The following is a 55,556-nucleotide window of genomic DNA, read 5'->3' as shown; positions in this document are numbered from 1 at the left end:
CACCGCGTCCGGCGTGGCGTGGACTATGTGCCGCGCCGCAGCGTGCTGCCACCGATGCTGTTCGATCGGCTGCAGCAGCTGGCCTTCTGGGAGAACGGGCCCACACACGGCGCGGTGCTGGTATGAGCGTGCAAGTCCCTTGGGAGCGGGCGTCGGCGCGCGAGGTGCCCTGCCGCAGTGTCTGCATTCGGTATCGGCGGCCGCTGGCGACAACCGTCGGATGACGACGCTGTTCCGGCGCGAGGCCGTGGATTACCTGCAACGTAATCGGTTGGGACCGGTGGTGTTGCGGCAGCGCCGCGTAGTGCGGTGGTGCGTGCTGGTGGTGGTGGTGACGGTGTTGCTGCTGGTGGTGGGGTTCTTCCGCCTGGGCTTCGCGCGCAGCCAGACCTTGTCTGGCACTGTGACTCCTGCGGGTGGGGTGATCGCGATGACCACGCCGCAGCCGGGGGTGGTCGTGCGGGTGGGGGCCGTGCAGGGGCAAACCGTCTCGGCTGGCCAGATGTTGTTCGAGCTGTCGGCCGAGCATCGCGATGATCCCGGGCGGCCGGGATTGCAGGCTGCTCAGGCGCTGGCAGAGCGGCAACGTCTGGCGACCGAGGCGCTGGAGCAACTGCGTGCGCAGGGCGGGTTGCGGCAGCAGGCGGCCGCCCAGTCGCTGGCCGGGCTGCGCGCCCGGCAGCAGCAGGTGGGTCACGAACTGCAGGTGTTGCGACACCGGCTGCAGTTGGCCGAGCGCATCGAGCAGCGCTACCGCATCGCTCTGGCGCGTGGCCTGGTGAGCGAGCAGTTCGCCGATGAGCGGTTGGCCGATGTGCTCGATCAACGCGCGCACGGCCTGGAACTGGAACGCGAACGCATGGCGTTGGCCGATGCGGTCGTACAGGCCGAGAGCAGCGTGCGACAGACGACTGTGGAGGTGCGCGCGCAGCTGGCGGTTGCAGGCGCCGATCTTCAGGAGGATCGGCGTGCGGTCATCGAGCAATCCGCGGCATCGCGCTGGGAAGTGCGCGCGCCGCGCGCCGGACGCGTTGCGTTGCGGCCGGTACAGCCCGGGCAGGCGGTCGGCCAGGGGCAGCGCCTGGCCGATCTGTTGCCGCCGCTACCAACGGTGGAGGTTGCATTGTTCGCGCCGTCCCGTGCCGCTGGACTGATTGGGGCCGGCATGCCCGTGCAGTTACGCTTCGATGCCTTGCCCTATCAGCACTACGGACAATTTGCCGGGCGGGTCGTCGAGGTGGCGGCGGTGCCCGAGTCCCCGAGCGGCGGTGCGCCATCGGGAATCGATCCGATGTATCGCGTGCGGGTACGCCTGGTCGGGGATGCATCGGCCAATACCCGATTGGCGGCGATCCTGCGCCCGGGAATGGGGGTGCGGGGCACGCTCGAACTGGAGTGGCGGCGCTTTTCGCAGTGGGCCTTCGAGCCGCTCTCCAGTCTGCGCGGTACGCTGCGGTGAGCCGGTGGGTGGCGCAGTTGCGTCGATTGTCCGGCACGCGTGCACTGCCGATGATCCTGCAGGGGCAGGCGGGCGAATGTGGCCTGGCGGCGATGGCCATGGTGGCGCACTACCACGGTTGTCATGTCGGTCTGGCAGAGCTGCGCCGCCGTTTCCTGCTGTCGCGGCAGGGGACGAACCTGGCCAGTTTAGTGTCGATCGCACAGGCGCTGGGCCTGCAGGCGCGCGCACTGCGCCTGGAGATGGATGCACTGCCGGATCTGCAACTGCCGTGCATCGTGCATTGGGATCTGAACCATTTCGTGGTACTCAAGCGCGTCGGGACGCGGCGCCTGCAGATCCATGATCCGGCCAACGGGCCGCGAACGCTGTCATGGAGCGAATTTGCCCGGCATTTTTCCGGGATTGCGCTGGAGCTGAGCCCGACCACCGACTTCCGCCCACGCCGCGCTGCGGCGCCGGTGGCGTTGTCCTCGTTGATCGGTCGCGTGCACGGGCTGGGGCGGGCGGTGTGGCAGATACTGGCGCTGGCGTTCGCGCTGGAAGTGCTCAGTCTGGGCATGCCGTTCCAGCTGCAGTGGCTGGTGGATCAGGCCGTGCCGGCTGCCGATACCGGCCTGATCCACGTACTTGGCGCCGGCTTCCTGTTGCTGGTGGTCGTGCAAGGCGGCATCAGCCTGCTGCGCGGATGGTTGATCGCCACCGTTTCGGCGCAACTGGGCTTCCAATGGTTGGGGCAGGTGTTTGCGCACCTGCTTGCGCTTCCGCTGCCGTATTTCGAGAAGCGCCACCTGGGCGGGATCCAGTCGCGCTTCGCCTCCATCGTGCAGGTCCAGCGCACCTTGACCACCGGCTTCACGCAGACGCTGGTCGATGGCGTTCTGGTGGTCGGCACGTTCAGCCTGATGCTGGTCTACAGCGCCGCGCTCAGCGCGATCTCCGTGTCAGCGGTGGTGCTCTACGCCTTGGCGCGTCTGTTCTGGCTCGGCAGGATGCGCGAAGCGGCGGTCGAACAATTGGTCTGGGACGCCCGGCAGCACACCCATTTCCTGGAGAGCGTGCGCGGGATCCAAAGCGTCCGGCTGTTTGGTCGGCAGCACGTGCGGCAGATGGACTGGACCCATCTGCTGGCCGAACAGACCAATGCGCAGCTGCGTCTGGGCCAGTACGAGGTGCTGCAGTCGTCAGCCAAGTTGTTGCTATTCGGGGTCGAGCGCGTGCTGGTGATCTGGTTGGCGGCCCTGGCCATCCTGCGTTCGGAGCTCTCGCTTGGCATGCTGCTGGCTTTCATTGCCTACCGTGAGCAATTTTCGCGGCGTCTGTCGGAGCTGATCGACCGGCTCGTGGAATTTCGCCTGTTGCGGGTTCATCTCGAACGCGTCGCCGACATCGTTCACCAGCCACGCGAGAATGCCGGCCAGGTTGCAGAGGCCGCGTCGTGGAGCGAGACCACGATCGAATTGTGCGGGGTGGGCTTTCGCTATGCCGACGACATCCCGGCGGTGCTCGAGGACCTCACCCTGCGCATCGACAGCGGCGAGTGCGTCGCCATCACCGGCACCTCCGGCTGCGGCAAGACGACCCTGGTCAGGGTGATCCTGGGATTGCTGCAACCCACTAGCGGCCAGGTCAGGATTGGTGGTCGTCCGCTGTCCAGTGCGGCGCTGCCGCAGTATCGCGCCATGGTCGGCACGGTGATGCAGGACGATCTGCTGTTCACCGGATCGGTGGCCGACAACATCAGCTTCTTCGATCCGGAGTCGGATCAGGCCCAGGTGGAGCGCTGCGCGCGGATTGCCGCCTTGCACGAGGAGGTGGAGCAGATGCCGCTGGGCTACGCTTCGCCGCTGAGCGAGGCCGGTACCGGGTTGTCTGGTGGTCAGCGCCAACGTGTGCTGCTTGCGCGCGCCCTGTACCGATCGCCGCGCATCCTGGTGATGGACGAGGCGACCAGCCACCTGGATGTGATGAACGAACACCGCGTCAATGCGGCCATCCAGGCGATGCAGATCACGCGGATCATCGTTGCGCATCGGCGCGAAACGCTCGACATGGCCGAGCGCGTGGTGACCCTGGAGCGCGGGCGTGTGGTGGCCGACCAGACCATCGCGCAATGGCGGCGTTCGCACGAGCTGCTGCCGCGCGATCGGCAGTAACGGTGCCGGGCGCGTCGTGTCGAGCGGCCGGTGCGGTGTGCAACCGTGGCCAATCCACGCTGTGCAGGAGAGGGCGCAGCAGACCCTGCCATCATCCTGACGAACTCGACCGGTCGGGGCGACGCGGGGCGGGAGCGGTGACTCAGCGCTGCAGGCGTTGGCGTAACATGTCCGGTTGTTTGCCTTCGTTTGCATCGGAGCAGTCGGTGTCCTGACCGCCAATGCCGGTGTGCGCGTGCTGGCGAGCTTTTCGGATACCGTTGCGCATGACCTCTGTTGTTTCCTCCACCCGACGCATGGCGCTGCTGCTGGCCGGGTTGGCGATGTTCGGCCCGTTCTCCATCGACACCATCTTCCCGGCGTTCTCGCGGCTCAGCCGCAGCCTGGCGGTGGACCAGGTGGCGATCCAGCAGACCATCAGCGTCTACCTGCTGGCCTACGGGGGCATGAGCCTTGCGCACGGGCCGCTGTCTGACGCCTGGGGCCGCAAGCGGGTGATCCTGGGCGGGTTGGTGCTGTTCATCGCCGGCTCGATCGGCTGTGCGTTGTCTCAGGACCTGCCCACGCTGCTGGCATTCCGCGCGTTGCAGGGCCTGTCCGCAGGCGTGGGCATGATCGTGGGCCGGGCGGTGATCCGCGACCTGTTCCAGGGGCCAGACGCGCAACGGCTGATGAGCCAGGTGTCGATGATCTTCGGCATTGCGCCGGCCATCGCGCCGATCATCGGCGGCTGGATTCTGCTCAGTGGCGCCGGCTGGCCGCTGATCTTCTGGTTCTTGGTCGCGTTCGGGTTGGTGCTGCTGGTGGCCACGCTGATCTGGCTGCCGGAAACCCACCCGGTGGAGGCACGCACCCCGTTGCAGTTCAAACGCCTGCTGCAGGACTACAGACGGATCGGCTTCAATCCGCGGTTCCAGCGGCTGGCTGCGGCCGGGTCGTTCAATTTTGCCGGCATCTTCCTGTACATCGCCTCGGCGCCGGTGCTGCTCATGCAACACCTGCAACTGGGCGAGGGTGACTTCGCCTGGCTGTTCATCCCCACCATCGGCGGCATGACGCTGGGGTCGTTCCTGTCCGGGCGGATGGCCGGGCGCATGCAGCCGGTGCGGCAGATCCGTATCGGCTTCATCTGCTGCGGGGTGGCCGCGCTGGCCAACCTGGGCTACACCCTGGCAGTGGTGCAGATCGCCCTGCCGTGGGCGGTGCTGCCAATCTTCCTGGCCGGGGTGGGCATGGCGTTGATCTTCCCGATCCTGGCGCTGGCGGTACTGGACATGTACCCGCACCAGCGCGGCCTGGCGTCCTCGCTGCAGGCCTTCACCCAGCTGATGACCAATACGCTGGTGGCCGGGGTGCTGTCGCCGCTGCTGAGCGCGCGTCCCCTGCATCTGGCGATCGGCATGACCGGTTTTTTCTTGCTTGGCTGGCTATTCTGGCGTTGGGAGCGCCGCAGCGGCCGCCGTTTGCGCGATCGCCAGACGGCCGACGCCGCGGCGCCGCCGGAACCGGCCACCCACCTTTGACCTGACAGGAGCCTGCATGTCCACCGATTCCAAGTTGCGCCGCGATGCCCGCAAACGCGCCGCCGAGCGCCAGCGCAACCAGGCCGCCGCCAATCCCGCGCCGGTCTCGCCGATCGAGCCGCACGCCGAACTGCGCGACCAGCAACGCACGCTGTTGGCCGGCATCGTCCGCCGTGACGGCGAATGGGTTTTGGGCATGGACGGCCGCATCGCCGGTGAAAGCACCAGTGCCGCGCAGGTGCTGGCGCTCATCATGCGCGCAGCCGAACTGCACGAGCGCCAGGGCACACCGGTACGGCTGACCTATTCGGACGCGTTGAAGGACGCCGCACATGCCGAAGCCCAGGCCGACGGCATGGAGTTCGAGCAGTTCAAGACCCGGCTGAGCGAGCGTTTGCAGGCGGGCAGCAAGCTCAACTGAGCGCTGCCGGCGCGGCGTGTTCCCTGGGAAACGCCGCGCGCGCTGGGGTGTTGCCCGCAGCACCCCGGCGCGCGCGACCGCGTTTCCGACCACGCGACCGACGCGACTTCAGGGGGCAGGTGCCGGGGAGGCTGGCGCGGTGGCGGCCGTTGCGGGCGCCTGCCAGCCGCACAGCTGGCCTTGATTCTGCTGCTTCAGCCAGTCGTTCACGGGCGCGAAATAGTCCAGCATCGGCCCGGCATCGAGGGTGTCACTGCCGGTGAGTTCCTTCAGCGTGGTCTGCCACGGTTGGCTGGAGCCGCGTTGCAACATGGACCAGAATTTCTGCCCGGCGTCCTTGTTGCCGTAGAAGCTGCACTCGTAGAGCGGGCCCTGGTGGCCGGCCGCCTGGCACAGGCCCTTGTAGAACTGGAACTGCAGGATGTGCGCAAGGAAGTACCGCGTGTACGGTGTATTGCCTGGCACATGGTATTTGGCACCGGGGTCGAAGAACTCCTCGCCGCGCGCGCTCACCGGCGCCACGCCCTGGTACTTGGCCTTCAGGTCCCACCAGGCCTGGTTGTAGTGCTCCGGCGTGATCGAGCCATCGAACACCCCCCAGCGCCAGCGGTCGATCATCAGGCCGAACGGCAGGAATGCCACCTTGCTCAAGGCCATGCGCATCTGCGCATTGATGACCGCTTCGCGGCTGGTCTGTTGCTCGCCGACCATGCCGATCGACTGCAGATACTTCGGCGTCATCGCCAGCACGATGGTGTCGCCGATCGCCTCGTGGAAGCCATCGTTGGCGCCGTTCTGGAACAGTGGCGGCAACGGGTTGTAGGCCAGGTCGTAATAAAGGTGGCCGAGCTCGTGGTAGATGGTGGTGAAGTCTTCTTCGGTGGGCCTGATGCACATCTTGGTGCGCACTTCCGCGCCGGTGTTCTGGCCTGGTTCGCCGCCCATGTTCATGTCCCAGGCGCTGGCGTGACAGACCACGTCGCGGTCCAGCGGCTTGATGAACTGCGAACGCTGCCAATAGGTCTCCGGCAGCTTGGGCATGCCCAGCGAGGTGTAGAAGTCCTGCGCACGCTCGGTCATCTGCATGGCGGTGCGCAGCTGTGCCTGGCGCTCGGCGTTGAAGCGTGCGGCGGTACCACCATCGCCACCGGTGTTGCGTGCCAGCAGCGCGCTCAGATTGCCCTGGTACTGTTTTTCCAGGGCGGAGGTGATGTCCAGATCGCCGGCACCGGGGTAGGGCTGCAGCAGATCCCACAGGTTGCTCCAGTCCTGCTGCCACATATTGCCCATTAGGTGCGCCGGCAACAGCCCGCCGGGCAGCTCGCCCTTGTCCTTGCCGTACTGGGTGTCCAACTTGCCACGCGCGTAGCACTGCAGCTGCGTGTACAGCGGTTTGACCTGTTGCCATAACCGGTCGGTTTCGCTGGCCAGTTGCGCCGGCGGCATGTCGTAGCCGCTGCGCCACAGTACCCCGACATCGGCAAACCCCAGTCCGCGTGCGCCCTCGTTGGCCAGCTCGACAAAGCGCTGGTAGTCCTTGCGCATCGGCTGCGCGGTGCCATGCCAGCCCTGCCAGGCATCGAGTTGCTCGTTGTAGTCGCGGCTGCTGGCCAATACCTGTTCCAGCTCGCCGAGTTGGCGGCAGCGGCGCTGCTCGCCCTCGCCCACGCAGTAGCTGCCGGCGCCGTAGTCGCCTTCCATCTTGGCCGCGATGCGGGTGAGTTCGGCCAGTTTGGCCGCATCGCGCGGTGCAGGCAGGGCGCTCATCAGCGTGAGCAATTGCAGGGCACGCGCACTGTCGGCGGACATCGGCGTGCCGGCGTACTGCCTGGATTGTTCGATCCAGCGATCCAGTTGCGCCAGCGAGCGCTCGTTGGCCTTGGCTGCCAGCAATTGCGAATCGCCGTTGATGTAGGTCGACGACAGCCACTGCGCGGCGGTGGTCTCCGGATAGGCGGCCTTGTATTGGGCATTGATGCGCGCAACGAAGGCATCGGCACTTTCGGCAGGCGCGGCCTTGGTCGCGGCCGGTGCGCTTGGCGGCGCCGCATCCCGGCGGCAGGCCGACAGCGACAAGATGCCGGCGGCCACAGCCAGTGCCAGCAACAGCAGACGAGGATTCACGGAGGGTCCTTGCGGTGAAGTCCGGCGAAGGCTAGAGCGCGCCAGGCGTCAGGGCAAGCGGCAGCGCCGCCTCCATCGCTGTAGCGGCGACTCAGCCGGGTGTGGTCAGTGCGCAATCCCGGCATCGGCAGTGGCAGCCCTATTCGGCTGCGCAACGCCGGTCAGGGACTGCCGCTACCCGGGTGTGGCCGATCGGCCCCGGCACCATGGTGGCGGCAGCCTGTTGGCACGCTGGGTCAGCCGGCCTTCGTCATGCATTGCGCGAACACATCGCGCTCGCGTGCGTAGATGCTGGTCTTGACCTGCATCAGACCCAGCACCGAGGGGAACAGCGCGTCCTGGTCGGTGTACTGGCCGGCGCGGTGGCGCAGGCAGGTCTCGTCCAGGCCACGATTGCGGGCGAATTCCGGCGAGAACCACATCACCATCGGGATATGGGTCTGTTCCTTCGGCGCGATGGCGTACGGCACGCCATGCAGGTACAGCCCTTTTTCGCCCAGCGATTCGCCATGGTCGGAGAGATAGATCATGGCGGTGTCGTAGTCGGGCAGGCCACGCAGGGTGTGGATGGCCTGGCTCAGGAAATGATCGGTATAGCTGATGGAATTGTCGTAGGCGTTGACGATGTCCTGGCGGCTGCAACTGCCCAGGTCGGCGGTCTTGCAGACCGGCTTGTAGCGTTCGAATGCGGCCGGGTAGCGTTCGAAGTAGCTGGGGCCATGGCTGCCGAGCTGATGCACCACCACCACCCGATCGCCCGGCTTGGCGCGCACCTGCGCCGCCAGGTCGCTCAACAGGATTTCGTCCATGCAGCGGCCATCGGCGCACAGCCCCGGCGTGGTGGCGTCGTCGAGTTTCTGCAGTTCCAGGCCGTCGCATACGCCCTTGCAACCGGATTGGTTGTCGCGCCACAGGGTCGAAATACCGGCGTGCTCAAGCACATGCAGCAACGACTGGTGGCTGCGGATCTTGTCTTCGTTGTAATCGCGGCGGCCGAACGGCGAGAACATGCAGGGCACCGAAACTTCGGTACTGGTGCCGCAGGAATGCATGTCCGGGAAATTGATGACCCCGGCCTGCGCCAGTTCCGGCGTGGTCTGCCGCGCATAGCCGTTGAGGCCCCAGTTCTGTGCACGCGCGGTTTCGCCCAGCACGACCAGCAACAGGCGCGGCCGGCTGCCGGCCGCGCGCGGGGTGGCCATGGCATCGTGCTCGATCGGCTGCTTGGGGGCATGCTGGATCGGCGAATCGGATTTGAGGTTCTGGCGCAGCGCGACGATGTAGTTGATCGGCGTGGCCAGGTAGCGCACCTCGCGGTGATTGCGCATCAGCGCGGAGATATCCTGGAACGACAGCATGGCACCGCCTGCGCCCACCACGGCCACGGCCAGCAGGAAGCCGGCCCGCCACAGCAATGACTTGCCAACGCTGCGCACGCGCAGGCGGGTGCGCCACAGCAGCACGGTGGGAATCAGGAAGTAGCACAGCAGCGGCAAGACCAGCCCGGGGGTGAGCAGTTCGCGCGATTCCTTGTGGTCGGTATGCAGCACGTTGCGCAGCATGTCTGCGTCCAGATAGACGTTGTAGCTGTCCATGTAGTGCGCCGCCAGCGCCGTCGTGAACAGCAAGAGCGTCAGCAGCGGCTTGGCGTTCCAGCGCCACACCAGCAGACCCAGCAGCAAGGCATGCACGGCGACCAGCAGTGCCAGCAACGACAGGGCAAAGCCCACACTGCCTGGGTGGGTGGCCATTGCCGTGCGCCAGAACAACTGGTTGCAGACCACTGCAAAGAACAAGCTAGACAGCAGGATCAGTGTTTCGGCCGAGACGGTCGGACGAACGCGCCATGTCAGCGCGCGCACGCCGCTGCGCCCGTGCGATTCCGGTGACCAGGTGCTCATGCCGATTCCCCCGATGACAACAGTGCCGCAGACGCCTGGCGCCGACGCGATAGCAGCAGGCAGTACAGCGCAAGCGCGGTCAGCCAGCACACCGCCAGCGACCAAAGATCATGCGACATAAAATGCGCGCCGCGCAGCTGCTGTGCAACGCCGAACACCAGGCCTGCGCCCAGCCCCACCAGCAGGCCCGGCACGCGCCAGGCCGGACGCACGGCGAGCGCGCAGAAATACAACGCGACCCAGGCGTAACCGGCGCTGGCATGCCCGGCGGGAAAGCATCCCGAGGCGGCCAGGCCATGGCGCGGTTCGAACAGGCCAATCAGCGCGCGGGTGCCGCCGTAGCGGCTCAGATCCCAGGGGCAATCCATCGCGGTCCACGACTTGAGCAGCGACACCAGCAAGGTCGACGCTGCCACCGATGCGGCCAGGTAGGCGAGCGGCCAGCGCAAGCCCCGCAGGCGCGGCCGGCACCACGCTGCCACGGCCAGTAGCAGCACGCCGACTCCGGCCGCGGTGCTCAGCCATTTGCCGAGGCGGTGAATCGCGCCGCTGGTGAACCAGTGGTCCTTGAGGATCCACTGCCCACCCTCCATCCGGTACACCAGATCGGCGATCCATTGATCGCCGCCGGCGCCCATCAGCACGGCGCTGGCCAGCAATACGCCCGCCAGCGGTAACCACAGATGCACGGCAAGAAAACGCGTCGGCGCGATGCCGGTGGTGCGGCTGAGGACGGGGACGTAGGCGTGGAGCGTGGTCATGGCAGGAGGTGGCCGGGGCGATGTCGGGCATCTTCGAAACCGGCGTGTCGGAGAGTGGTCGGACCGGCGCTGCGCCGACAACGCGCGTTCAGTCTGTGTCGGCATCCCCGGCGGCGGATTCGGTGTTGGATGCGTCGGTGATGCAACCCGCATGCCACGCGGTGCCCGGCAGCAACTGCCAATGGTTGCGATTGGATTCGCCGATATCGATGCGTTGGGCATGGTCGATGCACGCCGGCACTGCTTCCCTGAGCACGAACAACCGTCGCTTTTCCGGTGCCTGCGCCAGCCACGGCCCGGCCTTGGCCCATTGCTGTTGCCAACTGGCCTTGAAACCGAAGTCGGTGACCGGGCGATCGGCCTGCAGCAGGTTCTGTTCGCGCCAGGCCAGCATGCCCAGTTCGGCGTCCGGGCCAAGACGCTGCGCGACGCGCTGCATCACGCGCGCCGATGAGCTGTATGGGTCCAGTGCCGGCATCAGTCCCAGGCCATGCACCATCCACAGCGCTGCCGTCATGGCCACCACGGCGGTGCCGGCGCGGCGCCCGCGCGACCACGCGATCGCCACCAGACCTGCCGCCCCCAGACCGATCAGCCACACACCCACCGGCCGCAGCGTGGCCAGATCCATCCCCCGCTGCACGGCGCTGCGTTCGGCCCAGTGCAGATGCAAGGCGATGCCGCCGCCCAGCACAAGCCCGGCCAGTGCAAGCAGCAGCACATAGCCGGTCAGCAGCCGACGGATGCCGCGGCGGCGCAATAACCCGGCCAGCAGCGGCGCTGCGGCCACGCACAGCGCCGGCAGTATCGGAAACAGGTAGACCTCGCGCTTGCCCGGGCTGGCAGTGAAGAACAGCAGCACCAGCACGCTCCAGGCAAGCAACAGCACATAGCGCGGATCGCCGCGCCGCAAGCGCCGCCACCACGCCGGCAGCAGCCAGGGCAGCAGCAGGCAGCCCGGCAGCCACAGCGTGGCGATCACCTGCAGGTAGTACCAGGCCGGTTTGACGTGGTGCCAGGCGTGCGCGTAGCGCGTGCCGGTCTGCTTGAACAGCAATTCGTGCGCATAGGCGTGCAGTTGCGGGTCGTCGCTGCGCAACAAGGCGATGCACAACGGTGCCAGCCACACCGCCGTGCCGGCCACGAAGGCCGGCAACACCAGCAACCAGCTGCGTCCGGCGCAGGCGCGCGCCGGCAATACGCACCAGTGCCGGCGCGGCAATGCCATCCACGGCAACAACAGCAGCAAGGGCAGGAATCCGACTCCCTTGGTCACCGTGCCGACGCCGGCCGCGCACAGCCCCACCACCCAGGCACGCCAGTCCGGCCCGCGTAGCAGGTGTCGCAGCATGCCCCATAGCGACAGCGTGGTCAGCGCCACCAGCACCATGTCGATCTGCGCGCGCTTGGCCATCAGGCCGAACTGCAGCACTGCGAACAGGGCCAGTACCGCATGGCAGGCCACGCGCCGGTTCCACAGCAGGCGTGCCAGGTCCCAGGTCAGCCACAGCGTGACCAGCGCAGCCAGCAGCGAGGGCAACAGGAACGCCACCGGCCAGTGCGGTACCAGCTCATAGGTCGCCGCCTGCAGCCACATGAACACCGGAGGTTTTTCTGCGTACAACTCGCTGCCGCGATGCGGCAGCAGCCATTGGCCGCTTTCGACCATGGTGCGCGCCGCCAGTACGAAGCGCGGCTCGTCCGGTGGCGTGGGCTGTCGCATGCCAAGCCCGGCCAGCAGGCTCATCACGATCAGGACCAGCGCGGCGACCAGGGCGCGCCGACGGCGCACGGACACGGAAATGGCAGGCGACACGCGCACGCCTTGTCGAAAAGGGGGGTAGACCATAGCGGTCGGGCAGGTCGGAATTCTGTCGGCGCTTCGGCGCCCGCGCCATTGCCTCGTGCGGCGGGTCGCCGTGCGACCGGGCGTGGTCATGCTCGGTTAGGATGCCAGGACCGCCCTTGCCGGGCTGTCCTGGAACTGCGTGCATGCGGCTGCTGGTGATCGAAGACAACCGCAACATGGTTGCCAACCTGTTCGACTATTTCGAAGCGCGCGGCCACACCCTGGACGCGGCGCCCGACGGCATTACCGGCCTGCATCTGGCCACCACCCAGCATTACGACGTGCTGGTGCTGGACTGGATGATGCCGCGCATGGACGGCCCGGAACTGCTGCGCCGCCTGCGCGAGGAACACCACAGCGCGTTGCCGGTCATCATGTTGACTGCGCGCGACGAGTTGCCCGACAAGATTGCCGGTTTCCGTGCCGGTGCCGACGATTACCTGACCAAGCCGTTCGCGCTGCCCGAACTGGAGGTGCGCATCGACGCCTTGCTGGCGCGTGCGCAGGGGCGGCGCCGCAGCAAAGTGTTGCAGGTGGCCGACCTGCGGCTGGATCTGGATACGCTGGAAGCCACCCGTGCCGGACAGGTGCTGCACCTGTATCCGGCCTGTCGCAAATTGCTGGAAGTCTTGATGCAGGCCAGCCCCGCAGCGGTCACCCGGCAGCGTCTGGAGCAGGCACTGTGGGACGACGACCCGCCCGATGGCGACATGCTGCGCTCGCATATCTACGAACTGCGCCGCAGTGTGGATGGCCCGTTCGCGCAGAAGCTGATCCACACGCTGCCACGCCTGGGCTATCGCCTGGCCGTTTCCGAGCGCAGCGACGGCGGCGATGGAGGTGATGGCGGCGAGCGTGGCGATGGCTAGGCAACCCCCGCTGGGCCGCCGGGTAATGGTGTGGCTGTTCGGTTACACCTTGCTGATGACGCTGGCGGTCTTCGCCACCGCGCAATACCTGCACGAGCGCGCCGAGCACGGGGTCTGGCGCGCGCTGCTCAATTCCGAACTGGACAGCATCCTGGAGCGGAGTGCGCGCAACCGGGCGTACCGCTGGCAAGACTCCGATACCTTGCGGCTCTACCGCGTCGACGGGGCCGAACCGGTGCCGCCGATCCTGCGCACCCTGCATCCGGGCCTGCACGACGAGCTGCAGATCGGCGGACGGCAGAGCGCGGTGATGGTGCGCGATACCCCGCAGGCAGGCCGCCTGGCGCTGGTGCTGGACATCACCGACTTCGAAGCGCTGGAGAAATTCCTCACCCGCTGGATGCTGGCGGCCGGCATTGCGCTGATCGGCATCAGCGTGGTGATGGGCCGCTACGCGATGACCCGCCTGGTGCGACCGCTGGCCGAGCTGGCGCGCGACATCGGCGCATTGCGTCCCGAACGCCGTGCACAGCAGATCACCGTGGGCGTGCAGGGCAGTGCCGAGCTCTACGTCATCGCCGATGCGCTCAACGATTACCTGGAACGCAACCGCCAGTTCGTCGAACGCGAACGCGCCTTCATCGACAGCGCCAGCCACGAGCTGCGCACGCCGATCGCGGTGATCGGCAATGCGGTGGAACTGGCGCTGGAACAACCGGGCACGCCGCCGGCGGTCTGCCACCAGCTCAAGCGCATCGCGCAGACCAGTGCCTCGGTGGAGCAGCTCATCACCCTGCTGCTCGTGCTTGCAAAGGATCCGGGGCGGCTGGTGCGCAGCAGTGATGCCGTGCGGCTGGATCAACTGCTGCCGGAGATCGTCGCCGACCATGCACACCTGTGTGTCGACAAGGATCTGCAGGTGGTCATCGACCCGCTCCCTGCGTGCAGCCTGACCGCCCCGGTGGCCATCGTGCAGACCGCCATCGGCAACCTGCTGCGCAACGCGATCGAGAACAGCGATCGTGGCGTCATTCGCGTCGGGCTGTCCGCACCCGGCGTGGTGCGCATCGCCGATCCCGGGCATGGCATGACGCCGGAGGAGATCAGCGCCATCTACGCGCGCCTGGCGCGCGGCGATGCACGCCAGGGCAATGGCATCGGCCTGGAGCTGATCGGTCGGCTGTGCGCGCACCTGGGTTGGCACCTGCAACTCGAATCCGATACAGGTCAGGGCACCGTGGCCACGCTGGACCTGTCCGGTGCGGCTGCGGTAGGCGAATCGAGAACGAGGTAAGCATCGCGGTTCCCACTCGCCGTCCGCGCCCCTTTGGCGGCCGCTAACGGCACGCGTCCGGTCACCGCTCCAGGGCAGGCAGCAAACCACGTGCATCCAGCCAGCTGCGCGCGTTTTCCGCATCCTGTTCGAACCAGGCGCGGGTGGAGCCCAGACGGTAGGTGTACCCCCAGGCATCCATGTCGGCCATCAGGCGCGCGCTGCCCACGCCGGGCAATTGCGCGGCCAGCAGGATCTGCAGATAACAGGTGGCATCTTCCTCATCCACCGAGTCAGTGGCATCGGTATGCACGGCGGCGCGCTGGTCGGCCGGCAGTACGATCAGATGCCCGGCCTCGTGCAGCAGGGAGTGCACCGGCGTGTCGTCGCGCACGTAGACATCGCAACCGATGATGCCGGCCTCCGGTTCACCCCAGAAGCTGCCCGGGATCGGCGCACCGGCGGCCACCCGATGCAGGCGCAGCCCGTAGCGGGCCAGCAGGGCGGCTGGTGCATCCAGGCCGATATCGGCCACGCGCAGCACGCTGGGCGTGTTGGAGTCGGTATCAGGATCAGGGATCACGCGCAGTGGCTCATGGTCAGGTACGCGGCTGGCGCGCAGTGGGCAGAAACCAAAACGGCACCGTGCTGCCACGGTACCGTCGGGAGGATGACGTGGCTATTGCCATACAGCGCGCCCTCGGATGCAGACGGCGCGCCGGCATCCATGGCCGCGCTTACTTGTCGCCGTCTTCCGGCAGCGCGACCGAAATATCCAGCACGTCGTGTTCGCCATCCTTGACCAGATCCACGCGCACCGCATCGGCATCGATGTTGACGTACTTCTTGATGACTTCCAGCAATTCGCGCTGCATCAACGGCAGGTAATCCGGCCCGCCGCGGTGGTTGCGCTCCTGCGCAATGATGATCTGCAGGCGGTTCTTGGCCGTCTCGGCGGTGTTTTTCTTGCTCTTGAGAAAATCGAGCAGGCCCATGCTTAGCCTCCGAACAGCTTGCTGAAGAAGCCTTTCTTCTCCACGGATATGAATCGCATCGGGCGCTCCTCGCCCATGATGCGGGCGACTGCGTCGTCATACGCCTGGCCGGCCGGGGATTCGGCATCCAGGATCACCGGCTCGCCCTTGTTGGAGGCGTTGAGCACGTCGCCGGATTCGGGAATCACGCCGATGGCCTTCAGGCCCAGTACTTCTTCCACGTCGGTGATGCTGAGCATTTCACCGCCTTCCACGCGGCCCGGGCTGTAGCGGGTCAACAGCAGGAAGGCCGGCACGTTCTGCCCTTCCTCGGCCTTGCGGGTCTTGGAATCGAGCAGGCCGATGATGCGGTCGGAGTCGCGCACCGAAGACACTTCCGGGTTCACCACCACCACCGCGCGGTCGGCGAAATACATCGCCAGGAACGCGCCTTTTTCGATGCCGGCCGGCGAATCGCAAACGATGTAGTCGAAGCCGTCGGCGGCCAGGTCCTTGAGTACCTTCTCCACGCCTTCCTGGGTCAGCGCGTCCTTGTCGCGGGTCTGCGAGGCAGCCAGCACGTACAGGTTGTCGAAGCGCTTGTCCTTGATGAGCGACTGCTTGAGCGTGGCTTCGCCGTGCACGACATTGACGAAGTCGTACACCACGCGCCGCTCGCAGCCCATGATGAGGTCAAGGTTGCGCAGGCCGACGTCGAAGTCGATGACGGCGACCTTCTTGCCGCGCCGCGCCAGCCCGCAGGCCAGGCTCGCGCTGGTGGTGGTCTTGCCGACGCCGCCCTTGCCGGAGGTGACTACAATGATTTCAGCCAAAGGATTTCTCCGAGTATTTCTGTGGTTGGGCCGCGTCAATCAAGCGCAGCGATCTTGATCTGATCCTGCTCCAGCCAGACCTGGACGGCCTTGCCACGCAGGTCCATGGGAACATCGTCCAGCACCTTGTAGTGGCCAGCGATGGCCACCAGTTCGGCGTGGAAGTCGCGGCAGAAGATGCGCGCGTCCGGGTTGCCCTGCGCGCCGGCCAGAGCGCGGCCACGCAGGGTACCGTAGATATGGATGCTGCCGTCGGCGATGACTTCCGCCCCGGCACCCACCGTATTGAGTACGGTCAGGTCGCAGTGTTCCGCATACAGCTGCTGGCCCGAGCGCACGGCCGTGCGTTGCATGCGGCCAGGCGCGGGGCGCGCAGCCGGGGGCGGCGGCTCGACACGGGCGGGCGGTGGCGGGGGGGGCGGGCTTGTCGCCGCCGCTTCGTACTGGGCGCGGAACTTGGCCAGCAATGGCAGGCCGAGCTGTTGCGACAGCAGGTCGATCTCGCTGGTGCCGTAGGCCAGCGCCACCGGCAGCACGCCGGCATCGCGCAGGCCGTCCAGCAGCGCCTTGGCCGTGGCCAGGTCCGGCACCTGCGACAGCCCGCCGAAATCCAGGATCACCGCTGCGCGCCCGAACAGCTTGGGCGCGCGGGTCACGCGCTCACGCATCTCCTGCACCAGTCGCGGCACATCCAGGGTACGCACGCGCAGGTTGGCGATGCCCACCTGGCCGATCTTCAGTTCGCCGGCCTGTTCGAAGTCCACCGTTACGCTGGCCACGCTCAGGCCCCCGTCGCTGGGTTGGCGGTGGCCAGGCGTGGCCGACCCACCCACGGCAATTCTTCGGGCAGGTTGCCGCCATAGGTCTCCTTGACCCATGGATAGCTGCACATGTCCTTCATCAGCATGCTGGCGCGCACGTCCACGTCGGGCATGGTGTTCTGGCCCACCTCGCGAAAACCGAAGCTGCCATGGAACAGCAGTGCCGCATCGGCGCCGTGGTCCAGGAATACCTCGCAGGCCAGCTGCGGGTAGCGCAGCTCGGTGTAGCTCTGCACATCGGCGTAGAACGCCCGGCCGACGCCACCGCCGCGACGGCGGCTGGCCACCACGATGCGGTCGATATAGAAGAATTCCGGATGACGGTCCCGGAACCAGGCGAAGTTGCTGCTGTCATGGGCACTGCCGCTGCCAAACCCGACCAGGAACCCGGCCAGATTGCCGTCGCGCTCGGCGACGCGGAAGTACTCGGCCTGCGTATAGAAGCGTTGCAGCCTGGTTGAATCCAGCGGCAGGATCGCCAGTCCGGCATTGTTGTTCAGGGCCAGGACGGAATCGAGCTCGTGCTCACGCACGTCGCGGATGACGATCGACATTAGGTCTCCGTGGGGTAACGCGTTCGATCCGAAATCGGATCTGCACCGGATTATTGCATGCGTGGCCTGAGGCGGCGACCTGGACGGTGTCACCGGCCCGGCGCAGGACCCGCACCGGGCATCGCCCAGCCGGCCGGGGATGCCGATGGGCGAGCCTGCAGACATGACTTCCGGCAGCAGGGCAGCGGCACCGCTTGGGCTTAAGATGCAGGCATGTTGGGATACCTCAGTCATACGCGCGTCCTGCGCTTCGCCGGCCTGTTCACCTGGGCGATGATCGCCATGCCCCTGGTGTTCATCTATTGGGCGCCCGCCGATGAAGCCGACCACCGCAGCCTGTTCGAGGCGGTGACCATGTCGGCGTTCTTCGTCTGCTTCGGGGTCGGCTACTTCTGGGTGACGCGCGGGCTCAGCAGTGGCGGCCACGCGCACTGGTACGACCGGCTGATCCTGCTATTGCTCACGGTCTGTGCGCTGGCGGTCAGCTACCTCACCAGGACCGGGCTGGGCAGCATTCTGATGATGGTGACCGCCGGGGTGATCCCCTGGCTGCTGCCGCTGCGCGTGGGCGTGGTGTGGCTGGTACTGAGCCAGTTGGCGGTGTTGCCGGTCTACCATCTGTTGCTCGGGTTCCCGGTCTCCGGCGCGCTGATGCAGTCGCTGCTGTACGGCGGCTTCTCGATGTTCATTTTCGTGACCAGCCTGGTCGCGCGGCAGCAGACCGAGGCCCGCGAGGAGCAGCGCCGCCTCAATGCCGAACTGCGCGCCACCCGTGCGCTACTGGCCGAAAGTGCCCGCGTCAACGAGCGCACGCGCATCTCGCGCGAGCTGCACGACCTGCTCGGCCACCACCTGACCGCACTCAGCCTCAATCTGGAAGTGGCCGGCCACATCACCGAAGGCCAGGCCCAGGAGCATGTGCGCCAGGCCCACACCCTGGCCCGGCTGTTGCTCACCGACGTGCGCGAGGCCGTCAGCCAGCTGCGCGACAGCGGCGCGATCGACCTGGAGGCGGCACTGCGCCCGCTGGTCACCCAGGTGCCCTCGCTGGATATCCACCTGGATATTTCCCAGCCGCTGACCCTGGACGACCCCGAGCGTGCGCACGTGCTGCTGCGCTGCACGCAGGAAATCATCACCAATGCAGTGCGCCATGCCGCCGCCCGCAACCTGTGGATCCAGGTGCGCCGCGACGGCGACTGCGTGCTGGTGGATGCGCGCGACGACGGCCGCGGCGCCGAAACGGTGTCGCCGGGCAATGGGTTGCGCGGCATGCGCGAGCGGCTCACCCAGTATGGTGGCAAGGTGGAGATCCAAACCCGGCGGGGTGGCGGCTTCGGCCTGCGTATCTCGGTTCCAGGCGCGCCGGCACTGATGCCTGCGGCCATCCTTCAAGGAGTGTTCTAGATGATCCGTGTCTGCCTGGTCGACGACCAAACCCTGGTGCGCCAGGGGATCCGCTCGCTGCTGGCGCTGGACGGCGGCATCGAGGTGGTGGCCGAGGCCGCCGATGGCAAGCAGGCGGTGGAGCAGATTCCGCAGATCCAGCCCGACGTGGTGCTGATGGACATGCGCATGCCGGTGATGTCCGGGCTGGAGGCATTGCAGATGCTCTCGCACAACGGCACGCTGCCGCCAACCATCATCCTGACCACCTTCGACGACGACCAGCTGGTGCTGGCCGGTCTCAAGGCCGGTGCCAAGGGCTACCTGCTCAAGGATGTCTCGCTGGAGCAATTGGTCGGTGCCATCCGCACCGTGGCCGATGGCGGTTCGCTGGTGCAGCCGGCGGTGACCCAGCGCCTGTTGTCCGGCCTGGAGCACATGCACAATGAATTCGTCAGCCTGGACCGGCCCGATCCGCTCACCGACCGCGAAACCGAGATCCTGCGGCTGATGGCCAGCGGCTTTTCCAACAAGGAAATCGCCAATTCGCTGGGCGTGGCCGAGGGCACCATCAAGAATCACGTCTCCAATATTTTGTCCAAGCTGGGCGTACGCGACCGCACCCGCGCGGTGCTAAAGGCGTTCGAGCTGCAGTTGGTGTGAAGGCAGGATGTCCCGCCCTGCGCAGCCTGTGCCGAAGCGGCCGTCTGCCGGCATGGCCGCATCACGCGCACGCCGCGCACGCCGCGCGCGGTGTGCATGATGGCGTCGCTACATCGCCTCAAACCCCTGTGCAGGCTCGGAAAACGGCGTTCGCCGGCACCATCGCGCGCGCCGGATGACACCGCAAGACCGCGCTACCCGTCGCACAACTGAACATCTTTGCCGAAGCCTGCTAGGATGGTGGCTTCGCTTCACTCAACCCGGCCGTGGGATCGGCCCCGGAGACCTCCTGAATGACCCGTATTATCGAGTTCCTGATCGCCTTGGGGATCGTGGCTGGCTTGTTTGTCGTGGTGGGCTTGGTGTTGCCCTCGGAGCGGCAGATGTCCGAGAGTGTTGAGACCAACCGCAGAATGACGATTGTTTACGACACCGTGAACAGCTTCCGTCGGTTCAAGGATTGGAACCCGCTCGTGCTGCGCGACCCGAAGATCCAGCTGAAGCTGGCCGGCCCGGAAGAGGGCAAGGGTGCACGCGTCGAGTACAGCTCCACCGAGGGCTACATCGGCAACGGCAGCTGGGAAATCAAAAACACCGTCAAGAACGAGCGTGTCGAGATCGCGATCGAAGATCCCACCAAGGGCTACGACAAGGTCACCAACTTTACGTTGGCACCGACCGGCAAGAACAACCGCAACGTCAAGATCACCCAGGACTACAGCGTCAAGTACGGCTGGAACCTGTTCGGTCGCTACGCTGGCTTGTATGTCAGTCGCCATGTTGGCGACGACCTGAAGCTGGGCCTGGCGCGTCTGGCCACGGCGCTGGCCACGGTGCCGAACTTCGACTACCGCGCGGAACTGGACGGCAAGCCCGTGCTGAGCGATCTGAAGGTCGTCGACGTGCCGGCCGAGGACCTGTTGGTCGTCACTGCGGGCAACATCGATCGTGACAACGAGACGATCAAGAAGTCGATCAAGGACAACCAGGAGTGGATCAAGCGCGTGATGGACGCCAATGGCCTGGAAGCTGTCGGGCCTGTGCGTATCGTCACCACCGACTTCGCCACCGACAAGTACGCGTTCGACGTTGTGCAGCCGGTTCGCAAGCGTGCCGGTGGCGCGCCGAAGGCCGATGCCAAGACCGACACCGCCAAGACGGATGCCAAGAAGGATGATGCTGCGGCTGCCGCTCCGGTCGATGCGACCCCGGTCGCTGCCACCGGCGAGGAGCTCAAGCTCACCATCCCGTCCGAGGCACCGGTGAAGTACCAGCGCACTCCGGCACACCGTTCGGCGTTTGCGACCTACGCAGGGCATATGGCCGGCCTGGATGCCGTACGTAACTCGCTGCGTGCCTGGGCCGCCACCAGCGGCATGGACGTGACCGAGCGCCCGTACGAAGCCTGGAAGGGTGGCGTGGACAAGTCCTTCACCCAGGACGGTACCTACGATGTCTACTGGGCCATCAAGTAATCGTCCCACCGCGATGACCTGATCCAGACCAAAGCGCGCCGCAGTCCTGCGGCGCGCTTTTTTTTGCGCTACGGCGCTGCCAGGGAAGTTGCCTGCATGTCCTTGCTCGATCGTCGTAAAAAACACCCCTCGCTGCTGGCGTTCTGCGGCGGCCTGCTTGCCGCGATTTCGGTCGGGTTGTCGGCTTACGCCGCGCATGGCGTGGCCGATGCGCTGCTGCAGTCGCGGCTGCAGCTGGCGTCGCTGTACGCGTTTGGCCATGGCGCGGTGCTGACCGTACTGGGCGCCACCGAAACGCGTGTCCTCGGGCGGGTGGGGCTGTATCTGCTGTTGCTGGGGACGTTGCTGTTCGCCGGTAGCCTGGTCGGTGGCGCCTTGCTGCACTGGCCGACCAGCCTGGCTCCGGTGGGCGGCGTGAGCCTGATGTTGGGCTGGGTGGTGCTGGCCATCGGCGCCTTGAGGCGTTGAGATGCCGCGTCACGCCCGCGGGTTCGAGGTAGAGGCCGCCTTCGCCCATCTGGCCCGGCGCGATCGCGCGCTGGGTGCATGGATGAAGCGGATCGGCCCCATCGCGCCCCAGCCGGGCTGGGGCAAACCATTCGACCCCGTGGATGCGTTGGCGCGCGCGATCCTGTTCCAGCAGCTCAGCGGCAAGGCGGCGTCCACCATCGTGGCGCGGGTGGAACTGGCGGTTGACTCAAGCCGGCTGCATGCCGACACGCTTGCGCGCGTGGACGATGCCGCGCTGCGCGCCTGCGGTGTGTCCGGCAACAAGGCATTGGCGCTGCGCGACCTGGCGCAGCGTGAGCTCGCCGGTGAGATTCCTTCGCTGCGCAGATTGGCCTTCATGCCCGATGAAGCCATTATCGAAGCGCTGGTGCCGGTCCGCGGCATCGGCCGCTGGACGGTGGAGATGATGCTGATGTTCCGCCTGGGCCGCCCGGACCTGCTGCCCATTGATGACCTGGGCGTGCGCAAGGGGGCCCAACGCGTGGACAAGCACGAACAGATGCCCACGCCAAAGGAACTTGCCGAGCGCGGACAACGCTGGGGGCCGTACCGCACCTACGCCGCGTTCTACCTGTGGAAGATCGCCGACTTCAGCATGGCTGCCAAGGTGCCGACGCCGCGTTCGCAGGAGTGAGCAGATGCCGCATGCGCGGCGTGGCGACGCCTCAAGCGGCGTGCCAGCGCCAATGCCACGGCTCGTAGACGATGCCGTGTGGGTTGTGGCGTGGGTAGCTCAGGCGATAGCCAAAATGCGGCGCATGGTCGCTCAGCCAGGCAAAGGCGGCCGTGGCCTCGAACGATTCCTCCGCCGGCGCCTGGCCCGGGGTGCCGATATCCAGCGCGTCGCCACCGTGGTGTTCGCTGAAACCAGGCGCGGCATTGACGGCCAGGATCTGGTCCAGGGCAAGCCCGCGCGCGAACTTGCGTTCGAAGATGCCCAATTGGTAATCGTGGCTGCGATAGCCGGAGATCGCATCGAGCACGATGTTCGCGCGCAACGCTGCGGCGCGCATCAGGTGCCACGCACGCACCGCGCCGCTGCTGAGCCATAGCGGCCGCCCGAAGCGATCGCGCCCGGCATGGTGCAATGTCGCCGGCTCGGCGATCAGCTGCAGGCCGGTGCGTTGCACATAGTCATCTGCATCCAGCCCGAGTTGTCCCAGGCGGCGTTGCAAGCCCTCGATGGCCAGCGTCGTGCCGTGCGGCGATTGCGCGCGGTCAGAGGCGGCCTGCAGCCGGTCCAGCGCCTCGTCCAGCCCCGGTTCGCGTGGCAGCCGCGGAATCAGCGGCATGAGGCCGTGCGGCAATTGTGCCGCCAGATACCGCCCATCGCGCTTGCGCCGCAGCACCCAGTTGGCCTGCGCCAGGACGCGTGCGTCGGCATTGCTGCGCGCGCGCAGCAGGGCGGCGGGCAGCAGTTCGATGGCGGTGGTGTTGAGCAGCAGGGTCTGGGTCGGGCGCATCGCAACAGGGTAGGGCTAGGCGTGGGGTTCGGCCAACTTGCGTAGATCCTCGGGTAACTGGTGTGGCTGCCCTGGACTGAGAGCGGCCGACAGACCTTCGCACGCAGACATCAGGTCAACGGTTCCTGGTCATCGCGCGGCTTCGGCAGCCGCCCGGCCTTGCGCAGCGCATCGCGCAGCAGGTATTCGATCTGCGCATTGAGGCTGCGCAACTCGTCGTCGGCCCAGCGTTGCGCGGCGGCCAGCACCTCGGCATTGATGCGCAGCGGATAGGCCTTCTTTTCGCTCATTGGCCGCCACTGCGGTTGCCGTGGCGGCGCAGGTGTATGACCATCGACACAATTAGCGTATTGACGCCGATAATCATGCCGATCACCACCGCATAGATGCCGGCGCGGTTGTCGCCTGCCCAATACAGGCACGCGGCGCCAACCAGGATCACCAGGCTGATCAACGCCCAGCGCAGGCCCAGACCACGCGCGCGGTCGTCGTCATTCGCTCCGATTGAGGCGGCGATCGCCAGCGCGGGCAAGCCCGACAGCGCAACCACCAGCGGCACCATGATATTCATTGCATCACCTCAATACAGCGAGCCGGCGTTGACCACCGGCTGGGTCCCGCGATCAGAACACAGCACGTTGAGCAGGTTGCTGACCATGTGCGCCTTGCGCTCTTCGTCCAACTGCACCACGCCGTTCTTCTGCAGCTCGGCCAGCGCCATTTCGACCATGCCGACCGCGCCCGCCACGATGCGGGTACGTGCAGCGATCACCGCGTTGGCCTGCTGGCGCTGCAGCATGGCCTGGGCAATTTCCGGTGCATAGGCCAGGTGGCTGATGCGCGCCTCGATCACATCCACTCCGGCTTGAGTGAGCCGTTCGTCCAGATGCCGCTTGAGCTGTTCGCTGATTTCGGCGGGGTGGCTACGCAGCGAAATCTGGCCGTCTTCGTGTTGGTCGTATGGGTAGCTGGTGGCCATCGCGCGCAATGCGGCTTCCGACTGGATATGCACGAAGCTTTCGTAGTCGTCCACGTTGTACACGGCCTCGGAGGCATCCAGTACCTGCCACACGATCACCGCAGCGATCTCGATCGGGCTGCCGTCCAGTTCATTGACCTTGAGCCGTCCGCTTTCGAAATTGCGCACGCGCTGGCTGACCCGGCGCTTGGCGTAGAAGGGGCTGTTCCAGCGCACACCTTGGTCCTTGACCGTGCCGACGTACTTGCCAAACAGGCTCAGGACGGCCGCCTGGTTCGGCTCCAGCGTGTACAGGCCGACCAGAACGAACACGTTGCCGGCAGCGATCAAAATGGCTGGCAGCATGGACAGGATCGGCAGGTGGCCCATGCCTGCGGCGATCAGTGCCGTGGCGGCCAGCAACAGGACGACGACACTGATAGCGATCACCGGAATGCCGGGAAAAGAACCGAGCGACTTCTCTTTCATGGTTGGGCGTCTTTGTGGTTTGAAGTTAAGATATCAAAGTGATATCAGATCTGAAGGATTCTCCGACCGGCGGTCGTGCCGTCGGCCCGTTAAAATGGCCGCCCCCTTCGATCCGGATAACGCCCCATGACCACACTTGGCACTCCGTTGTCGCCTTCCGCCACCCGCGTGCTGCTACTGGGCTCAGGCGAACTGGGCAAGGAAGTGGCGATCGAGCTGCAGCGCTTCGGTGTGGAGGTGATCGCGGCCGACCGCTATGCGCATGCGCCGGCGATGCAGGTGGCGCATCGCTCGCACGTGCTGGACATGCTCGACCCCGTGGCACTGCGCGCGCTGATCGCCAGCGAGCGGCCGCATTTGATCGTGCCGGAGATCGAGGCGATCCATACCGAAACCCTGGTGGCGCTGGAACGCGAACAGGGCCAGAAGGTCATCCCCACCGCGCGCGCCGCACGCCTGACCATGGACCGCGAAGGCATCCGCCGTCTGGCCGCCGAAACGCTGGGTCTGCCAACCTCGCCATACCGCTTCGTCGACACCGCTGCCGAATATCGCGAGGCGATCGCTGCGGTTGGCCTGCCCTGCGTGGTCAAGCCGGTGATGTCCTCCTCCGGCAAGGGCCAGAGCACGCTGCGCAGCGAGGCCGATATCGATGCCGCGTGGGAGTACGCGCAGACCGGTGGGCGTGCCGGTGCCGGCCGTTGCATTGTCGAAGGCTTCATCGACTTCGATTACGAAATCACCTTGCTCACCGTGCGGCACGCTGGCGGCACCTCGTACTGCGACCCCATTGGCCACTGGCAGCAGGACGGCGATTACCGCGAGAGCTGGCAGCCGCAGCCGATGTCGGCCGCCGCATTGCGTTGCTCGCAACAGATCGCAAAAGCCATCACCGACGACCTCGGTGGCTGGGGCCTGTTCGGTGTGGAGCTGTTCGTCAAGGGCGACGAGGTGTGGTTCAGCGAAGTCTCGCCGCGCCCGCACGACACCGGGCTGGTCACGCTGGTCTCGCAGGACCTGAGCGAATTCGCGCTGCATGCCCGCGCGATTCTCGGCCTGCCGGTCGGCGCAGAAGACGGCGGTGTGATCCGCCAGGGCGGCCCGTCGGCTTCTTGCGCACTGTTGGCGCATGGCAACGGTGTGCCTGTGTTCGACTCGGTTGCCGATGCGCTGCGCGACCCGGACACCGCGCTGCGCCTGTTCGGCAAACCACGCGTGGATGGCCACCGCCGTGTCGGCGTGACGCTGGCGCGTGCCGGCAGCATCGACGACGCACGCGAGAAGGCGCGCGTGGCGGCTGCGGCGTTGACGATCCAGCTGCAGGGCTGATCGCCGCACGTGCCTGCGTCGGCCTACCAGGCAAGTGCGAAAAACGTAGACGGACCAGGAACTCGCCCTTCCGAATCCCGAATCCCCACTCCCGGCTACCAAACAACATCCACCCACACTGCGTGATGGTCACTGCCATCGGCAATCGCCGCTTCCGGCGCGCTGCTTGCCGGCCAGAAAATGCCGCTTCCAGCCAGGCTGAACTGGCGTGACGGCAGCACGTAGTCCAGGCGCATGGTGCCGGCCTGCGGGCCGAAGTCGCCGGTGACCTGGTGCGGGTCGCCGGCGTGCGTGATCCCTTGCGCGGCGTAGTGGGCGGTCTTTTCCGGACCACCGATGCTGAGCGGAGCGGGATACTGAAGAACGCGCGGGTGATCGATCAGCGCGCGGATCGCCTGGTGGCGGCCGGCGCCATCGACCGGATCGTTGTTCAAATCGCCCAGGATGACAAAGCGCGCATCGGCAGGCAGGCCGCCGCAGGTTCCGTTGTCGTCGCACAGCCAGCGCCGGCTGTCGTCCGCGTTGTCCAGATACGCGCGCCACAGGGCGAGCTCATCGTGGTTGCGTGCGGCGTTGCGTTTCTCCGCGCCATCGAACACCGGTGGAGTAGGGTGCGACACCAGCGCATGCACCACGCCCAGCGGCGTGCGTACCGGCACGTCCCAATGCGATTTGGACGATAGCCGCAGCTGCGCCCAGACCGCGTCGCTGTAAAACGAGGTCCGCGTGGTCGGATCGATCGGCCGCAGTGCACCCGGCAACGTGCTCCACTTCAAGAGCTGGAAACTGCGCACGGCCTGCGCATCGATGGGATACCGCGATAGCACCAGCATGCCGTACTGGCCTGGATGCAGGCCGAAGCCCCACGCATCGTTGCCGCGGCTGCGGCCATCGCCACCGACGCGGCCGCTGTTGTCCAGGTCCAATCCGCTCGGGACGCCGGTATTGACCGGTGCCAGATACCGGTACGGATAACGCAACGGCGTGCCACCACCCGGCTGCGCCACCTGCAGATACCGTTGCTGGAATAGATCGGCGGCGCGGTGCTGCGGATCGAAATCGAATTCGTTGAGCAGCACCAGGTCTGGGCGTACGCGTTGCAGCACGGCAGCGATCTTGCGCGCATGTGCGCTGTCGCCCTGTAGTTCGGCGATCAGGCCGCCCGCTTCGTTGGAATACAACGAAGTGTTATAGGTGGCGATGCGCAGTGGCGCTGTCGCCGGCTTGGCGGGCGATGGGTCGGATGTTGTCGTGGAGGAAGGCACGCGATGGTTGCAGGCGGCGCACAGCGCGGTCAGCGCGAGCAGCAGGAAGGGCTTTATCATCGTCCGATTCTCGCATGGCCAATGCGACAGGCCGATGGCGCCGTTTGGCGGCTCACGGGGCCGGCGCGCTGGCAGGCAATCCACGCCAGTGGCGGCCGTCGTAGGCTTCCAGCGCGTTGAAGCGGCGCTTGTAGTGCATCTTGGCGTGGCCGTCGATCCAGTAGCCCAGATAGACATGTGCGCGTCGCTCGCGCTGTGCCCACTGGATCTGCTGCAGGATGGCGAACGTCCCCAGGCTGCGTGCAGCCGCCTCGGGCGCATAGAACGTGTACACCGCCGAGAGGGCGTGTTCGGTGACATCGGTGACCGCCACGGCGAGCAATTCCCCAGGGCCATGCGCGACAGGCGCCTGGCGGATTTCCAGGAAGCGCCCGTGCGACCAGCCACCGATCAGGAACTGATCGAACTCGGTGGCGCCATGCGCGTCCATGCCGCCACCGGGATGGCGGTGCGTGAGATAGCGACGGTACAGCGCAAGCTGCTCGTCGCTGCGTTCGGCGGCAACCACGCGCACCACCAGGTCCTGGTTGCGCGCCAGGCAGCGGCGCTGGCTGCGATCAGGGTGGAACGCGTCCACCGCGATGCGCACCGGCACGCAGGCGCGGCAGCGTTCGCAATGCGGGCGGTAGACCAGATCGCCGGAGCGGCGGAATCCCCATGCCAGGGCCTGCGGATAGAGTGTTCCCAGTCGTGGGTCGTGCGGGTCCAGCACCAGGTCGCGCGCCTGGCGGTCCGACCAGTAGCCACAGGGATGCTCGCCGGTCTGGAACAGGCGCAGGTCGTCGCGGGTGTCGGCGTGGATGGCCATGCGCGCAGGATAGCGCCTGCGCGTCGCAACAGCGGCGACTGTCCGCCGGATGAATACGGCCGATGCCGGCGTCAACGCACGCGCTGACGGCACGTTGATGTGGGTGTTGGTGGCAGCGCACGGTGGATCCGGCGGCGCCACCCACGCGATGCGGCCCATGCAGGTGCCGCGTGTGGTTCCCACAGATCAGGAGTGTCTCATGACGTCCCGCAAACCCTTTCTTGCCCTGGCCGTGCTGGCCGCGCTGTCCACCGGCGCAGTCGTCGCCGCCACGCCGCCGGGATCCGGCGATGCGCCGCGTGCCGCCAAACTCGACAGCAATGGCGATGGCGTGATCGATCGCGGTGAAGCGGCCGCCAACCCGACGCTGGCCGCGCAGTTCGACACGCTGGACACCAACAAGGACGGCAAGCTCTCGCGCGATGAGCGCCCGCGCCACCGTGGCCCCGGGCGCGAAGGTCGCGGCGCGTGGCTGGCCAAGTTCGACACCAACAAGGACGGGCGCATCAGCCGCGAGGAGGCCAAGGCCGATCCGAAATTCGCTGCGCGCTTCGACCAGATGGACGTCAACAAGGATGGCTTTATCGATCGTGCCGACCGTGAGCTGCGCATGCAGCAGCATCGCGATGCGTGGTTTGCCAAGGCCGATACCGACAAGGACGGCAAGCTGAGCAAGGCCGAGTTCGATGCGGCTTCGAAATTGCGTGGCAAGCAGGGTCCGGGCGAGCCCGGCGGGCATGGCAAGCATCCACTGCCGGCCAGGCCTGCAGCGAGCAACTGATGCCGGCAACGCCCAGCCGTATCCCGGCGGTGTTGTCGCAGCCGGGGCAGCCGCCCGTCAGCAAGCAGTAGAGCGATAGCAACAGGTTAACAAGGCGCCGATCGACCGACGGCCTCCTGCGCAAGCAGGGGGCCGTTTCTACTGGCGTGCCGGTGAGCGCCTTGCAGCGCAGGTGATGCGTTGGCCGCAGTGCCAGCGAGCGTCCTGCATGAGGCCTGGTCACCGCAACCCGCCGGTTCAGCGCGCCGGCTGGATCCGCACGCGTACCTCGTCCTCGTCTGCCGGTGGCGTTGCATGCGGCGAGGGCTGCGACGCGGCGGGAGCTGGTTGCGCCCCCGGCGCCGGTGCGTTGCGATGGCGCATCACCACCACCATGGCCACCGCGCCGATCACCAGCAGCAATACCAGGCGGATGCGCCAGGCCCGGCTGCGCGCGCTGGCGCTGGAGCCGTTTTCGCCTTCGCGAAAGGTGTATTCCACGTTTGGCAGATCGCGGCGGGTAGTATCGAGCAACCGCGCGTCGCGCAGCAGGTCGCGCGCGCGCGGTTGATCGTTGGCGTGCACGATCCACACCGTGGGGTGTGCCTGCGCATTGCCCTGTTCAAGGTAGCTGAACTGGCCCCCGCGCTTGCTCTGATAGGAGCGGCCATTGCTGATGCGGATATCGATTCCGGCATCGCGCAATAGGTTGGCCACGCCTTCGGCGGTTTCGATACGTTGACTGCTGAAGATCTTGCGCATGGTGGAAAACGCCGTTGGGTCCGGAACAGATGGCGCCACTGCGACGCCGGTTCAAGATGCGTAGCGGGAATGCGGGGAAGTGCCAATGGTCGCGTGCGCTTCACGGGCATGCAGGCAAGCGTGCGGTCCGTGCAGCCCGCAAGGTGAAGGCTGGCGTTGCGTACCTTCTAGCGGTTCGGGAGATGCGGTGCCCAGGCGCCCCTCCGGTATCTGTGGCGCGCTGGCGCTTACCGCGTGGCCGGCACGGCGGCGGCGCTGCCATCGGGCACCACCCGGATCAGCCCTTCCTGCGTGGTGCTGGCCACCAGCACGCCGTCGCGCGTGAAGAACTGACCGCGCGCCAGGCCACGCGCGCCTTGCGCGGTGGGGCTGTCCAGCGCGTACAGCAGCCAGTCGTCGGTGCGGAACGGGCGATGGAACCACAGTGCGTGATCCAGCGAGGCCATCTGCACATTCGGCGTGTAGTAGCTGATGCCGTGCGGAAATGTGGAGGTACCCAGTAGCTGGAAATCCGAGGCATAGGCCAGCAGCGCCTGGTGCAGGCCGACGTCCTCGCCGATGGGATCGGTCAGGCGCAGCCACATCTGCTGGAACGGCGGGCGCTTGGGCGGCTTGAGTTCGTCGCGCGGGAACACATGGCGAAACTCGAACGGGCCACCGCGCGAAAGCCAGCGCTGCACTTTGGCCGGCAGCCTGGCCAGGACCTCCGGGGCCAGGGCGGCCGCAGGCTCGATGTCTTCCGGCGGTGGTACCACCGGCATCGCCGATTGGTGTTCGGCGCCATCTTCGTGTTCCTGGAACGAGGCCGCGCAGAAGAAGATCGCCTTGCCGTGCTGGATCGCGGTGACCCGACGCACCGAAAAACTGCCGCCATCGCGGGTGCGGTCGACGTCGTAGACGATGGGGTGGTCGATGTTGCCGGCACGCAGGAAATAGGCGTGCAGCGAGTGTGCCTGTCGGCCGTTGTCCACCGTGGCCTGCGCTGCCGCCAGCGCCTGGCCCAGCACCTGGCCACCGAACACGTATTTGGTGCCGATGTCGCGGCTTTGGCCACGAAACAGGTTGTCTTCCAGGCGCTCCAGCGACAACAGGCTGATGAGTTCGGAGACCACGGGTTCGGCGTTGGCGGACAAGGGGCTGGCCTGGGGCGTGCGATGGGCCGCGATTATAGCGGGCCGCCGGGCGCTCGCCCGTGGCGTGGCCGCGCTCAGGCCTTGTGCAGGCGCGCCACCAGGCGGTGCAGCGCGGCCTGCGCATCCGGGGCGTACCAGCCATCTACGAAGCGCTCCAGTTGAATCAGCTCCGGGGCCAGTGCCGCGCGCAGGTCCGCGCGCGCCACCGCGCGCGTGGCCAGCATCGGCTGGCGCGGTAGCTGCAGCAGGGCGTGCAGCCAGGCCACCGCGCGCGCGGTGACCAGTTCACCATCGACCAGTTCGTCCACCAGGCCGATCTGCACCGCTTGTTCGGCCGGCAGCAGCTGCCCGGCGATCAGCAGGCGTTCGGCACGGTGCGCGCCCACTACCCGGCGCAGCAGGCGCTGGATGCCCTCCGGTGCCGCCAGGCCCACCTGCACTTCGTTCAAGCCGATCGCATACGGTTTGGCGGTGTCGGCGCTGCGCGCCATCACCCGGTAATCGCAGCACAGCGCCAATACGCAGCCACCGGCCGGCGCATGCCCGCCGATCGCCGCCACCACTGGAATCGGACTGTTAACCAGCGCCTGGGCAGCGTCGAAGAACGCCGTCCAACTGGCCAGCAGCGCGGCGCGGTCGGTGCCGTGCGCCAGCAGTTGCGGCACATCCATGCCGCCGGAAAAGATCCGCTCCCCGCCCGACAGCACGATGCCATCGGCTTCACTGCCGGCCTGTCGCACCGCCGCGCCCAGCGCCTGGCACAGCGCACTGTCCAAGGCATTGACCGGCGGACGTGTCAGGCGCAGCTCGCGCAGACGGCCATGGTCCAGGATCTGGATGCTCATTCGGAACTCCTTGAGGTCGGGTCACGCCTGCCGGCAGTGCCGTTCTGGCTCAGCTGCAGGCGCTGCGCACCGCGTCCGGAAGTGCAGCACTCTTGCCGGTCTGGGTGTCGATCCACACCACCACCACGTTGCCGTCCGAATACAGCACGGCGTCGTCCTTCTGGTCGACGATGCGGTGGCCGATGGTGATGCTGCTGCTGCCCAGGCGTTCGACCAACAGTTCCACCACGATATCGTTGGGCCAGACCAGCGGGCGCTTGTAGTTGACGTTGGTCGCCGCCACCACCGGTGCAATCGGGTCGGTCATCGACACGCCTTGCACGCCCAACATCCAGCGCACGCGCGCCTCTTCCAGGTAGGAAATGTATTTGGCGTTGTTGACGTGGCCCATGCTGTCCATGTCGCGCCAGCGCACGCTGATCGGGACGCGTGCCAGCACCTTGTGTTCGCTCATCGGCTTGCCTTCTTGTTCGCAGTTTTCTTGGTGGCGGACTTGGCGACCTTGGCCACCTTCTCCGGTTTGACCTTGCGCGGCGGGCGCGCGTCGGGCTTGTTGGCCACGGCGGCCGGACGCGTCTGGCGCGCCGTCACCGACGGCAGCATCTTGGCCAGGAAGTGTCCCGTATAGGACGTTGGTTCGGCAGCCACGTCTTCCGGCGTGCCGGACACCAGCACGGTGCCACCGCGGTGGCCACCTTCCGGGCCCAGGTCCACGATCCAGTCGGCGGTCTTGATGACATCCAGATTGTGTTCGATCACCACCACCGTGTTGCCCTCGTCGCGCAGCTTGTGCAGCACGCCGAGCAAGGCTTCGATGTCGTGGAAATGCAGGCCGGTGGTCGGCTCGTCGAGGATGTACAGGGTGCGCCCGGTATCGCGCCGCGACAGTTCCTTGGACAGCTTGACGCGTTGCGCCTCGCCGCCGGACAAGGTGGTCGCGCTCTGGCCCAGCTTGATGTAGCTCAGGCCCACGTCCACCAGCGTTTCCAGCTTGCGCGCGATCGATGGCACCGGTTCGAACAGGCACAGTGCATCTTCCACGGTCATCTGCAACACGTCGTTGATGGTGTAGCCCTTGTACAAAATCTCCAGCGTCTCGCGGTTATAGCGCTTGCCGTGGCACACATCGCAGGGCACGTACACGTCCGGCAGGAAGTGCATCTCCACCTTGATGAGGCCATCGCCCTGGCAGGCTTCGCAGCGACCGCCGCGAACATTGAAGCTGAAACGCCCGGGCGAATAGCCGCGTGCGCGCGCTTCCGGTACTTGGGCATACAGTTCGCGCAGCGGCGTGAACAGTCCGGTGTAGGTGGCCGGGTTGGAGCGCGGCGTGCGCCCGATCGGCGACTGGTCGATATCCACCACCTTGTCGAACAGGTCGAGATTCTCGATCTCCCGGTAGGCCGCCACCGGATGCGAGGCGCCATTGATCTCGTTGGCGGCCAGCGAGAACAAGGTGTCGTTGATCAGCGTGGACTTGCCCGAGCCGGACACGCCGGTGATGCAGGTCAGCAGCCCGGCCGGAATATCCAGGTCGACGTTCTTGAGATTGTTGCCGGTGGCCCCGCGTAGATGCAGCATCATCTTCGGGTTGGGCTTGTGGCGTTGCTTGGGAATCTCGATGCGTCGCTTGCCCGACAGGTATTGCCCGGTCAGCGAGCGTGGCGATTCCAGAATGTCCTTCAAGGTGCCTTGCGCGCAGATCTCGCCGCCATGCACGCCAGCGCCGGGGCCGATGTCCAGCACATGGTCGGCCAGGCGAATCGCATCTTCGTCGTGTTCGACCACGATCACGGTGTTACCCAGGTCGCGCAGCCGGGTCAGCGTGCCCAGCAGGCGTTCGTTGTCGCGCTGGTGCAGGCCGATCGACGGTTCGTCCAGCACATACATCACGCCGACCAGGCCGGCGCCGATCTGGCTGGCTAATCGAATCCGCTGCGCTTCGCCGCCGGACAAGGTGTCGGCCTTGCGCTCCAGGGTGAGGTAATCCAGGCCCACGTCGACCAGGAAGCCCAACCGCTCGGCGATCTCCTTGACGATCTTGGCCGCGATTTCGCCACGCCAGCCCGGCAGCGACAGGCCCTGGAAAAAGCCCAGCGCCTCGTTGACCGGCAGCACCACCAGCTCGGGCAGCGGGCGATCGGCCACGAACACATTGCGTGCGGCGCGATTGAGGCGGGTGCCGTTGCAGGCCGGGCAGGGCTGTTGGCTGACGTACTTGGTCAGCTCCTCGCGCACGGCCGGCGACTCGGTTTCGCGGTAGCGCCGTTCCAGGTTCGGCAGGATGCCTTCGAAGCGGTGCTTGCGCGTGGTGCGCCCGCCCGCATCGGTGAAGTAGGTGAAGTTGATGACCTCATCGCCGCTGCCGAACAGCACCGCCTGGCGCACCTTGGCCGGCAGCGTATTCCACACCGCATCCACGTCGAACTTGTAGTGCCTGGCCAGCGAGGCAATCAGCTGGAAGTAGTAGGCATTGCGCCGGTCCCAGCCGCGCACCGCACCGGCCGACAACGACAGCTCCGGATGCACCACCACCCGGTCCGGGTCGAAGAACTCGGCCACGCCCAGGCCATCGCAGCTCGGGCAGGCGCCCACTGGCGCGTTGAACGAAAACAGCCGCGGTTCCAGCTCCGGTAGCGAGTAGTCGCACACCGGGCAGCTGTACTTGGAGGAGAACAGATGCGGCGCTGCAGCCGGGTCATCCAGCGACTGCACCGCCACCATGCCTTCGCCCAGCTTGAGCGCGGTTTCGAAACTTTCTGCCAGGCGCTGCTTGATGTCTTCGCGCGGACGGAAGCGGTCGATCACCGCTTCGATGGTGTGCTTCTGGCGCAGTGCCAGCGCTGGCACCGCATCGATCTCGTACAGCTCGCCGTCCACGCGCACGCGCACGAAGCCTTGCGCGCGCAGTTGTTCGAACACCTGCGCATGCTCGCCCTTGCGGTCGCGGATCACCGGCGCCAGCAGCATGTAGCGCTGTTCCTGGTCCTGGCTGAGCATGTGGTCGACCATCTGGCTGACGGTCTGCGCCTCCAGCGGGAAGCCGTGGTCCGGGCAACGCGGCTGGCCCACGCGTGCGTACAGCAGGCGCAGGTAGTCGTAGATTTCGGTGATGGTGCCCACGGTGGAGCGCGGGTTGTGCGAGGTGGACTTCTGCTCGATCGAGATGGCCGGGGACAGGCCTTCGATGTGGTCCAGGTCCGGCTTTTCCATCACGCTGAGAAACTGGCGCGCATACGCCGACAGCGACTCGACGTAGCGGCGCTGGCCTTCTGCGTAGATGGTGTCGAACGCCAACGACGACTTGCCCGAGCCGGACAGGCCGGTAATCACGATCAGTTTGTCGCGAGGCAGGTCGAGGTCGATGTTCTTGAGGTTGTGCGTCCGCGCGCCGCGGATGCGGATGAAATCCATCGCCATGGGGGATCCGATGTCGGGCCGGCGAACCGGCGGTGATGCGAGCGTGCTCAGCAGGAATGAGTGGCAGTCGATCAGCCTACCCGCCGACCTAGATGAGGGCAATTGCCCCAAATGCCAGTCTGCCGGGGCCGTTGTGGCGGCCGGATGATGCGTTCCACGGCCCGGGTCGGGCCTGCTGCCGCAGCGGTGCTTGCGGGTTGACCCGAAACCCGTTAGGCCAGTACAATCCCGCTCCTGTCTGCCCCATGGGCAAGTCAGGCGACCATAATAACTACAGAGGAACACCTGGTCATGTACGCAGTTCTGGTAACCGGCGGTAAGCAATACCGCGTCGCGCAGGGCGAAACGCTCCGTGTGGAAAAGTTCGAAGTCGAAGCAGGCAACGAGATCAAGTTCGACACCATCCTGATGCTGGGCGACAGCGATGGCATCAAGCTGGGCGATGCGCTGAAGGGCGCCTCGGTCACCGCCAAGGTCGTGGCCCACGGCCGCGCCGACAAGGTGCGCATCATCAAGTTCCGTCGCCGCAAGCACCACATGAAGCGTCAGGGACACCGTCAGCACTACACCGAAATCGAGATCACCGGCATCGCCGGTGGCGACAAGAAGTAAGGAGAACCAGTCATGGCACATAAAAAGGGCGTAGGTTCCTCGCGCAACGGTCGCGATTCCAACCCGAAGTACCTCGGCGTGAAGATCTTCGGTGGCCAGGCCATCGACGCCGGCAACATCATCGTGCGTCAGCGCGGCACCCAGTTCCATCCGGGCGCCGGCGTCGGCCTGGGTCGTGACCACACGCTGTTTGCGCTGGTCGACGGCAAGGTGGAGTTCTCCACCAAGGGTCCGAAGAAGCGTCGCACCGTCAGCGTGGTTGCCGAGGCGTAATCGCCCGCGCCATGCAGGCCAGTCCGTCAGGCATCGCTGCCCGGCGAACGAGACGGAAAGCCCCGCTTCGGCGGGGTTTTGCGTTTGAAGGCCGGGAATCGGGAATGGGGAATCGGAAAAGCGGTTCTGCACCCCGACCGGATTCTGCAGCCATGCCGGCGAGCCGTCTTGCTGGCAGGAGGCGGACATTCGCTGTGCCGATTCCCCATTCCCCATTCCCCATTCCCGGTTGTCATCCCATGAAGTTAGTCGACGAAGCAGAAATCCTGGTCACCGCCGGTAATGGCGGCAATGGCTGTGTCGGCTTTCGCCGCGAGAAGTTCATTCCGCTGGGTGGGCCGGATGGTGGCGATGGGGGTGCCGGTGGCAGCGTGTGGATCGTGGCCAATGAGAACGTCAATACCCTGGTCGACTTCCGCCATGAGCGCACCTTCAAGGCGCAGCGCGGCGAGAACGGCATGGGCCGCCAGGCCTACGGCAAGGGTGGCGAGGATCGCGTCATCGTGGTGCCGGTCGGCACCGTGGTCATCAATGTACAGACCGACGAAGTGATCGGCGACCTGATCCAGCACGGCGATCGCCTGCTGGTGGCCAAGGGCGGCAAGGGCGGTCTGGGCAACATGCATTTCAAGAGTTCGGTCAACCGCGCGCCGCGCCAGTCCACCACCGGCGAAGAGGGCGAGGAGCGGCTGCTGAAGCTGGAACTCAAGCTGCTGGCCGATGTGGGCCTGCTGGGCTTCCCTAACGCCGGCAAGAGCACATTGATTCGCGCGGTGTCCTCGGCGACGCCAAAGGTGGCCGACTATCCTTTCACTACGCTGTATCCGAATCTGGGCGTGGTCAGTGTGGAGGCCTATCGCAGCTTCGTGATCGCCGACGTGCCGGGCCTGATCGAGGGTGCCGCCGATGGCGCCGGCCTGGGCACGCAGTTCCTGCGCCATCTGCAGCGCACCCGCCTGCTGCTGCATCTGGTGGATATGGCGCCGATGGATGGTGGCGTGGACGGTGTGTCGCCGGCCGACCAGGTGCGCACCCTCGAACGCGAGCTCGAACGGCATGATCCCGAGTTGCTGAAGAAGCCGCGCTGGCTGGTGCTCAACAAGGCCGACCTGATGTTCGAGGACGAGGCGCGCGCCGCTGCCGAGGCCATCGTGGCCGAACTGGGCTGGACGGCGCCGTGGTATCTGGTCTCGGCGCTGGGCCGCGACGGCACCTTCCCGATCATGAAGGACGTGATGGCGTTCTTCGATCGTCAGCGCGAGGACGAGCTCGAGGCACGCAATGCAGGCTGAGTGCGCACACGCACACACAAAAAACCCGGCCAAGGCCGGGTTTTTCTGTGCCACCGGAAGCCAGGCTTCCGGCGACGTTGCAGCTGATCGCTTACGCGGCCTTGATGGCCTTGATGCGCGCGGTCAGGCGGCTCTTGTGACGGGCAGCCTTGTTCTTGTGAATCAGGCCGCGGGCGCTGAAACGGTCGAGGATCGGCTGTGCAACGGCGAAAGCGGCTTCGGCGCCTGCAGCATCGTTGGCGTCAAGGGCCTTGATCACCTTCTTGACGGCGGTGCGCAGCATCGAGCGCTGTCCGGTGTTGCGCTCATTGCGCACAACGGTCTGCTTGGCGCGCTTCTTGGCGGACTTGATATTGGCCACGGTGGTGGTTTCCTGAAAAATCGGTGTGGTGGAAAAAGCAAGCGCGAAAGTATGATGGACCCAGATATGTACGTCAAGTCAGTTGTCAAGAGGGATCACCCATGAGCACACCCCGCATGGTGAGGGGTCTGCTCTCGTTCAGCAGCATGACCATGGTCTCGCGGGTGCTGGGGCTGGTACGTGACCAGGTCATCACCACTACGTTCGGCACCAATGCGGTGACCGATGCATTCTGGGTGGCCTTCCGGGTCCCCAATTTCCTGCGTCGGCTATTTGCCGAAGGGTCCTTCGCCACTGCCTTTGTGCCGGTGTTTACCGAAGTCAAGGAGACCCGCCCGCATGCGGAGCTGCGCGAGCTGATGGCGCGCGTGGCCGGTACCCTGGGCGGGGTGCTGCTGCTGGTCACCGCGCTGGCACTGATCTTCGCCCCGCAGCTGGCCACGCTGTTCTCCAGTGGAGTGGATACGGACCCGGCCAAGCATGGCCTGCTGGTGGATCTGTTTCGTTTGACCTTCCCGTTCCTGCTGTTCGTCTCGCTGACCGCGCTCGCTGGCGGGGCGCTCAACAGTTTCCAGAAGTTCGCCATGCCGGCGCTGACCCCGGTGATCCTCAACCTGTGCATGATCGCCGGGGCGGTGTGGCTGGCGCCGCGGTTGGGCGGGACGCCGGAGAAACAGATCCTTGCGCTGGGCTGGGCGGTGCTGGCGGCGGGCATGCTGCAGTTGCTGTTCCAGCTGCCTTCGCTCAAAGGCATCCATCTGTTGACCCTGCCGCGCTGGGGCTGGCGGCATCCGGGCGTACGCAAGGTGCTGACCCTGATGGTGCCGACCCTGTTCGGCTCTTCGGTGGCGCAGATCAACCTGCTGCTGGACACCGTCATCGCCGCCAGGCTGATCGACGGCTCGCAGTCGTGGCTGTCGCTGGCCGACCGTTTCCTGGAGCTGCCGCTGGGCGTGTTTGGCGTGGCATTGGGCACGGTGATCCTGCCGGCGTTGGCGCGGCATCACGTCAAGACCGACCGCGCCGCGTTTTCTGGCGCACTGGACTGGGGCTTCCGGACCACCTTGCTGATCGCCATGCCGGCGATGCTGGGGTTGTTGTTGCTGGCCGAGCCGCTGGTGGCAACGTTGTTCCAGTACCGCCAGTTCACTGCCTTCGATACCCGGATGACGGCGATGTCGGTGTACGGGCTGAGCTTCGGCCTGCCGGCGTACGCGATGCTCAAGGTGGTGCTGCCGGCGTTCTATGCGCGCCAGGATACCCGCACCCCGGTGCGCGCCGGCGTGGCGGCGCTGGTAGCCAATATGGTCTTCAACGTCGTGTTGCTGGCAGTGCTGTACCAGCTCATGGTGCCGCCCGAGCTCAAGGCGCAGGGCGTGATGCAGGCGCTGGGCAAGCAGCCGGGGCTGCACCTGGCGCTGGGAATTGCCAGTGCGCTGTCGAGCTATCTCAACCTGGGGTTGCTGTGGTATTGGCTGGGCAAATCTGGCGTGTACCAGCGCCGGCCGGGCTGGGGCGGCTATGTGCTGCGTCTGGCGCTGGCGTGTGCGGCGATGGGCGTGGTGCTGTTGGGCCTGTTGTGGTGGTTGCCGTCGTTCACCGGGATGGACAAATGGCAGCGGATCGGTTGGCTGGCGGTGCTGGTTGGCAGTGGCGGGCTCACCTACGTGATGGCGCAGCTGGCGCTGGGCTTGCGGCCACGGCATCTGCGCGAGAGCTGAGTGTGGATTTCGAGTTCTGCGGTGATTCCTGGGCGAATGCTGCCTGGATCTGGAGTCGGCAAGGACCGTGCAGGCGTGGAAAGTCCACTGTAGTGCGTGCCGACGGTGACGGCCGACGGTCGGTTGCCAGCCGACGCCTGCCTGCGCGGTGCCTGCTGAGGGCCGGCTCGGCGTCGTGCCGGTAAGCGCTGGCGTGCTCGGTGCGGGCCATGCGGGTTGACAGGCACGGCTATACTTACGCGTTATGCATCAACGAGGGTCGGCCACAGGCCGGCATCTGTTTGGATCGAGGAATGAGCAGGCTGTTTAGAGACGTCGAGGGCGGGACGCTGTTCCCGCACGGAAGCGTGGTCTGCATCGGCGCCTTCGATGGCCTGCACCTGGGGCATCGGGCATTGGTGCAACACGCAGTTGACCGCGCGCGCGCGCTGGGCGTGCCGGCGGTGGCGTTGAGTTTCGAGCCATTGCCGCGCGAGTTCTTCGCCCCGGCCGCTCCGCCGCCGCGGCTGACCCTGGCACGCGCCAAGATCGAAGGCTTGCTCGGCTTCGGCGCCGACAGCGTGGGCCTGATCCGCTTCGATGGCCACCTGTCGGCGATGAGTGCCGAGGATTTCGTGCGCCTGGCGCTGGTTGGCCGGCTCTGCGCCCGCGAGGTATGGATTGGCCCGGAGTTCCGTTTTGGCCATCGCCGCGGCGGCGACATCGCCTTGCTGCGCACCCTGGGCGAACAGCACGGATTTGCGGCCGGGGAGATCGCGCCGGTGCATCTGCATGGCGAGCGCATTTCCGCCACGCGCATCCGCGAGCTGCTGGTGACAGGCGAGTTTGCGCATGCCGCCGATCTGCTCGGCCGCCCGTATGCCATCGGAGGACGGGTGGTGCGCGGCAAACAGCTGGGGCGCACGCTGGGGTATCCCACTGCGAATCTGCGGTTTTCGCGCACGCCGGCGCTGTCGGGCATCTATGCAACCTGGGTGCATGGCGTGGCCGCGCAGCCATGGCCATCGGTGTCCAGCTTCGGCACGCGGCCGACCGTGGCTGGCGTGGAGCCGCTGCTGGAGGCGCATCTGTTCGATTTTCAGGGCGATCTGTATGGCCGGCATCTGGAGGTCGAATTCGTCGCCAAGCTGCGCGACGAGGAAAAGTTCGATGGCCTGGAGGCGCTGACCGTGCAGATGCATCGCGATGCCGAACAGGCGCGTGCCGTGTTGCTTGAGCATGCGCCTTCTGCAACACCCGTGAGCCATCCACAAGCGTCTGCACGCACACGTGCCGACACTCCAGACAACGCAGCGTAACGGTAGATTCCTGTGACCCAAGACTACAAAGCCACTCTCCATCTGCCTGCGACGGAATTTCCGATGCGCGGCGACCTGCCCAAGCGCGAGCCGGCGATGCTGGACCGCTGGGAGCGCGAGGGGCTGTATGCGCAGCTGCGCGCCAACGCGGCCGGGCGCCCGCTGTTCGTGCTGCACGATGGCCCGCCGTATGCCAACGGCCAGATCCACCTCGGCCATGCGGTCAACAAGATCCTCAAGGACATCATCGTCAAGTCCAAGTATCTGGCTGGCTTCGATGCGCCGTTTATCCCGGGCTGGGATTGCCATGGCCTGCCGATCGAGATCGCGATCGAAAAGAAGTACGGCAAGGTCGGCGTCAAGCTCGATGCTGCGCAGTTCCGGCAGAAGTGCCGCGAATACGCGACCGAGCAGATCGATCTGCAGCGCCGCGACTTCAAGCGATTGGGTGTGATCGGCGATTGGGACAACCCGTACAAGACGCTGGATTTCCACTTCGAAGCCAACGAGATCCGTGCGCTGGCGAAGATCGTCGACAACGGCCACCTCACCCGTGGCGTGAAGCCGGTGCACTGGTGCTTCGACTGCGGTTCGGCGCTGGCCGAGGCCGAGATCGAATATGCCGACAAGGTGTCGCCGACGGTGGATATCGCCTATCCGGCGCGTGATCCGGCGGCTATGGCTGCTGCCTTCGGCGCGCGCTTGCCGGCCGGCGTGGGTGTGGCGGTGCCGATCTGGACCACCACGCCCTGGACGCTGCCGGCCTCGCTGGCGGTGAGTCTGGGTGCGGAGCTGGATTATGTGCTGGTTCAAGGCCCGGTCGATCGCGGCCAGCCGCGCTGGCTGGTGGTGGCCGAGGCGCTGGCGGCCAAGGCGCTGGCCCGCTACGGCGTGGACGAGGTCGTGGTGCATGGCCATGCCAAGGGTGCGGCGCTGGAGCAACTGCTGCTGGCGCACCCGTTCTATGCCGAGCGCGAGATCCCGCTGCTGCTGGGCGACCACGTGTCGGCCGAGGACGGCACCGGTGCCGTGCACACCGCGCCTGGCCATGGCCAGGAGGACTACCAGGTGTCCAAGCAGTACGGCCTGCTGGAGCGCTATGGCGCCGCGCAGATCAACCCGGTGGACGGGCGCGGCGTGTACCTGCCGTCGACCCCGCCGCTGGGCGACACCGTGCTGGCCGGGCTGCATATCTGGAAGGCCAACGAGATCATCATCGAGGCCTTGCGCGACACCGGTGTGGTGCTGGCGGCGAGCAAGATGGAGCACAGCTACCCGCACTGCTGGCGCCACAAGACGCCGATCGCCTTCCGCGCCACGCCGCAGTGGTTTTTCTCGATGGAAAAGGCCGGTTTGCGTGCCGATGCGCTCAAGGCCATCGAAGGCGTGACCTGGTATCCGTCCTGGGGCCAGGCGCGCATCGCCGGGATGGTCGAGGGCCGCCCGGACTGGACCATTTCGCGCCAGCGCACCTGGGGCGTGCCGATCGCGCTGTTCGTGCACCGCGAAACCGGCGAGCCGCATCCGCGCAGCACCGAACTACTGCGCCAGGTGGCTGACCGGGTGGAGCAGGGCGGTGTGGACGTGTGGTACACGCTGGACGCGGCCGAGCTGCTGGGCGAGGAGGCCGCCGACTACGACAAGATCACCGACATCTTGGATGTGTGGTTCGATTCCGGCGTCACCCACGAGGCAGTGCTGGTGGACCGCGGCCTGCCCAAGCCGGCCGACCTCTACCTGGAAGGCTCGGACCAGCATCGCGGCTGGTTCCAGTCCTCGCTGTTGACCGGCGTGGCGATGGACAAGGCGGCACCGTACAAGCAGTGCCTGACCCACGGCTTCACCGTAGACGAGCACGGCCGCAAGATGTCCAAGTCGTTGGGCAACGGGATCGAGCCGCAGGACATCATGAAGACCCTGGGCGCGGACATCCTGCGCCTGTGGATCGCTTCGGCCGACTACAGCAACGAGATGTCGCTGTCGCAGGAAATCCTCAAGCGCAATGCCGATGCGTATCGTCGTCTGCGCAATACCGCGCGGTTTTTGCTCGGCAACCTGCATGGCTTCGATCCACGCCAGCACCTGGTGGCGCTGGAGGACATGGTGCTGCTGGACCGCTGGATCGTGCATCGCGCATACGAACTGCAGGAAAAGATCGTGGCCGCCTACGCGCGCTACGACTTCGCCGAGATCGTGCAGGCACTGCTGAACTTCTGCAGCGTGGACCTGGGCTCGCTGTACCTGGACGTCACCAAGGACCGTCTGTACACGATGGCCGAGGATTCGCGCGGACGGCGTTCGGCGCAGAGCGCGATGTATCACGTGGCCGAGGCGTTTGTGCGCTGGGTTGCGCCGGTGCTGAGCTTCACCGCCGACGAGCTATGGGCCTATCTGCCGGGCGAGCATGCCGGCAACGTGCTGTTTGCCACCTGGTACGACGGCCTGGCGCCGTTGCCGGCCGATGCCGCCTTGACCAGTGCGGACTTCGACAAGCTGCTGGCCCTGCGCGAGCAGGTGGCCAAGGTGCTGGAGCCGATGCGTGCCAATGGCGCCATCGGCGCGGCACTGGAAGCGGAGATCACCGTGGCCGCCGATGCGCAGACCGCCGCGCGCTGGCAGCCGCTGAGCCAGGAATTGCGCTTCCTGTTCATCAGTGGCGATGTGACCGTGACTGCGGCCAGCACCGACGACATCTTCGTCAGTGCACAGCCGACCACCAAGTCCAAGTGCGTGCGCTGCTGGCACCACCAGGCCAGCGTGGGCAGCGACCTGCGGCATCCGGAGCTGTGCAGCCGCTGCGTCAGCAACATTGAAGGCCCCGGCGAGAACCGTCGTTGGTTCTGATGGATTGATTGCGGGAGTCGGTTCCAATACTCCTTCTCCCGCAAGCGGGAGTCCGTTCCAATACTCCTTCTCCCGCAAGCGGGAGTCGGTTCCAATACTCCTTCTCCCGCAAGCGGGAGAAGGTGGCGCGCAGCGCCGGATGAGGGCCGTACTTGGCGCATCCGGCGCTGCCTGCCGATGTGCCCGTCGGCCAGCGTCTCCCGACCCCGGGAGTCGCACCACCTAAGGTGATTTCATGACCGCAAGACCTAAACCCTCCGCATTGATCTGGCTGTTGCTGTCGGCCGTGGTGATCGGGCTGGACCAATGGAGCAAGGCCTGGGTGCTGTCCAGCCTGCCTGAGTACACGCCGGTGCCGGTCATCGAGGGTTTTTGGAACTGGTACCGCACCTACAACACCGGTGCGGCCTTCAGTTTTCTGAGCGATGCCGGCGGCTGGCAGCTGTGGTTCTTCACCGCGCTGGCGGTGGGCATCAGCGGCCTGCTTGCCTTCTGGCTGTCGCGCACCGCGCGCGCGGATTGGCGCAGCGCACTGCCGTACGCGCTGGTGATCGGCGGGGCGATCGGTAACGTGATCGACCGGCTGATGCACGGCCACGTGGTCGATTTCATCCAGTGGTACATCGGCAGCCACACCTGGCCGTCCTTCAACATCGCCGATTCGGCGATCGTGGGGGGCGCCATCGGAATCGCCGTGTTCGGTCTGTTCGACAAGCACGGGAATCGGGAACCGGGAATCGGGAATCGAGGCTGAAGCCGGTTGCCGGCTTCTATCATTCCAGCCGATCCCACTTCCCCATTGCCGTAGAATGCCCGTCATGGACGTCCTGCTCGCCAATCCCCGCGGTTTCTGTGCCGGTGTCGATCGCGCGATCGAGATCGTCAAGCGTGCGATCGAGACGCTGGGCGCGCCGATCTACGTACGGCACGAAGTGGTGCACAACCGTTTTGTAGTTGACGATCTCAAGGAACGCGGCGCGATCTTCGTCGAGGAACTGGACGAAGTACCAGATGCGGCCACGGTGATCTTCAGCGCGCACGGCGTCTCGCAGGCGGTGCGCCAGGAGGCCGAGCGGCGTGGGCTGAAGGTGTTCGACGCCACCTGCCCGCTGGTCACCAAGGTGCATTTCGAGGTGGCGCGGCATTGCCGGGCCGGCCGCGACGTGGTGCTGATCGGCCACGCCGGGCATCCGGAAGTGGAAGGCACGATGGGGCAGTGGAGCCGCGAACGCGGCGCCGGCAAGATCTATCTGGTGGAAGACATCGAGCAGGTCGCCACGCTGCAGATCGACCAGCCGGACAATCTTGCCTACACCACCCAGACCACGCTGTCGGTGGACGACACCATGGGCATCATCGAGGCGTTGCGTGCGCGCTATCCGGCCATGCAGGGGCCGCGGCACGACGACATCTGCTATGCCACCCAGAACCGCCAGGATGCGGTGCGCGACCTGGCGCGGCAGTGCGATCTGGTGCTGGTGGTGGGCTCGCCCAACAGCTCCAATTCCAATCGCCTGAGCGAGCTGGCCCGGCGCGACGGGGTGGAGTCGTACCTGATCGACAACGCCAGCGAGATCGATCCGGCCTGGATCGTCGGCAAGCAGCACATTGGCCTGACCGCCGGCGCCTCGGCGCCACAGGTGCTGGTCGATGGCGTGCTGGCGCGGCTGCGCGAGCTCGGCGCGGCGGGCGTCTCCGAACTGCAGGGCGAGCCGGAATCGATGGTATTCGCATTGCCCAAGGAGCTGCGGCTGCGCCTGGTCAGCTGAGCGGGGCAGGTATGTGCCGCCAGCCGGCGCGCCAGTTGCTGGAGATTGACCGCACGCTGTCCACGCTCCTACAATTGGCGGCTCGCCGGAATAGCTCAGTTGGTAGAGCGGCGCATTCGTAATGCGTAGGTCGCAGGTTCGACTCCTGTTTCCGGCACCATGTACATCAAGCACTTAGGCTGCCTTCGGGCGGCCTAAATGCTTTTCAGGGATGCGCACGAACACGGTTTGAGCACGAATGCTCAGTTCCCGTGCGACTTCTTGCCTTTGCGCGCCTTCGCTGAAGACGAGCCGCCGCGCTGTTCTAGATACTCGGCAAGTAGGTTTTGCGGTGCAATTCCCAGTGCTTCGGCGAACTCGACCAGCTCCACGGCGTCAATGCGACGCTCACCGCGCTCGCACTTCGAGACGAAAGTCTGTGTGTTGCCCAAGCGGCTAGCCAAATCGACCTGCGACACTCCCGCACGCTTACGAGCCGCTTTGAGAACGGCTAGCAGAAGCTGGTAGTCGGAGTTGTGCGTCGATTGAGGCATCGTGCGATGACTTGATGGTCATCACACGCTAAAGTTCGGATTGGAATAGTCCAAAATGGACTATTCATCAAAGCCGAAGGGAAGCACATGAAGCGCGTAGGGGTTCTACTAGTCGTCCTTGTTGTCCTGGCCTGGATCGGGTCAGGGCTGGTGCCGCGCAGCGAGCCTGCAGATGCCTCCACGCCTGCCGTAGTGGCCGAAGCGCCGCAGAAGCAAGCCCAGCAGGCAGAAGTGTCGAAGCCAGAGCCGGAGCGCCCGCTGACGGTAGCGGAGAAGAAAGCGCAGCACGAGAAGTGGTTCGGCGCTGAGATGATCGTGGCGGCCGAGCGCGCTGTGAGGGCCGAGCTGAAGGACCCGGACGCCGCACAGTTCAAGGAGGTGCGCGCCAACTACACCGAGGAGTTCGGTGTTGTCGTCTGCGGCCGGGTCAACGGCAAGAACGAGCTCGGCGGGTACACCGGCTTTCGGCGCTTCGTTTCGGGCGGCAAGAGCGTGATCCTTGAGGGGCGGGACAACATCGCTGATGCTTGGGCTAGAGCTTGCTTGTAGTCGTTGAAGGGCAGCCGGGTTGGCTGCCACTCTCGCTTTCACAGCCCTGCGACTAAGCTGGAGCAGAGCAAGTGGAGACCCTGTTTGCAGGCGTCAATTCGTTTATGGACGGCGCATCATCGCGCGCGGTTAGTCCCGCAGAAATGAAAAGGCCGCCTCGTCGGCGGCCTCTCTTCAAGCGATTTCCAGCTCCAATTCGTCGGACGTTCGTCGCCGCTTCTTCGTCGCGCTGGGGCTTTCGGATAGCAGCTCGAACACCACTGAGGCCACTGCTTCGGCGAGCAGGCATGGCACCGCGTTCCCGATCTGCTTGAACACCGAACTCTGCGGGCCGGCGAACCTGTAGTCCCGCGGGAAGGTCTGGATCGCGATAGCCTCATCCACGGTGAGGCGGCGCAGTCGCTCGGGCACCGTCTGCCAGTCGATCGGGTCGCCGCCATCCATCAGGTGGGCGTGGTAATCCTCGACCCACGGCGTCTCGTTGCCGTAGAGCGCTGCGTCGTCGATGATGGGGGTTCTGTTGCCGCCCATGCTCGCGGGCAGGGTGGACGCGTGCCCGTCGAGGTTAAGCGGCCGCCCCTGCCCGTTGAACAGCATCCCTGCATACGGTGAGCGGCGCATCACGGGACTCGCGGCGGCGGTGACCTTCGCGCGGCATATCCGGTTGTTAGTGGGTGAGCCGATCTTGCCTACTCCTAGCAGAACATCGCGGAGCTTCGGAGCCGAGCGTCTGTGATCGTCGATCAAGTCGCGGAAGCGATTGGGCCTGTCACGGAAGCCGACTAGAAACATGCGCTCGCGGCCCTGTGGGATGCCGAAGTCCTTGGAGTTGAGGACCACCAGCTCCACGTTGTAGCCCAGCTTGTTTGCCTCCTTGAAGAGACCCTCTCGTACCGCGCTGAACTTCTCAAGCGTGGCTAGTGACTTGACGTTCTCCATGACAAAGGCGGCGGGTCGAATCAGCTTGACCGCCTCCATGTAAGACCAGACAAGCTTGCTGCGCGGATCGTGGGCATCCATCTTGCCGGCCACGGAGAAGCCCTGACACGGAGGGCCGCCGAACAGACAGGCGACGTCCCCGTCGCGCCCCAGAGCCTTTAGCTCGGGCATCAGGTCATCGATGCTGCCATGGTGGATGTGGTCACCGTGGTTGAGGCGGTAGGTCTCGCAGGCATCCTTGTCGAAGTCATTGGCCCAGGCGACCTCGAACCCCGCGTTGCGGAACCCGACGTCCATGCCACCGGCGCCTGTGAAAAGGGATACAGCCTTCATCGATAACCTCTCAAAACCATTGGGACGGATCGGCATCCGCTATTCATCTTGACTTGCCTCGCGTCATCGGGCAACGTCCGATTCCCTAGACTAGGGGGAATCTCAACTTGACGCAGGCCATTATTGACCACGCGGCTGCCCGCGAGAAGCTGAAGAGCGCACTTTCGGCCGCGAAGGCTGACGGTTTTCAGCCGCAACACGTGAAGAGCGATGCCATCTCGGACGTCATGCTCGGGCGCCACCTCACCTATCGCTACATCCTGCTCACCAACCTGCTCGCGAAGGCGACCAATGGCCGCGCCAACGGGCTTGCGCTGCAAGCAGGCGCCGACCTGAATGGCGCGTTCGACTCCCGCTCCCTTTGTCACAAGGTCGTGGTGGATTTTGACCGCGACCCGAACCAGCTTGCGGGCAAGCTCGGCCGTTCCAACGAGCCGTACCTGAACAAGCCCGCGCGATACACCGCTCTCACCGCCGAGAACGCCGTGCGGCGCGGGTACGACCGCAGCATCCTCGGGAAGTGCATCGACATTCTCGGCAACCTGCGAGACGCGGCCGACGCCGAGCACGCGCTGATCGACGCGATCTATTACACGATGCAGCGCGAGTCGCTGGTCGGAGAGGCCGCCGAACTCGACGGCGACGCCACGCTCCACAAGGTCCTGACAAAGTTCGTGAGCGCCGCGGTCGCGCAGTCCTGTGAGGGCGAGTCGTGCGCGATCGTGACCGGCCTCGCGTTCTTCCTGCTGGGTCGCGGAACTGGCCGGGAGTTCGAGATCAAGGTCCACCCCGTGAATCAGGCCGGCTCCTCGTCTAACGAGGTGCTCGACGTCGATGTCCTTTCCGATGAGGTGGTGACCTATGCGGCAGAGGTCAAGGATAAGGAGTTCAGTCCCAACGACGTCGGCCATGCGGCACTCAAAGTGGCGCATGCTGGGCTTGGTGCGTTTTACTTCGTGTGTGGACCAAGGTCGCAAGGGGCTTTTCGCAGCCAAGACCTCGTCATCAAGATTGCGGATGACCAGAGAGTCCGGGTGTCCTTCGTGGACGTCGAGCAGTTCTTCGCGATGTGCGCGGGACTCGCCCCGCCCGAAGTGTCCGCCGACGAGGTGTGGGCCTTTGTCGATTCGGCGATGATGAAGGCGCGCGTCAAGGACGCGACGCAGGCGCACATCCTCGGGGCTGCCCGCTTTGCGGGGTTGGTGAGCGGCGAGGACTGACTTCACTCGCCCCCCTCGCTGACAACGGTCACGGTGCGCAGCGCAGCCGCCGACTGCTCCTCGTCCATCTCGGCAGGGTGGTGCTTCTGGCGGGGCGGCACCTCGACGCCCTTCTTGCGCATGTCGTTCGCATACCAGCGGACGCTCTTGTCCGTCGCGGCCGCGCCCTCGACCTGTGCATTGACCATCGCCGCGATGAGGGCGTGCGGGTAGCCGGCAGGGTCCATCAGGATCGCGCGGGCGAGCGCTCCGACACCGAGGCCGCGCGGCTTCCTCTCGGTGGCCTCGGGCGCCTCGACGACCTCGGCCTTCGGCTCTGCGCGCTTAGCGGCCGCCTTGGGCTTCTTCGGCTGCCCGGACGCGGCCAGGTCGATGTCCTTGGCTGCCGCGATCTGCTCGATCCGCGCGACGATCTTGGCCCGAGTCGCGAACGTCTTCGGGCCGGCGGGCTTGTCGGCGATGCGGTTGTGCAGGGCCAGCAGTTCCTTGGTCGGCATATCTTCCAGCTTCATGGTGCTCTCCTACGGTTGGGTTGTAGGGGCATCGTGTCGCGCCGGGTGAGATACGGGAGCCGGGGTAGGTCCAAAATTCAGGGTTCTAATTGCCCGTCGGCGGGTGGGGGATCCCAAGTGCATGAAAAAGAAGGGGATGCCGTGAAGACATCCCCTCCGAAACACGGCCGGGCCACCCGTTGCCCTCTGCGCACCTAACCAACCCGGCCGGGTTTGCTCGGGTCAGGCCGGGAGGAAGGCCAGGTGCGCCATCCCCGGCCCGAGGGCGTCAGCCCTGCGCTTGGTCTCGCGGTCCACGTACAGGTCCAGCGCGCGGCAGTAGGGCTGCCCGGCCAGCGCCGCTGCCTCGTCGAACTCCTCGGAGCCGACGGCCACGCCGTTGCGGGCCGCGGCGGCCTCAAGCTCGGGGAACGGGTCGCACCTGTGCTGGATCGCCGCGACCAGGGCGGCGAGTGCCAGCATCGCCGGGTGGCACGGCGGGTAGTGGGCGCGTCGGTCAGTCATCGCCGTCGCCCCCGATCAGGTCGTGGTCGATGTCCCGCTCGCGCATGGCGAGCTGCACCGAGCCGAGCGGGTTCGAGCGGCCGGCGTTCCAGGCGCGGATGGCGACCAGGATGCCCTGGAGGCGCGCGTCGCCCAACTTGATGTACTCCTGCACCTTCAGGAAGTCGTCCTGCCTCATCGCGGTCGCCAGCTCGACCGGGCCGACCGGGCGGTCCTTGGTGGGCAGGCGGTCGATCAGGGACAGCACGGCCGAGGCCAGGGCGACGTTCCGGGTGCCGACGGCGACCTGGGCCATGTGGCCGAGCTCGGCTGGGCCGGCGTGCTGGAGCTGCTGGAGGTACTCGGTGCGCTTGGGGTCGCCCAGGGCCGCGCGGGCCAGGACCTTGGCCGGGGAGTCGTAGAACTGGCGCTGGCCGACCAGCTGCGCGTGCGGCGCGCCGGCCTCCTTCATGATCTTGTCCAGCTCGGCCTTGGAGTTGTCTTTGATCTCGCGGACGCTGGCGAGGGTCTCGTGCTCGGCGAAGCGCGCCACGTCGGCCATGCCGATGCCGGGGGCATTCTTCCAGCGCGCGGCGATCTGCTGCTTGCGGGCCGCGATGTCCTTGTTCAGCCGCTCGATCGCGGCGAGGGTGCGCTTGTGCAGCAGGTCCAGGGTCGAGGCGAGATCGCCGATCTGCTGGGTGTTGAGGAGGGGGGTGTCGCTGAGTTCGATCTTCATTGCTCGTGTGCTCCGGTGGGTTGTGGTCCTCCGGTCGCCTGTCACGAGCGCATCCCCAGCCGTGGGGTGGTCTGCGCGCCAATGCGCTGACCGGATGCGTTCAATGTGTCGGGGTGCGCTGGCCGCGGACGCCATCGTTCTCCAGGCGTGTTTCCCTCGGATCTGCCGCCGTCACTGCGGCTTGCGGATCATGGGCTTGTCGTCGCGCCGCCCGCCGATGGAATGTCAGGCGTCCCAGTCGGGACGCGGCCCAGTCGGCATGCCGCCGACGCCGCCGCACTCCTGGCACATGCGGGCGCGGGCCACGTCCTCGGAGAAGTGGGACCGCCCGCAGCACATGCAGCGGAGCCAGCCGACCCGGCGCACGACCCTGGGCGGGTCGTAGTTGGGGTCCATCACGGGGGCGCGTCGCGCGCCGCCGTCGTTCGGCCACCGCTCGGGCTCGGTGAGGGGCCTTGCGATGCGCCTGTCCTCGGGCGTCAGCTCCCGCCGGCCGGGCGTGGCGCCGAGCCAGCGGTAGCTCGGGTGCCTGGGGTCGTGCGCGCGGGCGGTGACCGTGCTGTACCCGATGCCGAGCGCCTGGGCCGCCGACCTCGCGGAGGGGTATCGCACCCCGTCCACCTCCACGGCGACCGCGTGCCCGTTAGTGCCCCCGGTTGACGCTGCCATGCTCGCGCCGCGCCTCGTACTCCAGCGACATGCGCTCCCACTCGTCCGCGTCCAGGCGCGGCACGGGGCCGAGGCAGGTCATCTCGCTGCGGCGTGCCAGGGCGTCGCGCCCGCCCATCGCTTCGACCGCCTCGGGCGCCGTGCCCTCGATCGCGCCCAGCATGACCTCGATCTGCTCCGCCTTGGCCAGGGCCTCGGCGACGCTCAGCCTGTCACTCATCGTCGTGCTCCTCGTCGTGCGGCCGCGCCGCGTTGTACTTGGAGAGCAGCGCCACGAGCTGGGCGCGCTCGTCGGCGGGCATCGCCAGCAGGGCGTCGGCCGAGAGGCCCGTGTCCTCGACCCTGACGCGCAGCCTGTCGGCCATCTGCTCGCCGTAGCGGAACTTCAGGAGGACCTCCAGGAGCCTGTCGCTGTGCTTGCGCACCGTCAGCGGCCGCTCCTCGCCGGTCGCCGGGTCTGCGGTGGTGGCGAGTCGTCCCTGGTGGATGACTGGCTCGTCGTAGCCGATCGCCGCGCGCCTGTAGGCCTCGTCGAGCAGCGCGTCCAGGGCGACCTCGACCGCCTTCTCCCACCGGGTGCGGAACTCGATGTCGTTGGCCTTGTGGTAGAAGGCCGTCTGCCTGCTGATGCCCGCCGCGGCGGCGGCCTGCTTGGGCGAGCACGTGTCCTCCAGCACCTGGAAGAACAGCTCGCGCCGCTCGGGCGTGAAGGTGTTCGGGATGGAAAGCACGGTCGCCTCCGGGGTGAAAAGTGGCTTACGGCGTGATGGTGTCGTGCTTACGCGCGCAGGCACGCCATCGTTCAAGCAGTCGGATCAATGGCTTGGATGGCGTCGGCCCTCTCATGTCTGATTAGGCGGCGCGCATCGGCGGGACGACCTGGAAAGTTCGCCTCGCGCGCGAGGGACACGGCACGCAAGGTTGGACGCATCCGTCCACGCGCTCACTGTTTGTGGAGTTATTCAAGAATCAGACTCCGGGCAGACTTCGCTTTCACTTTCTTAAGAAAGTGAAAGCTGCGAAGTCTCGTCTGCCGTGGCCGAATTCTCGTCCGAAGTCTGCGAATCGAGTGGGCGCATAAGCTGCTGATTCGGAACAGACTTCAGACTTCAGGACGTCGCGAAGTCTCCGAAGTCTCGAGACTCCAAAATCAGACTTCAGGAGACTTCGCGGGCGTTCATGACGTGGCCTCGACCCGCACCACCTTCGGCGCCGTGGAGTGCTTGCCGACGCGCTCGCACCACAGCCAGAAGTGGCGACCGCCCCAGCTTGCGCGCACGGCGTCGATGCGACCCTCGGGGATCTTGTCTGCCACCGCGCGCTGCGCTGAGCTCTTGCTCATGCCCAGGCGCTTGGTGGCGGCGTCGAGCAGCTCGGATGCCTTCACCGTCCCGTCCTTTGCGCCCAGCTCGCACGCCAGGGCAGTCAGCCCGTCGTCCGCCGTCGCCTCGCCCCCGACGTCGGAGGTCGCGTCGACCATCAAAGTCGGACGGAGCACGAGCGACGACGGCGGCCTGCCGTTCCAGTCGGGTTCCCCTGGAAGGTCCACGCGCTCCAGATTGAACCGCATCGGCGGCTCGCGCTCCGCGTCCTTCTGCTTGTGCACGGTCACGGTGATGGCGCGCATTTCCTTGTCGCGGATCACCTCGACCGTGGTGTCCATTGCACCGAGCAGAGACGAGCTGCCGCGCATGCCCTTGCCGGGATCCTTACCGGAGTGATGCACGACCACGACGGTCGCGCCCGTCTCGTCGCGGATGCGCTTCATGCTCGCGATGTAGCGACCCATGTCCTTCGCCGAGTTCTCGTCGGCACCCGCGGCCGTCTGGTTCAGCGTGTCGATGACAACCAGGCGCAGCGGCCCGAGCTCCTCGACCACGTCGCTGACGAAGGCGCGGACGCCGCCGTCGCGCTCGGCGGCCAGGTTGATCTCGCCGTGGTCCAGCCAGAGCGGGAACGTGCCCACGTCGATGCCGCGGTCGATCTCCCACGCGCGGACGCGCTTGCCGAGGCCAGAGGCGCCCTCAGCCGCGACGTACAGGACGCCGCCGTCGGTCACCCGGCGGCCGTGCCAGTCCACGCCGCCCGCGACGGCCATCGCGATGTCGAGTGCAAGGAACGACTTGCCCGATTCGGGCGCGCCGTAGATGGCCGCGACGCTGTCCTCGACCAGCAGGCCGGGCACGAGCCACCGCGGCGGCGGCAGTGCCTTCAGGTCGTTCACGTTGAGGAAGCGCCTGCGGGCGCGCGGCTCGATCGGTTCGACCTCGTCCCACACGTCGAAGTCGTCGGCCGCGTCGGGCGGCGCGATGTCGGACCCGGCCTCGTTGAGGCGCCTGCGCAGCGTCGCGATGGTCACAGCGTCGTCGCGGCCGGCGTGCAGCGAGTCCCAGCGGCGGCCGACGATCCATTCGTGGTCCGCGAACTTCGGGTCGGACGTGCTCCAGTCGATGAACTCCTGCCGCCCCGCGCCGTCGGTGGCGTGGTGGCACGCCATCATCAGCTCGCACCATGCGTCGTGCTCACGGAAGTCCGTCGGGTCCAGGTGTTCAAGCGAAGCGGCCAGCTGCTCGGCGGTGATCTCGCCTGCGCCCGTGGTTCGCTTCCTCTCCGGCCTGCGCGCCGCCTCGACCAGCCTTGCGGGCAGATCCGGCATTCGGTGCAGCGGGGGCGAATCTGGCGCCCAGCGGTACACGCCGCCGGTCGGGTGCACCGAGCCAGGGGCGACAACCTGGCGGCCGAGCGACTTGAACTCGACGCCCGCGAAACCGTCCACGCTGTCCAGCAGCAGGGCGCCCCCGGGCTTGCGGAAGTAGAAGTGGTGGCCGGGGTGTTCGAGGTTGCCGGTCAGGACGTGCGGTGCCGAGGTGAGCGGCAGGCCGAAGGTCGCGGCCAGCTCGGCCAGGCTGTCGCGCCCCGCGGGGAAGTTGCGCGGGTCCACGTCCACCACGACCACGTCGGCGGGAAGGCGCACGCCCAGGTTAAGGCCGTCGCGCCTCGCACGCTCCAGCACCTCGCCCTGGTCGTAGGCGCGTTCCTGCCACCGCTTATCGGCGGGCATCTTGTCGCGGCGGCGCAGGGGAATCAGGTCGAGGCGGACGTCGCGGTACTGGGCCGCGGCCTCAAATGATGGCGTCGAGGCGGCAGACCCCGCGGCATCATTGACCCCGTGAGCTCTGGCAGGCTCCGTCTCCCGGTCGGTTGCACCCTTACGCCCACGGTCTAGCACGCCGTGGGCGTTTTCATGTGCGGCCATCGGTCAGCCCTCCGCGTTGGCGGTGCGTGCGGCGAGCATCGCCGTTGCGGCGCGCCGGACGCCTTCGCCCATCGGCTGGCCCTTCGCGTAGTCGCGCAGGTCGCCCAGCTTGTAGCGGATCAGCTTCGGCCCGACTCGGGTGAACGTCGGGCCGCCGCCCTGGCAGCGATACCAAGCCAACGTCCCGTACTTCAGGCGCAGGAAGGCCGCCGCCTCCTGGGCGGTCAGCAGCGAGTCGTCGGGGAGTGCGTGGAGCTCGGCGAGCTCCGCGGGGGAGAACTTCTTGGGTTCGTAGGCCATCTTCTGGACTCCGTGCAGGTGCGATCCCCGCACGGCGACGTGCCTTGCGGGGACTGCCTGCTTTGCGTCGCAGAGATGGACCCGTTTGCTCCCCTCAGTCGGCGGGGCGGGTCTCGGTCTTGTAGGCCACCGAAAGCCTGGCGTCGGCGGCTGGTGGCGCCGACGAATCAAATACTGCCAGAGGCGCGCTCACGTTAATACCAGCATTGCGCCCGGACTCCCCGGTGTGTCCGTGTCGTCCGGTTCGGTCCTGGCTGCTCGGTATCAGGCCGCTCGGCCCCGGACACGACACGGGCCGCCTGGTGAGGCCGTGCGGCTATTCCTTGAGCCTCGGCGGCCACTGTCCCGGTTCGTGCTCGAGGCCGAGCTGTTCGAGGATGTATCGCGACGCCGTCTCCTGGTGCTTGCGCAGGTGCTCGGGGCCGACATGGATGTAGCCCATCGTGACGTTGCTCGCCGCGTGGTTGAGCAGGTACTTCAGCTCAAGCAGCGGGACGCCCGCCTGCACGGCCAGCGTGGCGAACGTATGCCGCAGGGCGTGGCCCGTCAGTCCGTCCAACTCGTGCTGCGCGACCTCGGCGACGTGACCCGACTTCGACTCTGCGGGGAATAGCCACGGCGTCTTTCTGTGCAGCCGAGGGTTCTCCTCGACCCGGTGGCCGAGCAGGTCGGCGAGCGGCCCAGACAGCGGCAGGTCGAACGCTCTGGTCGATCCGCCCTTGGGCTTGGGCACGTGCAGGCGCCCGGAGGCGAGGTCCAGGTCCGAGGCGCGGGCCTCGCAGGCCGACGTGCGCCGCATGCCCGTGAGCACCATGAAGAGGTGCAGGTCGCGCCGCACCGGGTGGAGGCCGAGCACCGCCTTGCCCCACGCCCTGAGCCTGTCCGCCGGGGCGTCCACCTTGCGGCGCCGCAGCCCGTGGTAGTCAACGTTCCCGCAGGGGTTCGGCGGCAGGTCCGGGTGCTCCCGCAGACCCCGGTTGTACACGGCCCGGAAGATGCGGAAGGCGTT

At 66.4% G+C, this 55,556-nt stretch carries 55 protein-coding genes and 1 tRNA gene (2 of these 56 cut by a window edge); 25 read left to right on the top strand and 31 right to left on the bottom strand.

The window, feature by feature from the left end:
- From raxST to XcuCFBP2542_RS03330, 5 genes are all read left to right on the top strand, one after another.
- A protein-coding gene (raxST, locus tag XcuCFBP2542_RS03350) for a RiPP modification sulfotransferase RaxST (protein WP_104602199.1) crosses the window boundary here: on the top strand, nt 1-126 show its 3' end. Its footprint begins 678 nt before the window's first position; the window shows 126 of its 804 coding nt (coding positions 679-804); the start codon falls outside the window, past its left edge; it ends in the stop codon at nt 124-126.
- Nucleotides 127-220: 94 nt separating this feature from the next.
- Complete coding sequence (locus XcuCFBP2542_RS03345) at nt 221-1,459, top strand: HlyD family secretion protein (RefSeq protein ID WP_104602198.1); 1,239 nt, start codon at nt 221-223, stop codon at nt 1,457-1,459.
- Complete coding sequence (gene raxB, locus XcuCFBP2542_RS03340) at nt 1,456-3,615, top strand: peptidase domain-containing ABC transporter RaxB (protein ID WP_104602197.1); 2,160 nt, start codon at nt 1,456-1,458, stop codon at nt 3,613-3,615. The genes XcuCFBP2542_RS03345 and raxB overlap by 4 nt, the downstream gene beginning before the upstream one ends.
- 266 nt (nt 3,616-3,881) lie before the next feature.
- Nucleotides 3,882-5,138: a multidrug effflux MFS transporter gene (locus tag XcuCFBP2542_RS03335; RefSeq protein WP_104602196.1), complete on the top strand. Its 1,257-nt coding sequence runs from the start codon at nt 3,882-3,884 to the stop codon at nt 5,136-5,138.
- 16 nt (nt 5,139-5,154) lie between these two features.
- Nucleotides 5,155-5,559, top strand: coding sequence for a hypothetical protein (locus XcuCFBP2542_RS03330; protein WP_104602195.1), 405 nt, complete (start codon nt 5,155-5,157; stop codon nt 5,557-5,559).
- 108 nt (nt 5,560-5,667) lie between these two features.
- Here the strand turns inward: XcuCFBP2542_RS03330 and XcuCFBP2542_RS03325 are convergent, their stop codons facing one another.
- The 4 genes from XcuCFBP2542_RS03325 to XcuCFBP2542_RS03310 form a co-directional block, all read right to left on the bottom strand.
- Complete coding sequence (locus tag XcuCFBP2542_RS03325; RefSeq protein ID WP_104602194.1) at nt 5,668-7,683, bottom strand: M2 family metallopeptidase; 2,016 nt, start codon at nt 7,681-7,683, stop codon at nt 5,668-5,670.
- Nucleotides 7,684-7,919: 236 nt separating this feature from the next.
- Nucleotides 7,920-9,584 carry a phosphoethanolamine transferase gene (locus XcuCFBP2542_RS03320; RefSeq protein WP_104602193.1) on the bottom strand — a complete coding sequence of 555 codons (1,665 nt, stop codon included), beginning with the start codon at nt 9,582-9,584 and terminating at the stop codon, nt 7,920-7,922.
- Nucleotides 9,581-10,345 (bottom strand): phosphatase PAP2 family protein, encoded by a 765-nt coding sequence (locus XcuCFBP2542_RS03315; RefSeq protein WP_104602192.1) that lies wholly within the window; start codon nt 10,343-10,345, stop codon nt 9,581-9,583. Before XcuCFBP2542_RS03315 ends, XcuCFBP2542_RS03320 begins: the two co-directional genes overlap by 4 nt.
- Nucleotides 10,346-10,433: 88 nt before the next feature.
- Complete coding sequence (locus XcuCFBP2542_RS03310; protein ID WP_104602191.1) at nt 10,434-12,167, bottom strand: ArnT family glycosyltransferase; 1,734 nt, start codon at nt 12,165-12,167, stop codon at nt 10,434-10,436.
- A gap of 170 nt (nt 12,168-12,337) precedes the next feature.
- Between XcuCFBP2542_RS03310 and XcuCFBP2542_RS03305 the strand changes: the two genes are divergently transcribed.
- Entirely contained in the window at nt 12,338-13,063 is a 726-nt protein-coding gene (locus XcuCFBP2542_RS03305; RefSeq protein WP_104602190.1) for a response regulator transcription factor, read from the top strand.
- Nucleotides 13,056-14,357, top strand: coding sequence for a sensor histidine kinase (locus XcuCFBP2542_RS03300; protein WP_425477977.1), 1,302 nt, complete (start codon nt 13,056-13,058; stop codon nt 14,355-14,357). The genes XcuCFBP2542_RS03305 and XcuCFBP2542_RS03300 overlap by 8 nt, the downstream gene beginning before the upstream one ends.
- Before the next feature lie 61 nt (nt 14,358-14,418).
- Here the strand turns inward: XcuCFBP2542_RS03300 and XcuCFBP2542_RS03295 are convergent, their stop codons facing one another.
- The 5 genes from XcuCFBP2542_RS03295 to XcuCFBP2542_RS03275 all read right to left on the bottom strand — a co-directional run bounded on the left by XcuCFBP2542_RS03295 (nt 14,419) and on the right by XcuCFBP2542_RS03275 (nt 17,518).
- Complete coding sequence (locus XcuCFBP2542_RS03295; RefSeq protein WP_104602188.1) at nt 14,419-14,919, bottom strand: hypothetical protein; 501 nt, start codon at nt 14,917-14,919, stop codon at nt 14,419-14,421.
- Nucleotides 14,920-15,073: 154 nt separating this feature from the next.
- Entirely contained in the window at nt 15,074-15,331 is a 258-nt protein-coding gene (minE, locus tag XcuCFBP2542_RS03290; RefSeq protein WP_003484370.1) for a cell division topological specificity factor MinE, read from the bottom strand.
- A gap of 2 nt (nt 15,332-15,333) precedes the next feature.
- Complete coding sequence (gene minD / locus XcuCFBP2542_RS03285) at nt 15,334-16,143, bottom strand: septum site-determining protein MinD (protein WP_104602187.1); 810 nt, start codon at nt 16,141-16,143, stop codon at nt 15,334-15,336.
- A 35-nt stretch (nt 16,144-16,178) separates the two neighbouring features.
- Nucleotides 16,179-16,922: a septum site-determining protein MinC gene (minC, locus tag XcuCFBP2542_RS03280; RefSeq protein WP_104602186.1), complete on the bottom strand. Its 744-nt coding sequence runs from the start codon at nt 16,920-16,922 to the stop codon at nt 16,179-16,181.
- Between the two features lie 2 nt (nt 16,923-16,924).
- Nucleotides 16,925-17,518 (bottom strand): GNAT family N-acetyltransferase, encoded by a 594-nt coding sequence (locus XcuCFBP2542_RS03275; protein ID WP_104602185.1) that lies wholly within the window; start codon nt 17,516-17,518, stop codon nt 16,925-16,927.
- 213 nt (nt 17,519-17,731) lie between these two features.
- Here XcuCFBP2542_RS03275 and XcuCFBP2542_RS03270 point away from each other — a divergent pair, with 213 nt between their 5' ends.
- The 5 genes from XcuCFBP2542_RS03270 (at nt 17,732) to XcuCFBP2542_RS03250 (ending at nt 22,186) form a co-directional block, all read left to right on the top strand.
- Nucleotides 17,732-18,925, top strand: coding sequence for a sensor histidine kinase (locus XcuCFBP2542_RS03270; RefSeq protein ID WP_104602184.1), 1,194 nt, complete (start codon nt 17,732-17,734; stop codon nt 18,923-18,925).
- Nucleotides 18,926-19,567, top strand: coding sequence for a response regulator (locus tag XcuCFBP2542_RS03265; protein ID WP_104602183.1), 642 nt, complete (start codon nt 18,926-18,928; stop codon nt 19,565-19,567).
- 293 nt (nt 19,568-19,860) lie between these two features.
- Nucleotides 19,861-21,042, top strand: coding sequence for a polyketide cyclase (locus XcuCFBP2542_RS03260; RefSeq protein ID WP_104602182.1), 1,182 nt, complete (start codon nt 19,861-19,863; stop codon nt 21,040-21,042).
- Between the two features lie 96 nt (nt 21,043-21,138).
- Nucleotides 21,139-21,510, top strand: coding sequence for a DUF423 domain-containing protein (locus tag XcuCFBP2542_RS03255; RefSeq protein ID WP_170066939.1), 372 nt, complete (start codon nt 21,139-21,141; stop codon nt 21,508-21,510).
- Between the two features lies 1 nt (nt 21,511).
- Nucleotides 21,512-22,186, top strand: a complete 675-nt coding sequence (locus XcuCFBP2542_RS03250; RefSeq protein WP_104602180.1) for a DNA-3-methyladenine glycosylase family protein — start codon at nt 21,512-21,514, stop codon at nt 22,184-22,186.
- A gap of 31 nt (nt 22,187-22,217) precedes the next feature.
- Here the strand turns inward: XcuCFBP2542_RS03250 and XcuCFBP2542_RS03245 are convergent, their stop codons facing one another.
- From XcuCFBP2542_RS03245 to XcuCFBP2542_RS03230, 4 genes are all read right to left on the bottom strand, one after another.
- The gene (locus XcuCFBP2542_RS03245; protein WP_104602179.1) at nt 22,218-23,015 is read right to left on the bottom strand and encodes a M15 family metallopeptidase; all 798 of its coding nucleotides are present in this window, start codon (nt 23,013-23,015) and stop codon (nt 22,218-22,220) included.
- A gap of 110 nt (nt 23,016-23,125) precedes the next feature.
- Nucleotides 23,126-23,305, bottom strand: coding sequence for a type II toxin-antitoxin system antitoxin (locus XcuCFBP2542_RS03240; protein WP_104602178.1), 180 nt, complete (start codon nt 23,303-23,305; stop codon nt 23,126-23,128).
- On the bottom strand, nt 23,302-23,586 hold the full coding sequence (locus XcuCFBP2542_RS03235) for a hypothetical protein (RefSeq protein ID WP_104602177.1): 285 nt from the start codon (nt 23,584-23,586) through the stop codon (nt 23,302-23,304). Before XcuCFBP2542_RS03235 ends, XcuCFBP2542_RS03240 begins: the two co-directional genes overlap by 4 nt.
- A gap of 9 nt (nt 23,587-23,595) precedes the next feature.
- On the bottom strand, nt 23,596-24,462 hold the full coding sequence (locus XcuCFBP2542_RS03230; protein ID WP_104602176.1) for an SPFH domain-containing protein: 867 nt from the start codon (nt 24,460-24,462) through the stop codon (nt 23,596-23,598).
- 126 nt (nt 24,463-24,588) lie between these two features.
- On the opposite strand from XcuCFBP2542_RS03230, the gene purT reads away from it, so the two are divergent.
- The gene (gene purT / locus XcuCFBP2542_RS03225) at nt 24,589-25,791 is read left to right on the top strand and encodes a formate-dependent phosphoribosylglycinamide formyltransferase (RefSeq protein ID WP_104602175.1); all 1,203 of its coding nucleotides are present in this window, start codon (nt 24,589-24,591) and stop codon (nt 25,789-25,791) included.
- 95 nt (nt 25,792-25,886) lie between these two features.
- Here purT and XcuCFBP2542_RS03220 read toward each other — a convergent pair whose 3' ends face one another.
- Both XcuCFBP2542_RS03220 and XcuCFBP2542_RS03215 read right to left on the bottom strand, forming a co-directional pair.
- Complete coding sequence (locus tag XcuCFBP2542_RS03220; RefSeq protein WP_425477979.1) at nt 25,887-27,146, bottom strand: endonuclease/exonuclease/phosphatase family protein; 1,260 nt, start codon at nt 27,144-27,146, stop codon at nt 25,887-25,889.
- Between the two features lie 22 nt (nt 27,147-27,168).
- Nucleotides 27,169-28,083 (bottom strand): arginyltransferase, encoded by a 915-nt coding sequence (locus tag XcuCFBP2542_RS03215; RefSeq protein ID WP_104602173.1) that lies wholly within the window; start codon nt 28,081-28,083, stop codon nt 27,169-27,171.
- On the opposite strand from XcuCFBP2542_RS03215, the gene XcuCFBP2542_RS03210 reads away from it, so the two are divergent.
- Nucleotides 27,974-28,705 (top strand): EF-hand domain-containing protein, encoded by a 732-nt coding sequence (locus XcuCFBP2542_RS03210; RefSeq protein ID WP_211292969.1) that lies wholly within the window; start codon nt 27,974-27,976, stop codon nt 28,703-28,705. The genes XcuCFBP2542_RS03215 and XcuCFBP2542_RS03210 overlap by 110 nt on opposite strands.
- Before the next feature lie 237 nt (nt 28,706-28,942).
- Here the strand turns inward: XcuCFBP2542_RS03210 and XcuCFBP2542_RS03205 are convergent, their stop codons facing one another.
- The 5 genes from XcuCFBP2542_RS03205 to uvrA all read right to left on the bottom strand — a co-directional run bounded on the left by XcuCFBP2542_RS03205 (nt 28,943) and on the right by uvrA (nt 34,844).
- Nucleotides 28,943-29,446 (bottom strand): putative signal transducing protein, encoded by a 504-nt coding sequence (locus tag XcuCFBP2542_RS03205; RefSeq protein WP_104602172.1) that lies wholly within the window; start codon nt 29,444-29,446, stop codon nt 28,943-28,945.
- 227 nt (nt 29,447-29,673) lie between these two features.
- On the bottom strand, nt 29,674-30,579 hold the full coding sequence (gene tesB / locus XcuCFBP2542_RS03200; RefSeq protein WP_104602171.1) for an acyl-CoA thioesterase II: 906 nt from the start codon (nt 30,577-30,579) through the stop codon (nt 29,674-29,676).
- A gap of 74 nt (nt 30,580-30,653) precedes the next feature.
- Nucleotides 30,654-31,424 (bottom strand): enoyl-CoA hydratase/isomerase family protein, encoded by a 771-nt coding sequence (locus XcuCFBP2542_RS03195; RefSeq protein ID WP_104602170.1) that lies wholly within the window; start codon nt 31,422-31,424, stop codon nt 30,654-30,656.
- 49 nt (nt 31,425-31,473) lie between these two features.
- On the bottom strand, nt 31,474-31,878 hold the full coding sequence (locus tag XcuCFBP2542_RS03190; protein ID WP_104602169.1) for an acyl-CoA thioesterase: 405 nt from the start codon (nt 31,876-31,878) through the stop codon (nt 31,474-31,476).
- A complete protein-coding gene (uvrA, locus tag XcuCFBP2542_RS03185; protein ID WP_104602168.1) occupies nt 31,875-34,844 on the bottom strand; it encodes an excinuclease ABC subunit UvrA in 2,970 nt (989 codons plus the stop codon). The genes XcuCFBP2542_RS03190 and uvrA overlap by 4 nt, the downstream gene beginning before the upstream one ends.
- A 291-nt stretch (nt 34,845-35,135) precedes the next feature.
- Between uvrA and rplU the strand changes: the two genes are divergently transcribed.
- The 3 genes from rplU (at nt 35,136) to obgE (ending at nt 37,021) form a co-directional block, all read left to right on the top strand.
- Nucleotides 35,136-35,456, top strand: coding sequence for a 50S ribosomal protein L21 (rplU, locus tag XcuCFBP2542_RS03180; protein ID WP_104602167.1), 321 nt, complete (start codon nt 35,136-35,138; stop codon nt 35,454-35,456).
- A 12-nt stretch (nt 35,457-35,468) separates the two neighbouring features.
- Nucleotides 35,469-35,729 (top strand): 50S ribosomal protein L27, encoded by a 261-nt coding sequence (gene rpmA, locus XcuCFBP2542_RS03175; RefSeq protein WP_003484326.1) that lies wholly within the window; start codon nt 35,469-35,471, stop codon nt 35,727-35,729.
- 239 nt (nt 35,730-35,968) lie between these two features.
- A complete protein-coding gene (obgE, locus tag XcuCFBP2542_RS03170; protein WP_104602166.1) occupies nt 35,969-37,021 on the top strand; it encodes a GTPase ObgE in 1,053 nt (350 codons plus the stop codon).
- A 91-nt stretch (nt 37,022-37,112) separates the two neighbouring features.
- Here the strand turns inward: obgE and rpsT are convergent, their stop codons facing one another.
- Entirely contained in the window at nt 37,113-37,382 is a 270-nt protein-coding gene (rpsT, locus tag XcuCFBP2542_RS03165; protein ID WP_002807888.1) for a 30S ribosomal protein S20, read from the bottom strand.
- 116 nt (nt 37,383-37,498) lie between these two features.
- On the opposite strand from rpsT, the gene murJ reads away from it, so the two are divergent.
- The 6 genes from murJ (at nt 37,499) to XcuCFBP2542_RS03135 (ending at nt 45,174) form a co-directional block, all read left to right on the top strand.
- On the top strand, nt 37,499-39,103 hold the full coding sequence (gene murJ / locus XcuCFBP2542_RS03160; protein ID WP_104602165.1) for a murein biosynthesis integral membrane protein MurJ: 1,605 nt from the start codon (nt 37,499-37,501) through the stop codon (nt 39,101-39,103).
- Between the two features lie 293 nt (nt 39,104-39,396).
- Nucleotides 39,397-40,401, top strand: a complete 1,005-nt coding sequence (locus XcuCFBP2542_RS03155; protein ID WP_104602164.1) for a bifunctional riboflavin kinase/FAD synthetase — start codon at nt 39,397-39,399, stop codon at nt 40,399-40,401.
- 12 nt (nt 40,402-40,413) lie between these two features.
- Nucleotides 40,414-43,245: an isoleucine--tRNA ligase gene (gene ileS / locus XcuCFBP2542_RS03150; protein ID WP_104602163.1), complete on the top strand. Its 2,832-nt coding sequence runs from the start codon at nt 40,414-40,416 to the stop codon at nt 43,243-43,245.
- A 235-nt stretch (nt 43,246-43,480) separates the two neighbouring features.
- Nucleotides 43,481-43,999: a signal peptidase II gene (gene lspA, locus XcuCFBP2542_RS03145; protein ID WP_104602162.1), complete on the top strand. Its 519-nt coding sequence runs from the start codon at nt 43,481-43,483 to the stop codon at nt 43,997-43,999.
- Nucleotides 44,000-44,063: 64 nt separating this feature from the next.
- Complete coding sequence (ispH, locus tag XcuCFBP2542_RS03140) at nt 44,064-45,014, top strand: 4-hydroxy-3-methylbut-2-enyl diphosphate reductase (RefSeq protein WP_104602225.1); 951 nt, start codon at nt 44,064-44,066, stop codon at nt 45,012-45,014.
- 84 nt (nt 45,015-45,098) lie between these two features.
- Nucleotides 45,099-45,174, top strand: a tRNA-Thr gene (locus XcuCFBP2542_RS03135).
- An 82-nt stretch (nt 45,175-45,256) separates the two neighbouring features.
- Here XcuCFBP2542_RS03135 and XcuCFBP2542_RS03130 read toward each other — a convergent pair.
- Nucleotides 45,257-45,547, bottom strand: a complete 291-nt coding sequence (locus tag XcuCFBP2542_RS03130; protein WP_104602161.1) for a helix-turn-helix domain-containing protein — start codon at nt 45,545-45,547, stop codon at nt 45,257-45,259.
- An 87-nt stretch (nt 45,548-45,634) separates the two neighbouring features.
- On the opposite strand from XcuCFBP2542_RS03130, the gene XcuCFBP2542_RS03125 reads away from it, so the two are divergent.
- Nucleotides 45,635-46,096: a hypothetical protein gene (locus tag XcuCFBP2542_RS03125; RefSeq protein ID WP_104602160.1), complete on the top strand. Its 462-nt coding sequence runs from the start codon at nt 45,635-45,637 to the stop codon at nt 46,094-46,096.
- 174 nt (nt 46,097-46,270) lie between these two features.
- Here XcuCFBP2542_RS03125 and XcuCFBP2542_RS03120 read toward each other — a convergent pair whose 3' ends face one another.
- Complete coding sequence (locus tag XcuCFBP2542_RS03120) at nt 46,271-47,368, bottom strand: DNA cytosine methyltransferase (protein WP_211292968.1); 1,098 nt, start codon at nt 47,366-47,368, stop codon at nt 46,271-46,273.
- Between the two features lie 107 nt (nt 47,369-47,475).
- Between XcuCFBP2542_RS03120 and XcuCFBP2542_RS03115 the strand changes: the two genes are divergently transcribed.
- Nucleotides 47,476-48,588 (top strand): restriction endonuclease, SacI family, encoded by a 1,113-nt coding sequence (locus tag XcuCFBP2542_RS03115; protein WP_104602158.1) that lies wholly within the window; start codon nt 47,476-47,478, stop codon nt 48,586-48,588.
- Between the two features lie 2 nt (nt 48,589-48,590).
- On the opposite strand, the gene XcuCFBP2542_RS03110 is transcribed toward XcuCFBP2542_RS03115, so the two are convergent.
- From XcuCFBP2542_RS03110 to XcuCFBP2542_RS03070, 8 genes are all read right to left on the bottom strand, one after another.
- Nucleotides 48,591-49,100: a hypothetical protein gene (locus tag XcuCFBP2542_RS03110; protein WP_104602157.1), complete on the bottom strand. Its 510-nt coding sequence runs from the start codon at nt 49,098-49,100 to the stop codon at nt 48,591-48,593.
- Between the two features lie 222 nt (nt 49,101-49,322).
- The gene (locus tag XcuCFBP2542_RS03105) at nt 49,323-49,562 is read right to left on the bottom strand and encodes a hypothetical protein (RefSeq protein WP_104602224.1); all 240 of its coding nucleotides are present in this window, start codon (nt 49,560-49,562) and stop codon (nt 49,323-49,325) included.
- Nucleotides 49,563-49,596: 34 nt separating this feature from the next.
- Complete coding sequence (locus tag XcuCFBP2542_RS03100) at nt 49,597-50,322, bottom strand: hypothetical protein (RefSeq protein ID WP_104602156.1); 726 nt, start codon at nt 50,320-50,322, stop codon at nt 49,597-49,599.
- Between the two features lie 643 nt (nt 50,323-50,965).
- Entirely contained in the window at nt 50,966-51,211 is a 246-nt protein-coding gene (locus XcuCFBP2542_RS03090) for a hypothetical protein (RefSeq protein WP_104602154.1), read from the bottom strand.
- Entirely contained in the window at nt 51,204-51,722 is a 519-nt protein-coding gene (locus tag XcuCFBP2542_RS03085) for a hypothetical protein (protein ID WP_104602153.1), read from the bottom strand. The genes XcuCFBP2542_RS03090 and XcuCFBP2542_RS03085 overlap by 8 nt, the downstream gene beginning before the upstream one ends.
- Before the next feature lie 446 nt (nt 51,723-52,168).
- The gene (locus tag XcuCFBP2542_RS03080) at nt 52,169-54,247 is read right to left on the bottom strand and encodes an AAA family ATPase (protein WP_249027600.1); all 2,079 of its coding nucleotides are present in this window, start codon (nt 54,245-54,247) and stop codon (nt 52,169-52,171) included.
- A 3-nt stretch (nt 54,248-54,250) separates the two neighbouring features.
- Entirely contained in the window at nt 54,251-54,547 is a 297-nt protein-coding gene (locus tag XcuCFBP2542_RS03075; RefSeq protein WP_104602151.1) for a helix-turn-helix transcriptional regulator, read from the bottom strand.
- A 316-nt stretch (nt 54,548-54,863) separates the two neighbouring features.
- Nucleotides 54,864-55,556, bottom strand: the 3' portion of a protein-coding gene (locus tag XcuCFBP2542_RS03070) for a tyrosine-type recombinase/integrase (RefSeq protein WP_104602150.1). 492 nt of this gene lie beyond the right edge of the window; the window shows 693 of its 1,185 coding nt (coding positions 493-1,185); the start codon falls outside the window, past its right edge; it ends in the stop codon at nt 54,864-54,866.

Origin of the sequence: Xanthomonas cucurbitae (genome assembly GCF_002939885.1) — a bacterium.
In the GTDB taxonomy this organism is placed as follows: domain Bacteria; phylum Pseudomonadota; class Gammaproteobacteria; order Xanthomonadales; family Xanthomonadaceae; genus Xanthomonas; species Xanthomonas cucurbitae.
This window is presented reverse-complemented; position numbering and strand designations above follow the sequence as displayed.

Bases quoted from the DNA above. Each gene is read 5' to 3' on its own strand.
- XcuCFBP2542_RS03100 (WP_104602156.1), bottom strand. From the start codon at position 50,322: ATGAAGATCGAACTCAGCGACACCCCCCTCCTCAACACCCAGCAGATC.
- XcuCFBP2542_RS03270 (WP_104602184.1), top strand. From the start codon at position 17,732: ATGTTGGGATACCTCAGTCATACGCGCGTCCTGCGCTTCGCCGGCCTG.
- XcuCFBP2542_RS03255 (WP_170066939.1), top strand. From the start codon at position 21,139: ATGTCCTTGCTCGATCGTCGTAAAAAACACCCCTCGCTGCTGGCGTTC.
- XcuCFBP2542_RS03345 (WP_104602198.1), top strand. From the start codon at position 221: ATGACGACGCTGTTCCGGCGCGAGGCCGTGGATTACCTGCAACGTAAT.
- rpmA (WP_003484326.1), top strand. From the start codon at position 35,469: ATGGCACATAAAAAGGGCGTAGGTTCCTCGCGCAACGGTCGCGATTCC.
- XcuCFBP2542_RS03305 (WP_104602190.1), top strand. From the start codon at position 12,338: ATGCGGCTGCTGGTGATCGAAGACAACCGCAACATGGTTGCCAACCTG.
- obgE (WP_104602166.1), top strand. From the start codon at position 35,969: ATGAAGTTAGTCGACGAAGCAGAAATCCTGGTCACCGCCGGTAATGGC.
- XcuCFBP2542_RS03125 (WP_104602160.1), top strand. From the start codon at position 45,635: ATGAAGCGCGTAGGGGTTCTACTAGTCGTCCTTGTTGTCCTGGCCTGG.
- XcuCFBP2542_RS03205 (WP_104602172.1), bottom strand. From the start codon at position 29,446: ATGCGCAAGATCTTCAGCAGTCAACGTATCGAAACCGCCGAAGGCGTG.
- murJ (WP_104602165.1), top strand. From the start codon at position 37,499: ATGGTGAGGGGTCTGCTCTCGTTCAGCAGCATGACCATGGTCTCGCGG.
- XcuCFBP2542_RS03080 (WP_249027600.1), bottom strand. From the start codon at position 54,247: ATGGCCGCACATGAAAACGCCCACGGCGTGCTAGACCGTGGGCGTAAG.
- XcuCFBP2542_RS03190 (WP_104602169.1), bottom strand. From the start codon at position 31,878: ATGAGCGAACACAAGGTGCTGGCACGCGTCCCGATCAGCGTGCGCTGG.
- XcuCFBP2542_RS03155 (WP_104602164.1), top strand. From the start codon at position 39,397: ATGAGCAGGCTGTTTAGAGACGTCGAGGGCGGGACGCTGTTCCCGCAC.
- XcuCFBP2542_RS03330 (WP_104602195.1), top strand. From the start codon at position 5,155: ATGTCCACCGATTCCAAGTTGCGCCGCGATGCCCGCAAACGCGCCGCC.
- lspA (WP_104602162.1), top strand. From the start codon at position 43,481: ATGACCGCAAGACCTAAACCCTCCGCATTGATCTGGCTGTTGCTGTCG.
- purT (WP_104602175.1), top strand. From the start codon at position 24,589: ATGACCACACTTGGCACTCCGTTGTCGCCTTCCGCCACCCGCGTGCTG.
- XcuCFBP2542_RS03275 (WP_104602185.1), bottom strand. From the start codon at position 17,518: ATGTCGATCGTCATCCGCGACGTGCGTGAGCACGAGCTCGATTCCGTC.
- XcuCFBP2542_RS03235 (WP_104602177.1), bottom strand. From the start codon at position 23,586: ATGAATATCATGGTGCCGCTGGTGGTTGCGCTGTCGGGCTTGCCCGCG.
- XcuCFBP2542_RS03260 (WP_104602182.1), top strand. From the start codon at position 19,861: ATGACCCGTATTATCGAGTTCCTGATCGCCTTGGGGATCGTGGCTGGC.
- XcuCFBP2542_RS03215 (WP_104602173.1), bottom strand. From the start codon at position 28,083: ATGGGCCGCATCGCGTGGGTGGCGCCGCCGGATCCACCGTGCGCTGCC.
- XcuCFBP2542_RS03075 (WP_104602151.1), bottom strand. From the start codon at position 54,547: ATGGCCTACGAACCCAAGAAGTTCTCCCCCGCGGAGCTCGCCGAGCTC.
- XcuCFBP2542_RS03250 (WP_104602180.1), top strand. From the start codon at position 21,512: ATGCCGCGTCACGCCCGCGGGTTCGAGGTAGAGGCCGCCTTCGCCCAT.
- XcuCFBP2542_RS03195 (WP_104602170.1), bottom strand. From the start codon at position 31,424: ATGAGCATCCAGATCCTGGACCATGGCCGTCTGCGCGAGCTGCGCCTG.
- XcuCFBP2542_RS03110 (WP_104602157.1), bottom strand. From the start codon at position 49,100: ATGAAGCTGGAAGATATGCCGACCAAGGAACTGCTGGCCCTGCACAAC.
- XcuCFBP2542_RS03240 (WP_104602178.1), bottom strand. From the start codon at position 23,305: ATGAGCGAAAAGAAGGCCTATCCGCTGCGCATCAATGCCGAGGTGCTG.
- XcuCFBP2542_RS03265 (WP_104602183.1), top strand. From the start codon at position 18,926: ATGATCCGTGTCTGCCTGGTCGACGACCAAACCCTGGTGCGCCAGGGG.
- XcuCFBP2542_RS03230 (WP_104602176.1), bottom strand. From the start codon at position 24,462: ATGAAAGAGAAGTCGCTCGGTTCTTTTCCCGGCATTCCGGTGATCGCT.
- XcuCFBP2542_RS03315 (WP_104602192.1), bottom strand. From the start codon at position 10,345: ATGACCACGCTCCACGCCTACGTCCCCGTCCTCAGCCGCACCACCGGC.
- rplU (WP_104602167.1), top strand. From the start codon at position 35,136: ATGTACGCAGTTCTGGTAACCGGCGGTAAGCAATACCGCGTCGCGCAG.
- ispH (WP_104602225.1), top strand. From the start codon at position 44,064: ATGGACGTCCTGCTCGCCAATCCCCGCGGTTTCTGTGCCGGTGTCGAT.
- XcuCFBP2542_RS03105 (WP_104602224.1), bottom strand. From the start codon at position 49,562: ATGCTGGCACTCGCCGCCCTGGTCGCGGCGATCCAGCACAGGTGCGAC.
- XcuCFBP2542_RS03130 (WP_104602161.1), bottom strand. From the start codon at position 45,547: ATGCCTCAATCGACGCACAACTCCGACTACCAGCTTCTGCTAGCCGTT.
- XcuCFBP2542_RS03300 (WP_425477977.1), top strand. From the start codon at position 13,056: ATGGCTAGGCAACCCCCGCTGGGCCGCCGGGTAATGGTGTGGCTGTTC.
- uvrA (WP_104602168.1), bottom strand. From the start codon at position 34,844: ATGGCGATGGATTTCATCCGCATCCGCGGCGCGCGGACGCACAACCTC.
- minE (WP_003484370.1), bottom strand. From the start codon at position 15,331: ATGGGCCTGCTCGATTTTCTCAAGAGCAAGAAAAACACCGCCGAGACG.
- XcuCFBP2542_RS03245 (WP_104602179.1), bottom strand. From the start codon at position 23,015: ATGCGCCCGACCCAGACCCTGCTGCTCAACACCACCGCCATCGAACTG.
- XcuCFBP2542_RS03320 (WP_104602193.1), bottom strand. From the start codon at position 9,584: ATGAGCACCTGGTCACCGGAATCGCACGGGCGCAGCGGCGTGCGCGCG.
- XcuCFBP2542_RS03090 (WP_104602154.1), bottom strand. From the start codon at position 51,211: ATGAGTGACAGGCTGAGCGTCGCCGAGGCCCTGGCCAAGGCGGAGCAG.
- XcuCFBP2542_RS03120 (WP_211292968.1), bottom strand. From the start codon at position 47,368: ATGAAGGCTGTATCCCTTTTCACAGGCGCCGGTGGCATGGACGTCGGG.
- XcuCFBP2542_RS03335 (WP_104602196.1), top strand. From the start codon at position 3,882: ATGACCTCTGTTGTTTCCTCCACCCGACGCATGGCGCTGCTGCTGGCC.
- XcuCFBP2542_RS03210 (WP_211292969.1), top strand. From the start codon at position 27,974: ATGAATACGGCCGATGCCGGCGTCAACGCACGCGCTGACGGCACGTTG.